40 protein-coding genes, 1 tRNA gene, 1 rRNA gene and 2 pseudogenes (1 of these 44 running past the window's edge) are annotated in these 57,671 nt (G+C 72.4%); 33 read left to right on the forward strand and 11 right to left on the reverse strand.

Annotated features, from left to right (window positions below; all coding sequences use genetic code 11):
• The 3 genes from rrf to ACIQCJ_RS33520 form a co-directional block, all read left to right on the forward strand.
• A 5S ribosomal RNA gene (gene rrf, locus ACIQCJ_RS33510) occupies window positions 1–88 on the forward strand; the annotation flags it as partial.
• Window positions 89–221: 133 nt separating this feature from the next.
• The gene (locus ACIQCJ_RS33515; RefSeq protein ID WP_355338780.1) at window positions 222–950 is read left to right on the forward strand and encodes a DegT/DnrJ/EryC1/StrS family aminotransferase; all 729 of its coding nucleotides are present in this window, start codon (window positions 222–224) and stop codon (window positions 948–950) included.
• A gap of 71 nt (window positions 951–1,021) precedes the next feature.
• Window positions 1,022–1,094 (forward strand) — tRNA-Thr (locus tag ACIQCJ_RS33520).
• Between the two features lie 134 nt (window positions 1,095–1,228).
• Here the strand turns inward: ACIQCJ_RS33520 and ACIQCJ_RS33525 are convergent.
• Window positions 1,229–3,901: a SpoIIE family protein phosphatase gene (locus ACIQCJ_RS33525; RefSeq protein WP_355338115.1), complete on the reverse strand. Its 2,673-nt coding sequence runs from the start codon at window positions 3,899–3,901 to the stop codon at window positions 1,229–1,231.
• Between the two features lie 325 nt (window positions 3,902–4,226).
• Between ACIQCJ_RS33525 and ACIQCJ_RS33530 the strand changes: the two genes are divergently transcribed.
• From ACIQCJ_RS33530 to ACIQCJ_RS33570, 9 genes and pseudogenes are all read left to right on the forward strand, one after another.
• Window positions 4,227–9,710, forward strand: a complete 5,484-nt coding sequence (locus ACIQCJ_RS33530) for a HAMP domain-containing protein (RefSeq protein ID WP_355338118.1) — start codon at window positions 4,227–4,229, stop codon at window positions 9,708–9,710.
• A 253-nt stretch (window positions 9,711–9,963) separates the two neighbouring features.
• Window positions 9,964–10,662 carry a response regulator gene (locus tag ACIQCJ_RS33535; protein ID WP_355338120.1) on the forward strand — a complete coding sequence of 233 codons (699 nt, stop codon included), beginning with the start codon at window positions 9,964–9,966 and terminating at the stop codon, window positions 10,660–10,662.
• 126 nt (window positions 10,663–10,788) lie between these two features.
• Window positions 10,789–13,569: a DNA translocase FtsK gene (locus ACIQCJ_RS33540; RefSeq protein WP_402713606.1), complete on the forward strand. Its 2,781-nt coding sequence runs from the start codon at window positions 10,789–10,791 to the stop codon at window positions 13,567–13,569.
• A 363-nt stretch (window positions 13,570–13,932) separates the two neighbouring features.
• Window positions 13,933–14,742, forward strand: coding sequence for a helix-turn-helix domain-containing protein (locus ACIQCJ_RS33545; protein ID WP_402713692.1), 810 nt, complete (start codon window positions 13,933–13,935; stop codon window positions 14,740–14,742).
• Between the two features lie 83 nt (window positions 14,743–14,825).
• Window positions 14,826–16,349: pseudogene (gene rimO, locus ACIQCJ_RS33550) on the forward strand (30S ribosomal protein S12 methylthiotransferase RimO); the annotation flags it as partial.
• A 173-nt stretch (window positions 16,350–16,522) separates the two neighbouring features.
• The gene (gene pgsA, locus ACIQCJ_RS33555) at window positions 16,523–17,311 is read left to right on the forward strand and encodes a CDP-diacylglycerol--glycerol-3-phosphate 3-phosphatidyltransferase (RefSeq protein WP_355338126.1); all 789 of its coding nucleotides are present in this window, start codon (window positions 16,523–16,525) and stop codon (window positions 17,309–17,311) included.
• A complete protein-coding gene (locus tag ACIQCJ_RS33560; RefSeq protein WP_355338129.1) occupies window positions 17,308–17,859 on the forward strand; it encodes a CinA family protein in 552 nt (183 codons plus the stop codon). The genes pgsA and ACIQCJ_RS33560 overlap by 4 nt, the downstream gene beginning before the upstream one ends.
• Before the next feature lie 94 nt (window positions 17,860–17,953).
• Entirely contained in the window at window positions 17,954–18,346 is a 393-nt protein-coding gene (locus ACIQCJ_RS33565; protein ID WP_355338132.1) for a helix-turn-helix transcriptional regulator, read from the forward strand.
• 294 nt (window positions 18,347–18,640) lie between these two features.
• The gene (locus ACIQCJ_RS33570; protein WP_355338135.1) at window positions 18,641–19,111 is read left to right on the forward strand and encodes a DNA starvation/stationary phase protection protein; all 471 of its coding nucleotides are present in this window, start codon (window positions 18,641–18,643) and stop codon (window positions 19,109–19,111) included.
• Between the two features lie 683 nt (window positions 19,112–19,794).
• Here the strand turns inward: ACIQCJ_RS33570 and ACIQCJ_RS33575 are convergent.
• The 4 genes from ACIQCJ_RS33575 to ACIQCJ_RS33590 form a co-directional block, all read right to left on the reverse strand.
• Window positions 19,795–20,592, reverse strand: a complete 798-nt coding sequence (locus ACIQCJ_RS33575) for a glucose 1-dehydrogenase (RefSeq protein ID WP_391052274.1) — start codon at window positions 20,590–20,592, stop codon at window positions 19,795–19,797.
• A gap of 33 nt (window positions 20,593–20,625) precedes the next feature.
• Window positions 20,626–21,429, reverse strand: coding sequence for a DNA-formamidopyrimidine glycosylase family protein (locus ACIQCJ_RS33580; RefSeq protein WP_391052271.1), 804 nt, complete (start codon window positions 21,427–21,429; stop codon window positions 20,626–20,628).
• 99 nt (window positions 21,430–21,528) lie between these two features.
• Window positions 21,529–22,191, reverse strand: coding sequence for a LuxR C-terminal-related transcriptional regulator (locus ACIQCJ_RS33585; RefSeq protein ID WP_402713694.1), 663 nt, complete (start codon window positions 22,189–22,191; stop codon window positions 21,529–21,531).
• Between the two features lie 62 nt (window positions 22,192–22,253).
• The gene (locus tag ACIQCJ_RS33590; RefSeq protein WP_402713609.1) at window positions 22,254–23,687 is read right to left on the reverse strand and encodes a histidine kinase; all 1,434 of its coding nucleotides are present in this window, start codon (window positions 23,685–23,687) and stop codon (window positions 22,254–22,256) included.
• 255 nt (window positions 23,688–23,942) lie between these two features.
• Between ACIQCJ_RS33590 and ACIQCJ_RS33595 the strand changes: the two genes are divergently transcribed.
• Together ACIQCJ_RS33595 and ACIQCJ_RS33600 are read left to right on the forward strand one after the other, a co-directional pair.
• Complete coding sequence (locus ACIQCJ_RS33595) at window positions 23,943–24,509, forward strand: heme-binding protein (RefSeq protein ID WP_401725296.1); 567 nt, start codon at window positions 23,943–23,945, stop codon at window positions 24,507–24,509.
• Between the two features lie 132 nt (window positions 24,510–24,641).
• Window positions 24,642–25,238 carry an ankyrin repeat domain-containing protein gene (locus ACIQCJ_RS33600; protein WP_402713611.1) on the forward strand — a complete coding sequence of 199 codons (597 nt, stop codon included), beginning with the start codon at window positions 24,642–24,644 and terminating at the stop codon, window positions 25,236–25,238.
• A 240-nt stretch (window positions 25,239–25,478) separates the two neighbouring features.
• Here ACIQCJ_RS33600 and ACIQCJ_RS33605 read toward each other — a convergent pair whose 3' ends face one another.
• Window positions 25,479–30,122 (reverse strand): ATP-dependent helicase, encoded by a 4,644-nt coding sequence (locus ACIQCJ_RS33605; RefSeq protein ID WP_402713613.1) that lies wholly within the window; start codon window positions 30,120–30,122, stop codon window positions 25,479–25,481.
• 105 nt (window positions 30,123–30,227) lie between these two features.
• Here ACIQCJ_RS33605 and ACIQCJ_RS33610 point away from each other — a divergent pair, with 105 nt between their 5' ends.
• Genes ACIQCJ_RS33610 through ACIQCJ_RS33620 form a run of 3 tightly spaced genes read left to right on the forward strand, consistent with a single transcriptional unit; the run spans window position 30,228 to window position 32,279 of the window.
• Window positions 30,228–31,076, forward strand: a complete 849-nt coding sequence (locus ACIQCJ_RS33610) for an AraC family transcriptional regulator (RefSeq protein WP_355338155.1) — start codon at window positions 30,228–30,230, stop codon at window positions 31,074–31,076.
• Window positions 31,077–31,080: 4 nt separating this feature from the next.
• Window positions 31,081–31,956, forward strand: a complete 876-nt coding sequence (locus tag ACIQCJ_RS33615; protein ID WP_402713615.1) for an AzlC family ABC transporter permease — start codon at window positions 31,081–31,083, stop codon at window positions 31,954–31,956.
• Complete coding sequence (locus ACIQCJ_RS33620; protein ID WP_355338161.1) at window positions 31,953–32,279, forward strand: AzlD domain-containing protein; 327 nt, start codon at window positions 31,953–31,955, stop codon at window positions 32,277–32,279. Before ACIQCJ_RS33615 ends, ACIQCJ_RS33620 begins: the two co-directional genes overlap by 4 nt.
• A 94-nt stretch (window positions 32,280–32,373) precedes the next feature.
• Here the strand turns inward: ACIQCJ_RS33620 and ACIQCJ_RS33625 are convergent, their stop codons facing one another.
• Window positions 32,374–33,276, reverse strand: a complete 903-nt coding sequence (locus ACIQCJ_RS33625) for a hypothetical protein (RefSeq protein ID WP_391163794.1) — start codon at window positions 33,274–33,276, stop codon at window positions 32,374–32,376.
• A gap of 101 nt (window positions 33,277–33,377) precedes the next feature.
• Here ACIQCJ_RS33625 and ACIQCJ_RS33630 point away from each other — a divergent pair, with 101 nt between their 5' ends.
• From ACIQCJ_RS33630 to recX, 3 genes and pseudogenes are all read left to right on the forward strand, one after another.
• Complete coding sequence (locus ACIQCJ_RS33630; protein ID WP_188286122.1) at window positions 33,378–33,572, forward strand: DUF3046 domain-containing protein; 195 nt, start codon at window positions 33,378–33,380, stop codon at window positions 33,570–33,572.
• 237 nt (window positions 33,573–33,809) lie between these two features.
• Window positions 33,810–34,943 carry a recombinase RecA gene (gene recA / locus ACIQCJ_RS33635; RefSeq protein ID WP_355338167.1) on the forward strand — a complete coding sequence of 378 codons (1,134 nt, stop codon included), beginning with the start codon at window positions 33,810–33,812 and terminating at the stop codon, window positions 34,941–34,943.
• Window positions 34,900–35,511, forward strand: a pseudogene (gene recX, locus ACIQCJ_RS33640) (recombination regulator RecX); the annotation flags it as partial. The gene recA and the pseudogene recX, both read left to right, overlap by 44 nt.
• A 198-nt stretch (window positions 35,512–35,709) precedes the next feature.
• Here recX and ACIQCJ_RS33645 read toward each other — a convergent pair.
• A complete protein-coding gene (locus ACIQCJ_RS33645) occupies window positions 35,710–37,416 on the reverse strand; it encodes an FAD-dependent monooxygenase (RefSeq protein WP_391163795.1) in 1,707 nt (568 codons plus the stop codon).
• 299 nt (window positions 37,417–37,715) lie between these two features.
• On the opposite strand from ACIQCJ_RS33645, the gene ACIQCJ_RS33650 reads away from it, so the two are divergent.
• A complete protein-coding gene (locus ACIQCJ_RS33650; protein ID WP_355338173.1) occupies window positions 37,716–38,483 on the forward strand; it encodes a response regulator transcription factor in 768 nt (255 codons plus the stop codon).
• 18 nt (window positions 38,484–38,501) lie between these two features.
• Entirely contained in the window at window positions 38,502–39,992 is a 1,491-nt protein-coding gene (locus tag ACIQCJ_RS33655) for a HAMP domain-containing sensor histidine kinase (protein WP_355338176.1), read from the forward strand.
• Between the two features lie 97 nt (window positions 39,993–40,089).
• On the opposite strand, the gene ACIQCJ_RS33660 is transcribed toward ACIQCJ_RS33655, so the two are convergent.
• On the reverse strand, window positions 40,090–41,106 hold the full coding sequence (locus ACIQCJ_RS33660; protein ID WP_402713620.1) for a TAXI family TRAP transporter solute-binding subunit: 1,017 nt from the start codon (window positions 41,104–41,106) through the stop codon (window positions 40,090–40,092).
• Window positions 41,107–41,218: 112 nt separating this feature from the next.
• Here ACIQCJ_RS33660 and miaB point away from each other — a divergent pair, with 112 nt between their 5' ends.
• Window positions 41,219–42,706 carry a tRNA (N6-isopentenyl adenosine(37)-C2)-methylthiotransferase MiaB gene (miaB, locus tag ACIQCJ_RS33665; protein WP_402713621.1) on the forward strand — a complete coding sequence of 496 codons (1,488 nt, stop codon included), beginning with the start codon at window positions 41,219–41,221 and terminating at the stop codon, window positions 42,704–42,706.
• Window positions 42,707–42,805: 99 nt separating this feature from the next.
• Complete coding sequence (locus tag ACIQCJ_RS33670) at window positions 42,806–43,543, forward strand: hypothetical protein (RefSeq protein ID WP_391163800.1); 738 nt, start codon at window positions 42,806–42,808, stop codon at window positions 43,541–43,543.
• 86 nt (window positions 43,544–43,629) lie between these two features.
• Here ACIQCJ_RS33670 and ACIQCJ_RS33675 read toward each other — a convergent pair whose 3' ends face one another.
• Window positions 43,630–43,866 carry an Rv0909 family putative TA system antitoxin gene (locus ACIQCJ_RS33675; RefSeq protein WP_391163801.1) on the reverse strand — a complete coding sequence of 79 codons (237 nt, stop codon included), beginning with the start codon at window positions 43,864–43,866 and terminating at the stop codon, window positions 43,630–43,632.
• 120 nt (window positions 43,867–43,986) lie between these two features.
• Here ACIQCJ_RS33675 and miaA point away from each other — a divergent pair, with 120 nt between their 5' ends.
• The 5 genes from miaA to hflX all read left to right on the forward strand — a co-directional run bounded on the left by miaA (window position 43,987) and on the right by hflX (window position 50,693).
• Window positions 43,987–44,901, forward strand: coding sequence for a tRNA (adenosine(37)-N6)-dimethylallyltransferase MiaA (gene miaA / locus ACIQCJ_RS33680; protein WP_355338191.1), 915 nt, complete (start codon window positions 43,987–43,989; stop codon window positions 44,899–44,901).
• A 105-nt stretch (window positions 44,902–45,006) separates the two neighbouring features.
• Window positions 45,007–45,525: a hypothetical protein gene (locus ACIQCJ_RS33685; protein WP_355338786.1), complete on the forward strand. Its 519-nt coding sequence runs from the start codon at window positions 45,007–45,009 to the stop codon at window positions 45,523–45,525.
• Between the two features lie 52 nt (window positions 45,526–45,577).
• Complete coding sequence (gene dapF, locus ACIQCJ_RS33690; protein WP_401311859.1) at window positions 45,578–46,495, forward strand: diaminopimelate epimerase; 918 nt, start codon at window positions 45,578–45,580, stop codon at window positions 46,493–46,495.
• Window positions 46,496–46,680: 185 nt separating this feature from the next.
• Complete coding sequence (locus tag ACIQCJ_RS33695) at window positions 46,681–48,852, forward strand: HD domain-containing protein (RefSeq protein WP_355338197.1); 2,172 nt, start codon at window positions 46,681–46,683, stop codon at window positions 48,850–48,852.
• 344 nt (window positions 48,853–49,196) lie between these two features.
• Window positions 49,197–50,693 (forward strand): GTPase HflX, encoded by a 1,497-nt coding sequence (gene hflX / locus ACIQCJ_RS33700; RefSeq protein ID WP_391130308.1) that lies wholly within the window; start codon window positions 49,197–49,199, stop codon window positions 50,691–50,693.
• 105 nt (window positions 50,694–50,798) lie between these two features.
• Here hflX and ACIQCJ_RS33705 read toward each other — a convergent pair whose 3' ends face one another.
• Entirely contained in the window at window positions 50,799–51,962 is a 1,164-nt protein-coding gene (locus tag ACIQCJ_RS33705; RefSeq protein WP_391052229.1) for a trypsin-like serine peptidase, read from the reverse strand.
• A gap of 292 nt (window positions 51,963–52,254) precedes the next feature.
• On the opposite strand from ACIQCJ_RS33705, the gene ACIQCJ_RS33710 reads away from it, so the two are divergent.
• From ACIQCJ_RS33710 to ACIQCJ_RS33725, 4 genes are all read left to right on the forward strand, one after another.
• Window positions 52,255–53,604: a diaminobutyrate--2-oxoglutarate transaminase gene (locus ACIQCJ_RS33710; RefSeq protein ID WP_402713696.1), complete on the forward strand. Its 1,350-nt coding sequence runs from the start codon at window positions 52,255–52,257 to the stop codon at window positions 53,602–53,604.
• Window positions 53,601–55,502 (forward strand): IucA/IucC family protein, encoded by a 1,902-nt coding sequence (locus ACIQCJ_RS33715; RefSeq protein ID WP_402713623.1) that lies wholly within the window; start codon window positions 53,601–53,603, stop codon window positions 55,500–55,502. The genes ACIQCJ_RS33710 and ACIQCJ_RS33715 overlap by 4 nt, the downstream gene beginning before the upstream one ends.
• A 55-nt stretch (window positions 55,503–55,557) precedes the next feature.
• Window positions 55,558–56,331, forward strand: a complete 774-nt coding sequence (locus tag ACIQCJ_RS33720; protein ID WP_402713698.1) for a GNAT family N-acetyltransferase — start codon at window positions 55,558–55,560, stop codon at window positions 56,329–56,331.
• A gap of 125 nt (window positions 56,332–56,456) precedes the next feature.
• A protein-coding gene (locus tag ACIQCJ_RS33725; protein ID WP_402713625.1) for an IucA/IucC family protein crosses the window boundary here: on the forward strand, window positions 56,457–57,671 show its 5' portion. It continues 552 nt past the right edge of the window; 1,215 of the gene's 1,767 nt are visible here — the first part of the coding sequence; the start codon lies at window positions 56,457–56,459; its stop codon lies beyond the right edge, outside the window.

A 57,671-nucleotide genomic window follows, 5' to 3' on the forward strand; every position in this document is an offset into this window, starting at 1 on the left:
CGGTTACATTCCGAACCCGGAAGCTAAGCCTTTCAGCGCCGATGGTACTGCAGGGGGGACCCTGTGGGAGAGTAGGACACCGCCGAACAATCTTTATCAATGCCTTGGCCCCCGAGCTTCGACTCGGGGGCCAAGGCATTTTTGTTTTCCGTTACCCTCTGTTCACGTCGCTCCGAGACTCTGGGCCTCCCGATAGGCGGAGGTGTGGAGACGTGCAGCAGATGACGACTGCCGGACGACGGCACAGGATCGCTTCGGACGCGACGGCCGCCGCGCTGCGCACGTCGCTCGAAGAGCTGGGTATCGGGACAGGGGACGAGGTCATCGTCCCGTCGTTCGGTCCGGGCGCGCCGGCCGACGCCGTCCGACTCGCGGGCGCCACACCGGTGTTCGCGGACATCGACCCCCGGACGTTCTGCCTGGCCCCCGAGGCCGTCGCCGCGGGCGTCACGGCGCGGACGGCCGCGATCGTACCCGTCCACGTATTCGGGCACCCCGCGCCGATGGCGCGGCTCGACGACCTGGCGTCGCGCCGTGGTCTGGCGCTCGTGGAGCAGGGCACCGAGGGCGGTGTCGAGGAGGACGCGGGAGTGGTCGCCCGGCGGCGGGCGCACGCGCGGTTCCTGGACTCGGCGCTCAAGGGCGTGGTCGTGCCGTACACCGAGCCGGGGGCGCACCACCTCTACCGGCAGTACGCGGTACGGATTCCCGGCAACGGCCGGCCGGACCGGGACGCCTTCGCCGCGGCCCTGGCGGCACGGGGCGTGCGGGCGACCGTGAGCGTGCCCGTACCGGTGCACCGGATGCCCGCGCACCGGTCGGGGGCCGTGTTGCCGCAGACCGAACTGGTGGCCGCGGACAGCCTGTCGCTGCCGGTCCACCCCGGCATCACCCAGCGGGAGTTGACGCACATCGCGGACGCCTGCAACGCGCTCGGCGGGCTGCTGTGAACCGCCGCTGAACGACCCCTGAGCGTGCTTCGAGCACCCGCGTTCATGGGATAGGATCTTCCCATCGACGCGCCCCAATAGCTCAGTCGGTAGAGCGTCTCCATGGTAAGGAGAAGGTCTACGGTTCGATTCCGTATTGGGGCTCGGCACAGAAGGCCCTCACCGTCAGGTGGGGGCCTTCTTCATGCCGTCGCGCACCAGGACCCGCGCCAAGAACCTCGCGCCGAGGACCGCGCGAAGAATCCCCGCGCGAAGAATCCCCGTGCGAAGAACCCGCGCTACTCGGACTTCTTCGGGACCCGCATCGACAGGATCGCCATGTCGTCGGACGGCGCGTCAGAAGCGAAGCGCTCAACGGCCCGTTGGATACGGGCGGCCACGGCGCCCGCGGTCAGGCCCGTACAGGTGGACAGGACGTCGGCGAGGCCGTCGTCGCCGAGCATGCGGGTGCCCTCGCGGCGCTCGGTGACGCCGTCGGTGACGCAGAGCAGGACATCGCCGGGGTCGAGGGAGACGGTCTGCTCGTACAGTTCGAGGTCGTCCATCACACCGAGCAGCGGCTGAGGTTCGGCGGCGGGTTCGACGGTGCCGTCGGGGCGCAGGCGCAGCGGGAGCGGGTGGCCGGCGCAGACCATGCGCAGGACGGCGCTGCCGTCGTGCTGGGGCCACAACTCGCCGTACAGGAGCGTGAGGAAGCGGCTGCGGGCGCCCTCGTCGAGGATGGCGGCGTTGAGGCGTTCGAGGACGGCGGGGCCGCCGAAGCCCTCGCGGGCCAGCAGGCGCAGCGCGTGCCGGGCGAGGCCGGTGACGGCGGCGGCCTCCGGACCCGTACCGCAGACGTCGCCGATGGCGAAGCCCCAGCAGCCGTCGCGGATCGGGAAGAGGTCGTAGAAGTCGCCGCCGACCTCGTTGCCCTCGCCCGCGGCGCGGTAGACGACCTCGACCTCGACGCCGGGGATGTGCGGCAGCTCCGGCGGCAGGAGGCTGCGCTGGAGGGCCTGGCTGATCGCGGTGCGCTCGCTGTAGAGGCGGGCGTTGTCCAGGGCGAGGGCCGCTCGGCGGGAGAGGTCTTCGGCGAGTTCGAGGATCTCCTGGCGGAAGCGTTCGTCGGCGGGCTTGCCGAGGGTGAGCATGCCGATGACCCGGTTGCGGGCGACCAGCGGCAGGACGACCGTTTCGCCGCCGACGGCCGCCGCGGTGGCGAGCGCGACACCGGGGGCGCTCGGCGCGCGCCCGCCCTTGCCCGAGGTGGGCGTGGCGGCGTTCGGCGCGGACGAGGAGGGCGCGGAGCGCGCGCCGACCCCGAGGCTGCGCAGAGAGGCCCGCAGGGCGCTGGAGTGGGCCGCGTCGGAGGGCGCGGTCCACATGCGGGCGCCGGGTGTCGGGTCGGGCTCCGGAGGCCGTACCTGGGACAGCAGCGCCTTGATGCCGTCGATGCGGTCCTCGTCCTCGTGCAGGACGAAGGCCAGCTCCGGCTCCGACTGCTCGGCGATCGTGTAGACCGCGCACCAGCTCGCCAGCGTCGGAACCGTCATCTGGGCCATGAGGGCCAGCGTCTGGTCGCGTTCCAGCGTGCCCGCGAGCAGGTCGGACGCCTCGACGAGGAAGGACAGCGAGCCGCGGCGCAGCCGTTCCAGCTCGGTGAGCCGGGCGCTCTCCACGGCGAGCGCGATCCGGTCGGCGGCGAATTGGAGCCGCAGCGCTTCCTGGTTGTTGTAGCGGCCGGGGGCCTCGGCGGCGACGCCGAGCGAGCCGGTCAGGCGGCCCTCGACCTTGAGCGGCACGGTGACCACCGAGCGCATGCCGGTGCCGGACAGCAGCGGTACGGCGCCGGGGACCGCGGTGAGGTCCTCGTGGACGGCCGGCATACGGGCGCTGCCGTAGCGTCCGGTGCCCGCTTCGACGGGGACGCGGGCGAAGCGCTGGCGGGCGGACGGCAGGCCGGTGGAGGCGCGTACTTCCAGCTCGGTCTCGTCGTCGGTGGCGAGCAGCAGGTAGGCGGCGTCGCCGTCGAGCATGTCGCGGGCGCGTTCGACGGTGCGCTGGAGGAGGCTGTCGAGGTCGTCGGGGGCGGGGGAGCCGATGAAGACCTCGAAGGCGTCCGTGGTCTTGCCGCGCTGGCCGAGGCCGGATTCCGCGCTGCCGGAGCCGCGGGACGGCGTCTGGAGCACGGCGCGCTCCTCGGCGCGCACCAGCAGGATGACGGTGGAGGGCTCGCCCTCGCTGTCGCGGACCCGCAGGTGGGAGCCGTAGACGGGCAGGACGCGGCCGTCGGCGTCGCGCAGGCCGTAGGTGCCTTCCCAGCGGGAGTGCAGCAGGGCCTCGGCGAGGCCGATGCCGGTGCCGGGGGTCTGCGGCCAGGCGGTGAGGTCGGCGAGCGGTTTGCCGACGACGTCGGCGGCGGGGTGGCCGAAGAGCTCGGCCGCGTCGTCGTTCCAGCGCGTGATCGAGCCCATGCGGTCGACCTGGACGACGGCGACGCGCACGCTCTCGTCGGTGAGCGGGAGGTCGGCGGCGGGCAGGACGGGTCCGGCGGAGCGGGTGCCGGCGGGGCGCTCGGGCAGGTCGAGCTGGAACCAGACGTGCTTGCCCGCGCCGGTGTACTCCACGCCCCAGCGGCTGGCCAGGGCGGCGCACAGCAGCAGGCCGCGCCCGCCCTCGTTGTCGGGGTCGCGGAACTGGCGGCCTCTGCCCTGGATGGGGATCTCGCGGTCGGGGTAGTGGTCGGCGACCTCGACGCGTACGGCCGTCTCGTACCGGAGACACTGCACGTCGGCGGCGGTGCCCGCGTGCACGACGGCGTTGGTCACCAGTTCGCTGGTGAGCACCACCGCGTCGTCCACGACGTCGGCGAAGCCCCAGCCGTGCAGGGTGTCGCGTACGAAGGCACGCGCGACGGCGACCGACCGCCCCACCGGTTCGAAGCTGGCCGCAGCGCGCGCCGTGATCACCGGTCTCCTCGTTGCTCGTCCGTGGGCGGGTCCGCTGACCGGTCCCGCCGCCCGTGCCGCCGCCGTCCTGCCCGGTCCTCGTCGGCGGCCCCCTGAGGTGTACGCCTGGCAAGGTGCGGCGCCGCCAACACAAGAGCCAGGTTACTTACCCACGCGGACACCGCGTGCGCCGGTTGCGGGTGTTTCCACCCCGAACGTGCCACGGGTTATAAGCGTTGCCGCCGAACTGTTATGGCCGGGTGGGGCCATGGTGAAACACTGGGCATGCTCTCAAGGCAGCAATCTTGCACTTTTGCAGGTCGGTCGACCCTCCAGGAGGGACACGGTGGAGTCTGGCGCATCGGCGCGGGGCACGAGCACGCGCACGAAGAACGGGCGATCCCGCGCCAGTGGGACCGTAGAGGTCGATTCGGCCGCGCTGGTCAAGCTCCTCGGAGCGCTGGCCGCGATGCGGGACGGGAACTTCCGCAAGCGGCTGACGGTGTCGGGTGACGGCGTGATGGCGGAGATCTCCGCCGTCTTCAACGAGGTCGCGGACCGTAACCAGCACCTTACCGGTGAGCTGGCCCGGGTCCGGCGGGTCGTCGGCCGGGAGGGAAAACTCACAGAGCGGCTGGAGACCGGTGCCTGCGAGGGTGCCTGGGCCGCCGCGATCGAGGCGTCCAACGCGCTGGTGGACGATCTCGTACGGCCGGTGTCGGAGGTCGGGCGGGTGCTGTCGGCGGTGGCCGAGGGCGACCTGGAACAGCGGATGGACCTGCGGTCGCAGAACGCGGACGGGTCGGCGCACCCGCTGCGCGGTGAATTCCTCAAGGTCGGCCGGACGGTCAACGGGCTGGTGGACCAGCTCTCCGCGTTCACCGACGAGGTGACGCGGGTGGCCAGCGAGGTCGGTACCGAGGGCAAGCTGGGCGGCCAGGCGAAGGTCCGGGGCATGGCGGGGTCCTGGAAGGACCTCACGGACTCGGTCAACACCATGGCGTACCGGCTGACCGCCCAGGTGCGGGACATCGCGCTGGTGACGCAGGCGGTCCTGAAGGGCGATCTGTCCCGCAAGGTCACCGTGCACGTGGCCGGCGAGATGCTGGAGCTGAAGAACACCGTCAACACGATGGTGGACCAGCTCTCCTCGTTCTCCTCCGAGGTGACCCGGGTGGCCCGCGAGGTGGGCACCGAGGGCGAGCTGGGCGGCCAGGCCCAGGTGCCGGGCATGGCCGGTGTGTGGAAGGACCTCACGGACTCCGTGAACCTGATGGCCGGGAATCTGACGGCCCAGGTGCGGGACATCGCGCAGGTGACGACGGCGGTCGCCAACGGCGACCTGTCGCAGAAGATCACCATCGGCGCGCGCGGCGAGGTCGCGCAGCTCGCCGAGACGATCAACGCGATGACCGAGACGCTGCGGACGTTCGCCGACGAGGTGACGCGGGTCGCCGGTGAGGTCGGCGCCGAGGGTCTGCTGGGCGGTCAGGCGCAGGTGCCGGGCGCGGCGGGTACGTGGAAGGACCTCACTGACTCGGTGAACACCGCCTTCCGCAACCTGACCGGCCAGGTGCGCGACATCGCCCAGGTGACCACGGCGGTCGCCAACGGCGACCTGTCCCAGAAGGTCACGGTGGACGTCTCCGGCGAGATGCTGGAGCTGAAGAACACCGTCAATACGATGGTCGACCAGCTCTCCGCGTTCGGCGCGGAGGTGACGCGGGTGGCCCGCGAGGTCGGCGTCGAAGGTGTGCTGGGCGGTCAGGCGCAGGTGCCGGGCGCAGCGGGTACGTGGAAGGACCTCACGGACTCCGTGAACACGGCCTTCCGCAACCTGACGGGCCAGGTCCGTAACATCGCGCAGGTCACGACGGCGGTCGCCAACGGCGATCTGACGCAGAAGGTCACGGTGGACGTCTCCGGCGAGATGCTGGAGCTCAAGAACACCGTGAACCGGATGGTCGACCAGCTCGGTTCCTTCGCCGCCCAGGTGACGCGGATGGCGCGTGACGTGGGTACGGAGGGGCGGCTGGGCGGTCAGGCGCGGGTGGACGGAGTGGCCGGCACCTGGAAGGACCTGACGGACTCCGTCAACTTCATGGCCGGCAATCTGACGTCCCAGGTGCGGCAGATCGCGCAGGTCACGACGGCTGTGGCGCGCGGTGACCTGTCGCAGAAGATCGACGTGGACGCGCGCGGGGAGATCCTGGAGCTGAAGAACACCATCAACACGATGGTCGACCAGCTCTCGTCGTTCGCCGAGCAGGTGACCCGCGTGGCCCGTGACGTGGGCACGGAGGGGCGGCTCGGCGGCCAGGCGCAGGTGCCCGGCGTCGCCGGTGTGTGGCGTGACCTGACCGACTCCGTGAACGGCATGGCGGGGAATCTGACGGCCCAGGTCCGCAACATCGCCGAGGTCGCCACCGCTGTGGCGCGCGGTGACCTGTCGCAGAAGATCGACGTGGACGCCCGGGGCGAGATCCTGGAGCTGAAGAACACCCTGAACACGATGGTCGACCAGCTCTCCGCGTTCGGCGCGGAGGTGACCCGGGTGGCCCGCGAGGTGGGCACCGAGGGCATCCTGGGCGGGCAGGCCGAGGTGCAGGGCGTCAGCGGCACCTGGAAGGACCTGACGCAGTCCGTCAACTTCATGGCGAACAACCTGACCAGTCAGGTCCGCAACATCGCCGATGTCACCAACGCGGTGGCGCAGGGCGACCTGTCCCGGAAGATCACCGTCGACGCCAAGGGCGAGATCCTGGCGCTGGTGACGACGGTGAACCAGATGGTGGACACGCTGTCCGCGTTCGGTGACGAGGTCACGCGCGTGGCCCGCGAGGTCGGTACGGAGGGCCAGCTCGGCGGCCAGGCGCGGGTCCGTGACGCGTCGGGCATCTGGAAGGACCTCACCGACAACGTCAACCTGATGGCCAACAACCTGACCAGCCAGGTGCGTTCGATCTCGTCGGTCGCCACGGCCGTGGCCAACGGCGACCTGACGAAGAAGATCACCGTCGAGGCGCGCGGCGAGGTCGCGCAGCTCGCCGAGACCATCAACACGATGGTGGACACGCTGTCGGCCTTCGGTGACGAGGTCACGCGCGTGGCCCGCGAGGTGGGCACCGAGGGCATCCTCGGCGGCCAGGCGCGGGTGCCGGGCGTGGCGGGCACCTGGAAGGACCTCACCGAGTCGGTGAACGGCATGGCGTCCAATCTGACCGGTCAGGTGCGGCAGATCGCGCAGGTGACCACGGCGGTCGCCCGCGGTGACCTGTCCAAGAAGATCGACGTGGACGCGCGCGGCGAGATCCTGGAGCTGAAGACGACCATCAACACGATGGTCGGGCAGCTCTCCGCCTTCGGTGACGAGGTGACCCGTGTCGCCCGCGAGGTGGGTACGGAGGGACGCCTGGGCGGTCAGGCGCGGGTGCCCGACGTCTCGGGCATCTGGAAGGACCTCACCGAGTCCGTGAACCTGATGGCCAACAACCTGACCAGCCAGGTCCGCAACATCGCGCAGGTCGCGACCGCGGTGACCCGCGGCGATCTCAATCTGCGGATCGACGTGGACGCGGCGGGCGAGATCCTGGAACTCCAGGACTACATCAACACGATGATCGTCCGTCTGCGCGAGACCACGCTCGCCAACAAGGAGCAGGACTGGCTCAAGGGCAACCTGGCCCGGATCTCCGGCCTGATGCAGGGCCGCCGCGACCTCGGCGACGTGGCCGCGCTGATCATGAGCGAGCTGACCCCGGTCGTCTCCGCGCAGCACGGCGCCTTCTTCCTCGCCGAGGACACCCAGGAGGTCGGCGAGGAGTACGAGCTGCGGCTGATCGGCGCGTACGGCTTCTCCAAGCGGACGATGTCGTCGGTCTTCCTGCCGGGGGAGGGGCTGATCGGCCAGGCCGCGGTGGAGAAGCGTTCGATCCTGATCGAGAACGTGCCGCCGGGTTATCTGAAGATCACCTCGGGGCTCGGCGAGGCACCTCCGTCGCACGTCATCGTGTTGCCGGTGCTCTTCGAGGGCCGGGTGCTCGGCGTGATCGAACTGGCCGCCTTCCAGCCGTTCACCCAGATCCAGAAGGACTTCCTCAACCAGATCACCGACATCATCGCGATCAGCGTCAACACCATCTCGGTCAACACCAAGACCGAGGGACTGCTCAAGCAGTCCCAGGAGCTGACCGAACAGCTCCAGGAGCGCTCGGCGGAGCTGGAGAACCGGCAGGCCGCCCTGGAGATGTCCAACGGCGAGCTGGAGGAGAAGGCCGAACTGCTGGCCCGGCAGAACCGCGACATCGAGGTGAAGAACACCGAGATCGAAGAGGCCCGCCAGGTGCTGGAGGAGCGCGCGGAACAGCTCGCGGTCTCGATGCGCTACAAGTCGGAATTCCTCGCCAACATGTCGCACGAGCTGCGCACCCCGCTCAACTCGCTGCTCATCCTGGCGAAGCTGCTCGCCGACAACGCGGACGGCAACCTCTCGCCCAAGCAGGTCGAGTTCGCCGAGACCATCCACGGCGCCGGTTCCGACCTGCTCCAGCTCATCAACGACATCCTGGACCTGTCCAAGGTCGAGGCCGGCAAGATGGACGTCTCGCCGACCCGTATCGCCCTGGTGCAGCTCGTGGACTACGTGGAGGCCACCTTCCGGCCGCTGACCGCGGAGAAGGGCCTGGACTTCTCCGTCCGGGTCTCGCCCGAACTGCCGGTCACCCTGCACACCGACGAGCAGCGGCTGCTCCAGGTGCTGCGCAATCTGCTGTCGAACGCGGTGAAGTTCACCGACAGCGGCTCGGTGGAGCTGGTGATCAGGCCCGCGGGCACCGAGGTGCCGCAGTCGATCAAGGAGCAGTTGCTGGAAGCGGGCACGATGCGCGAGCCCGACCAGCCGCTGATCGCCTTCTCCGTGACCGATACGGGCATCGGCATCGCGGCCAGCAAGATGCGGGTGATCTTCGAGGCGTTCAAGCAGGCCGACGGCACCACCAGCCGGAAGTACGGCGGTACGGGCCTCGGTCTGTCGATCAGCCGCGAGATCGCCCGGCTGCTCGGCGGCGAGATCCACGCCGACAGCCAGCCGGGACGCGGCTCGACCTTCACGCTGTATCTGCCGCTGTCCCTGGGCGACTTCCCGCAGGCGCTGCCGCAACTGCCCGCGGGCGGCCACGGCGGCGACTTCGAGCAGGGCTCGGCCGGCGACCGGGCGCGCCCCGGCAGCAGCCTGGCCCGGCTGCGCCGCCGTTCCGCGCAGCCCCCGCAACTGCCCGAGGGCGGCGGCCAGTCCAACGGCTCTGCGCCCTCGAACGGGTCGGGTCCGCGCGGCGGGTCCGCGAACGGCTCGGCCAACGGCTCCGCGCAGTCGCGGGGTCCGGGCGGAGCGGGCACCGAGGACACCTGGTCCGACGAGGGGCACCCCGACGCGTACACCGGCTTCTCCGGCGGCTTCAGCGGCGAGAAGGTGCTGATCGTGGACGACGACATCCGCAATGTCTTCGCCCTCACCAGCGTCCTCGAACAGCACGGCCTGACCGTGCTGTACGCCGAGAACGGCCGCGAGGGCATCGAGGTCCTGGAGCAGCACGACGACATCGCCGTGGTGCTGATGGACATCATGATGCCGGAGATGGACGGCTACGCGACGACCACGGCGATCCGCAAGATGCCGCAGTTCGCCGGGCTGCCGATCATCGCGCTCACCGCGAAGGCGATGAAGGGCGACCGGGAGAAGAGCATCGAGTCCGGGGCGTCGGACTACGTGACCAAGCCGGTCGACACCGACCATCTGCTCACCTTGATGGAGGAGTGGATGCACGCCCGGTGACGGCCGGGCGCGGGCCCGGCGACGCCATGGGCCCGCGCCCGGGATCGTGCGCCCGATGAGGTGTGAGGGTGCCGATTAAGGGGAACCTTCTGGTCTCCGCCTACGTTTGCGGTACGTGTTGAGTGACCTGGCGGTGACAGGGTGTGGCGAACGGCGGGGTGCGGCTACCATGACCGGCACAAGGACGGGCGGCACGACGGAGTCGTCCCCGGGGGCGGCGACCGGTGTAGTGCCGGGGCGAGGAGGGCGGGCCATGGTGCAGAAGGCCAAGATCCTCCTGGTCGATGACCGGCCGGAGAATCTGCTGGCGCTTGAGGCGATCCTCTCTGCGCTCGATCAGACGCTGGTACGGGCATCGTCCGGGGAGGAAGCGCTGAAAGCGCTGCTCACCGATGATTTCGCGGTGATCCTGCTCGATGTCCAGATGCCGGGCATGGACGGGTTCGAGACCGCGGCGCACATCAAACGGCGGGAGCGGACCCGGGACATCCCGATCATCTTCCTCACCGCCATCAACCACGGCCCGCACCACACCTTCCGGGGGTACGCGGCGGGCGCGGTCGACTACATCTCCAAGCCGTTCGACCCGTGGGTGCTGCGCGCCAAGGTGTCGGTCTTCGTCGACCTCTACACCAAGAACTGCCAGCTCCGGGAGCAGGCGGCGCTGCTGCGGCTCCAGTTGGAACAGGGCGTGCCGTCCGCCGCGGGCACCAACGGCAGGGGACGCGGCGCGGGCGAACCCGCGGGGCTGCTCGCCGAACTGTCCGCGCGGCTGGCCGCCGTCGAGGAGCAGGCCGAGGCGCTCACCAAGCAGCTCGACGAGTCCGCGGACGCCGCGGCCGTCGCCACCGCCGCCCACCTGGAGCGCAAGCTGACCGGCCTGCGCCGCGCCTTGGACGCGCTCGAACCGGGCACCGGCAACGGCGTCGTCAAGCTGCCGAATCAGGAGTGAGCCGTACGGGGAAGGCCGCGCGCCGTTTTGACGTCGCGTCAGTCCCCGGCCCCGGCCGGACGACACGAACGGGCGTACTCTCAGGCACGCGTGTCACCCGATCACAAGGGCGGTAACCTCGGCACCATGGCCTCACGTACGTCCGGCACCGCCAAAAAAGCCCCGGCGAAGCCTGCGGCCAAGAAGACCGCGGCGAAGAAGCCCGCCGCCGCGAAGAGCGCCGCGGGGAGACCGCCCGCCAAGAAGGCTGCGGCGGCCAGACCCGCGCCCCGGCCCGCACCGTCGCCGACCAGCGGGCTCTTCCGCATGGCGCGCGCCGTGTGGCTCGGCCTGGCGCACACCGTGGGCGCCGTCTTCCGCGGCATAGGGCGCGGCGCGCGCGGCCTGGACCCCGCGCACCGCAAGGACGGCCTGGCGCTGCTCCTGCTCGGCCTGACCCTGGTGGTCGCCGCGGGCACCTGGTCCAACCTCCAGGGCCCGGTCGGCAACCTCGTCGAGATCCTGATCACCGGCGCCTTCGGCCGCCTAGACCTGCTCGTGCCGTTCCTGCTCGGCGCGGTCGCCGTACGCCTGATGCGCCATCCGGAACAGCCGGAGGCCAACGGCCGGATCGTGATCGGCCTGTCCGCCCTCGTCATCGGCGCGCTCGGCCTGGTCCACCTGGCCTGCGGCGCCCCCGACCGCGGCGAGGGCGCGACCGCGATGCGCGACGCGGGCGGCCTGCTCGGCTGGGCCGCCGCCTCCCCGCTCGTCTACACCGTCGGCTCGGTGCTCGCCGTCCCGTTGCTCCTGCTCTTCACCGGCTTCGGCCTGCTCGTGGTCACCGCCACCCCGGTGAACGCGATCCCGCAGCGGCTGCGCCAGGCCGCCACCCGCCTCGGCGTGTACGAGGCGCCCGCGGACCCCGAGGCGGTCCCGCTGGAGGACTTCTTCGAGGACGAGGACGACCCCCGCACCGCCGCCACCACCGACGAGTCGCCCGTACGGCGGCTGCCGATCCGCTTCGGCAAATCGGCCGCGGAGCCCTACGACGTCGACAGCGACACCGACCCCGACGAGCGCTCCGCCGTCGCGTCCGCGGCCGGGGGCGACCCGGGCGCCGACGAGCCCAAGCCGCGCCGCCGCCCCAGGCGCCGCTCCGAGGCGCTGCCCGGCGACCGGGACGAGGACGGCAGGGACGCGGTGGACGTGGCCGCCGCTGCCGCCGCCGCGCTGGACGGCGCGGTGCTGCACGGTGTGCAGCCCTCCCCGCTGGTCGCCGACCTCACCAGCCGGATCAGGAAGCCGGTGCCGGCCGCGCGCGCCGAGGACACCCCGGAGGAGTCCGGCGGGGTCCCCGCGGAGTCCGGCGGCGTCCCCGACCTCACCAAGAAGTCGCCCGAGACCACGGGACCGCCGCTGCCGCCCCGCGCGGAACAGCTCCAGCTCTCCGGCGACATCACCTACGCGCTGCCCTCCCTGGACCTGCTGGAGCGCGGCGGCCCCGGCCGTACTCGCAGCGCCGCCAACGACGCGGTGGTCGCGGCGCTCGGCCAGGTGTTCAAGGAGTTCAAGGTCGACGCGGTCGTCACCGGCTTCACCCGCGGCCCGACGGTCACCCGCTACGAGGTGGAGCTGGGCCCCGCGGTCAAGGTCGAGCGGATCACCGCGCTCGCCAAGAACATCGCCTACTCGGTCGCCAGCCCCGACATCCGGATCATCAGCCCGATCCCCGGCAAGTCCGCGGTCGGCATCGAGATCCCCAACAGCGACCGCGAGATGGTCAACCTCGGCGACGTGCTGCGCTCCGCGGAGGCCGCGGGCGAGGACCACCCGATGACCGTCGCGCTCGGCAAGGACGTCGAGGGCGGCTACGTGATGGCCAACCTCGCCAAGATGCCGCACGTCCTGGTCGCGGGCGCCACCGGCTCCGGCAAGTCCTCCTGCATCAACTGCCTGATCACCTCGGTGATGGCCCGCGCCACCCCCGACGAGGTCCGGATGGTGCTGGTCGACCCCAAGCGCGTCGAGCTGACCGCGTACGAGGGCATCCCGCACCTGATCACCCCGATCATCACCAACCCCAAGCGGGCCGCGGAAGCCCTCCAGTGGGTGGTGCGCGAGATGGACCTGCGCTACGACGACCTCGCCGCGTACGGCTTCCGGCACATCGACGACTTCAACGCCGCCGTGCGCTCGGGCAAGGCCAAGACGCCCGAGGGCAGCGAGCGCGAGCTGACGCCGTATCCGTATCTGCTGGTGATCGTGGACGAGCTGGCCGACCTCATGATGGTCGCGCCGCGTGACGTGGAGGACTCCATCGTCCGCATCACGCAGCTCGCGCGGGCCGCGGGCATCCACCTGGTGCTGGCCACCCAGCGGCCCAGCGTCGATGTCGTGACCGGTCTGATCAAGGCCAATGTGCCCTCCCGGCTCGCCTTCGCGACGTCCTCGCTCGCCGACAGCCGCGTCATCCTGGACCAGCCCGGCGCCGAGAAGCTGATCGGCAAGGGCGACGGGCTCTTCCTGCCGATGGGCGCGAACAAGCCGATTCGTATGCAGGGCGCCTTCGTCACCGAGGACGAGGTCGCCAAGGTCGTCGACCACTGCAAGGCGCAGCTCACGCCCAGCTACCGCTCCGACGTCACGGTCGGCAGCGGCCCGAAGAAGGAGATCGACGAGGAGATCGGCGACGACCTGGACCTGCTGTGCCAGGCCGCTGAGCTGGTGGTTTCCACCCAGTTCGGCTCCACGTCGATGCTCCAGCGCAAGCTGCGGGTCGGTTTCGCCAAGGCGGGCAGGCTGATGGACCTGATGGAGTCGCGCGGCATCGTCGGCCCCAGCGAGGGCTCCAAGGCGCGCGACGTGATGGTGAAGGCCGACGAGCTGGACGACGTCCTCGCCGAGATCCGCGGCGGGGGAGCGTAGGAGCGGCCGGTCCGGAGCCGGGCGTCGGCAGGTCGAGCGCGCGGGAACGGCCGGTCCTGTACGTACCGGGGGCCCGGACGGCCCACGGAAATGCGTAAGTCACGGGACTCGGGGAATGTGTTGGGGCAACCGTTTCTCCTGTTCGTACGTCAAGTTGATACAGGGGGGCTCGTATCGATGCACACGGGTGAACCTGTCGGCTTCCGACGACGATCCTGACCGCGATCCCGATGGCAACCCCGACCGCGATCCCGATGGCAATCCTGATGGCGGACAAAAAGTGATCGTCCGGTTGCCGCCGCGTTTCGTACCCCCCCTAGACTGAACTTCCAGCAGGTGGCTGCACCCTCGAAAGGCGCCCTCGTGTCCGTCGGCAACTCGCCCTCCGAAGACCGGCCTTCGGTCGGTCACGCCCTCGCCCAGGCCCGTATCGCGGCGGGGCTCTCCATCGACGAGGTCAGCACCAGCACGCGGGTGCGCGTCCCGATCGTGCAGTCGATCGAACAGGACGACTTCTCGCGGTGCGGCGGCGACGTCTACGCCCGCGGGCATATCCGGACCCTGGCGCGCGCCGTCGGCGTCGACCCCGAACCGCTGGTCGACCAGTACGTCGCCGAGCACATCGGCGAGGAGGCGCCCGCTCCCGTCGCGCCGCTCTACGAGGCGCAGAAGATCCGTTCGGAGCCGCGCCGGGCGAACTGGACGGCGGCCATGGTCGCGGCGATCGTCGCCGTGGTGGGCTTCGTCGGCTTCACGGTCTTCACCGGCGGCAGCGGCGGCGACAAGACCGCGGCGAACTCCCCGAGCCCGTCCGCGACCACCAGCGCGCCCGCCGTCACCCAGTCGCCGCAGAGCAACGGCGCCGATCCGAAGACGGACCCGACCGACAGCGCCATCGCCGCGGCCCCGCCCGGCAAGGTCACCGTCAAGATCAGCGCCGAGAGCGGCACGAGCTGGGTCCAGGCCAGTGACGGCAACGGCAAGCAGCTCTTCCAGAAGTCGCTGAAGAAGGGCGAGTCCCAGACCTTCACCGACGACAAGAAGATCAAGCTCGTCGTCGGCAACGCGGGCGCCGTCAAGCTCTTCGTCAACGGCAAGGACCTCGGCGCCGCGGGCACCGACGGTCAGGTGGTGCGTCTCACCTACACGCCGGGTGACCCCACGCAGGGCTGAATTGTGCTTTCCCGCCGTCCCGGCACCACCGCGAGCACCGGTGGCGCGGGGGCGGCGGCGACATGGCCGGGTACGCTGAGCGTATGCCCGAACCCCGTACCGTCGCTCTTGTCACGCTCGGCTGCGCCCGCAATGAGGTGGACTCCGAGGAACTCGCCGGCCGGCTGGCGGCGGACGGATGGCAGTTGGTCGACGACGCCTCCGAGGCCGATGTGGCGGTCGTGAACACCTGCGGCTTCGTCGAGGCGGCCAAGAAGGACTCGGTGGACGCGCTGCTGGAGGCCAACGACCTCAAGGGGCAGGCGCGCACCCAGGCCGTCGTCGCGGTCGGCTGCATGGCCGAGCGGTACGGCAAGGAACTGGCCGAGGCGCTGCCCGAGGCGGACGGCGTACTCGGCTTCGACGACTACGCGGACATCTCCGACCGGCTGCGGACGATCCTGGCCGGCGGCGTCCACGCGTCGCACACCCCGCGCGACCGGCGCAAGCTGCTGCCGATCAGCCCGGCCGAGCGGCAGGCGGCGAGTGTGGCGCTGCCGGGGCACGCGCAGGGGCACGGGACGTCGGGCGAGGAGCCGGTCGAGGCCGCCGTGAGCGCTCTTGAGGCTTCCGAGGACTTCTCGGCCCGGGCGCCCGCCGATCTGCCCGAGGGCGTCGCGCCCGCCTCCGGCCCGCGCGCGCCGCTGCGCCGCCGCCTGGACTCGGGACCCGTCGCCTCCGTGAAGCTCGCCTCCGGCTGCGACCGCCGCTGCACCTTCTGCGCGATCCCGTCCTTCCGCGGCTCCTTCATCTCCCGCCGCCCCTCCGACGTCCTCGGCGAGACCCGCTGGCTGGCCGGAGAGGGCGTCAAGGAGGTGATGCTGGTCAGCGAGAACAACACCTCGTACGGCAAGGACCTCGGCGACATCCGCCTGCTGGAGACGCTGCTGCCGGAGCTGGCGGCGGTCGACGGCATCGAGCGGGTCCGGGTGAGCTACCTCCAGCCCGCCGAGATGCGCCCCGGCCTGATCGACGCGCTCACCGGAACTCCGGGCGTCGTCCCGTACTTCGACCTGTCCTTCCAGCACTCCGCGCCCGCCGTGCTGCGCGCCATGCGCCGCTTCGGCGACACCGACCGCTTCCTCGAACTGCTGGACACCATCCGGGCCAAGGCCCCGGAGGCGGGTGTCCGCTCGAACTTCATCGTCGGCTTCCCCGGCGAGACGGAAGCCGATCTGGCCGAGCTGGAACGGTTCCTGGGCTCCGCGCGGCTGGACGCCATCGGCGTGTTCGGCTACTCGGACGAGGACGGTACGGAGGCGGCGACATTCGGCGACAAGCTCGACGAGGACGTGGTCGCCGCCAGGCTCGCGCGGGTCTCGCGGCTGGCCGAGGAACTGACCGCGCAGCGCGCGGAGGAGCGGCTGGGCGCGACGGTACGGGTGCTGGTCGAGGCGGTGGACGAGGAGACCGGCGAGGTGACCGGCCGGGCCGACCACCAGGCGCCGGAGACCGACGGGCAGGTCGTGCTGGCGGTGCCCGACGGCGCTCCCGCCCCGCTGCCGGGGACCTTCGTCATGGCGAAGGTGACGGCGACCGAGGGCGTGGACCTGATCGCGGAGCCGCTGGACGTCCCGGCGGTTCCGGCGAGCCGTGCGGTTCCTGGGATTCCGGCGGTTCCTGAGATTCCTGAGATTCCTGAGATTCCTGAGATTCCTGAGATTCCTGAGGATACGACCGGGACCGCGAGTGCCGCGGGGGGCGTGACCGACGCCCCGCGCGGCCTGCAGGAGGTGGGCAGATGACCGGAGCCCCCGCGCCCGCCGCCCCGGCCTCCTCGACCCCCGACCACCTCGGGGACCCGGTGCTGCCCAAGGCCGACCTGTGGAACATCGCGAACATGCTCACGATGGCCCGGCTGGTCCTGGTCCCCGGCTTCGTGCTGCTGCTCGTGCACGGCGACGGGCACGACCCGGCCTGGCGCTCCTTCGCCTGGGCCGCCTTCGCCGTCGCGATGATCACCGACCTCTTCGACGGTGAGCTGGCCCGCCGCTACGGCCTGGTCACCGACTTCGGCAAGATCGCCGACCCCATCGCCGACAAGGCGATCATGGGCGCGGCGCTCGTCGGCCTGTCCGCCCTCGGCGACCTGCCCTGGTGGGTCACCGTCGTCATCCTCTTCCGCGAGCTGGGCATCACCGCCATGCGGTTCTGGGTGATCAGGCACGGCGTGATCCCCGCCAGCCGGGGCGGCAAGCTCAAGACGCTCACACAGGGCATCGCCGTCGGCATGTACGTCCTGATCCTGACCGGCCCGCTGGCCACCGTGCGGGCCTGGATGATGGGCGCCGCGGTCGTCCTGACCGTCGCCACCGGCTTCGACTACGTACGGCAGGCGGTCGTCCTGCGCCGCGCGGGACTGGCGGCGGAGCGCGCCGCGGTCGCGGCGGCCTCCGAGGCGGTCGCGGAAGCGGCCGCCGCTCCGGCCCAAGCTCCGGCGGGCGCTCCGGCGGGCGCGACCGCGGCGGATTCCGTGGCCGGCGTCGAGCTGGAGGCCGAGGCCGGGGCCGAGCGACCGCAGGGCGTATGACCGCCGCTGGGCGGGCGGACGCGGCGGAGGTACTGCGGCTGCTGGACGAGCGCGGCCGGACGCTGGCCGTCGCGGAGTCCCTGACCGGCGGTCTGGTGGCCGCGGAGCTGACCGGGGTGCCCGGCGCCTCCCGGACCTTCCGCGGCTCGGTGACGGCGTACGCGACCGCCCTCAAGCACGAGCTGCTCGGCGTGGACGCGGCCCTGCTGGCCGCGCGCGGCGCCGTGGACGCCCAGGTGGCCCGCGAGATGGCCGAGGGCGTACGGGACCGGCTCGGCGCCGACTGGGGCGCCGCGACGACCGGGGTGGCGGGACCGGACCCGCAGGACGGGCAGCCGGTGGGCACGGTGTTCGTGGCCGTCGCGGGTCCCGGCGGTGCGGTGGGCGCCGCGCTCAGGCTGTCGGGCGACCGTACGGAGATCCGGCGGGCGACCGTGGCCGCCGTATTCGAACTGCTGACCTCGGAGCTGAGGAAGACCCGCCCCGAGAAGAGTCCGGAGGCGAAGGATAGGGAAGAACACGGGGGGAAGGGATGTTTGCAGCCCTGAGTGAACACGACATCGCTCCCCGCACGGCCGGTGCCCGAGGCGGTACGGTGGGGCGAAGAGGATGCGGATTCGCGGTCCGAGGAGGGAGCCACCGATGATCCTGCTCCGTCGCCTGCTTGGTGACGTGCTGCGTCGGCAGCGCCAGCGCCAGGGCCGCACCCTGCGTGAGGTCTCTTCGTCCGCCCGGGTTTCCCTGGGCTATCTGTCAGAGGTCGAACGGGGGCAGAAGGAAGCGTCATCCGAGCTGCTCTCGGCGATCTGCGACGCCTTGGACGTTCCTATGTCCGAGGTGATGCGGGAGGTCAGTGACGATCTGTCGCTTGCCGAGCTGGCACAGTCGGCGGCGTCCGAGACCACTGCCGCGCCGATGCGGCCCCTGCTGGGTGCGGTCACTTCTGTCACGTCCATGACGTCCACACCGGACGAACGGATCACTATCAAGGCGCCCAAGAAGTCTGCCGAGGCTGTCGACGTGGTCGCCGCCTAGCCTTCTGACCTGCTTGTTCCGACGGCCCCGACCGGCTCGCTCCCGGTCGGGGCCGTCGGCGTGTGCCCGTACGTCCGCCGGGCTTCGGCCGTTCCGCCGCCTTTCTCCCGGCCATCTCTCGCCCTTCTCGCGCCCTTCTCCCGGCGTGCTTCGCGCCGTGCTTCGGGCCGCGCTTTCGTCCGCGCTGTTGTTCGTGCTTTTGCCATGTGTGCGAGCCCGAGGCAGGGTAGGCGGGGAGGGTCAAGGGGGGGGCGAAACGGACCTCATGGTGTCGATCCGCTAGGAGAGAACCGCATGACTGTCGTCAAGAGCCCGCTGTCGGAGCCGGACCGGAAGACCGTCGGAGACGCGCTGCAAGGCGCCCTGGTGGACCTCCTGGACCTGTCGCTGCTCGCCAAGCAGGTGCACTGGAATGTCGTCGGCCCGCGCTTCCGCTCCGTCCATCTCCAGCTCGACGAGGTCGTCGACACCGCCCGGCTGCACTCCGACACGGTCGCCGAGCGGGCCTCCGCGATCGGCGTGACGCCCGACGGGCGGGCCCGCACGGTCGCCGAGACCAGCGGGATCGACACGGTGACCGACGGCTGGGTCAAGGACACCGAGGTCGTCGAAATCCTGGTCGCCGCGCTGGACGCCGTGATCGTGCGGATGCGCGAGCGGATCGAGACCACCGAGCAGCCCGATCCGGTCAGCCAGGACATCCTGATCGGGATCACCGCCGACATCGAGAAGTTCCACTGGATGTTCCAGGCCGAGAACGTCTGACGTACGGCCGGAATGTCGCTTTGCGTGCATATGTCGCAGCTGGTCGTGGCCGTGCGGCGACCCTTTCGGGTGAACGTTGCCCGGGGCCTGCCGGCGCGCGGCTAGCGATCTTGGCGGCAGGGCATCGCACCTGAGTACGGGACCCGCCGCGGGCGGCCTCCCGCCGCAACCTCGGGGGTCCGAAGGAGGCGGCCATGCGCGCACTGCGAGTTTTCGTGCTCCAGGCCACGGACCGGGTGGGGGGCCGGTCATGGGACGGGTCACGGGGCCGGTCACGGCACCGGTCATCGGTACGGCCGCCGGGCCGGGAGACGCCGGACGATTCTCCGGTCCGCGGTAGGGGATTCGCGGGCCGCGGTGCTGAATCCGGCGTCCGCCGTACGGGATCCGGCCGGGGCGTACGCTCCGCCGCCGTTCTGTTCGCGCTCGCCTGCGGGCTGCTGTGGTGGTGGGCGGTGCTGCGGCTGTGGATACGGCCGGAGGCCGTCGGGTCGTGGGAGGGCGCGATGGCTGCGGGCGGTTGGAGCCTCGGGCTCATACCGCTGCACGCGGTGCCGACGGTGAAGCGGCGGATGCGGGCGGCCGTAGCGGGTGACGCGGACGGGCCGTCCTTTCCGCGGGGGCCGATGGAACGGGTGCGGACCGGACGGCTGTCGCCCGACGCCGGATTCCGGGGATGCGTCCTACCAGGGCATGGCCACCCCGCCGTTGGGGCGGAGGATCTGGCCGGTGACGAAGGCGGAGGCGTCTGAGGCGAGGTAGAGCACGGCCGGGGCCACGTCCTCGGGCCTGCCGACCCGGCCCAGCGGGGACATGCGTGCCAGCGACTCCTCGGCGCGCGCCTGCGCCCTCTCGTCGAACACCCCGTCGGCACCGGTGCCGTAGTGCGCGGTCATCGGGGTGCGGATGAAGCCGGGAGCCACGGTGTTGGCGCGGATGCCGAGCGGGCCCAGCTCGGTGGCGAGGGTCTTGGTGAGCTGGACGACGGCCGCCTTGGACACGCTGTAGCAGAGCAGGCCGCGCGCGCCCGTGTCGATCGCACTGGACGACATCGTGATGATGCTGCCGCCGCCGCGGTCGGCCATCGCGCGGGCCGCCTCCTGGGCGCAGTGCAGCACCCCGCGGAAATTCACCGCCAGGACGCGGTCCAGGTCGTCGTCGCTGGTGTCGAGGACGCCGCTGCTGTGCATGATCCCGGCGACGGCCGCCAAGATGTCGAGGCCGCCGTGGTCCCGGACGATGCCGGCGACGGTGCGGGCGATAGCCGCTTTGTCGGTGACGTCGAGCGCCCTGGGCTCGGCCCGCCCGCCGGCCTCATCGATCAGCGCCGCCGTCTCGCGTACCCCCGGCTCGTCTCGGTCCGCGCACACCACGACCGCGCCCGCTGACGCCAGCGACCGCGCGCTGGCCCGGCCGATCCCGCTCGCCGCTCCGGTGACCAGGGCGACCCGCCCGCTGAGGTCGTACGCCGTGACCGTCATGAGTCCGACCGTACGACCGTATCTGACGGTGCGTCAATTGCCGTGCGGGGGCGGACCTTTCTGACAGCTCGGGCACCAGTACGCGACCCGGCTCTGGTCCGCTCTGCCGTGCCGGTCGGTCCTGACCGTGGTGCCGCAGCGCAGGCACGGCCGGTTCGCCCGGTCGTAGACCCAGTGCGTACGGCCGCGCCGCGTATCGCCCGTGGTGATGTGGCCGGGGCGCTCCTTGTTCGCCTCCAGCAGCCGCTTCGCCAGCGCGACCACCTTCTCCGGCGCCCTGACGTCGCCGACCGCCGTCCACGGTGTCACCCCGCGCAGAAAACACAGCTCGACCACGTACACATTGCCGAGCCCCGCCATATTGCGCTGGTCGAGCAGCGCCTCGGCGATCTCCCGCTCCGGCTCCGCGACCAGCCGCGCCAGCGCCCGCGCCGGGTCCCAGTCGGGCCCGAGCAGATCGGGGCCCAGGTGGCCGACGGCCTCGGACTCCTGCGCGGTCGGCAGCAGCGCCAGTACCGGCAGCCGGTAGCCGACGGCCGTCCTGTGCTCCGTCTCCAGCACCGCCCTGATCTGGTGGGCGGGACCGCCGCGCCAGCGCTCACCGGGCGCGTACAGGTGCCAGGAGCCCTCCATCCGCAGATGCGAGTGGAGCGTCGCGCCGCCGTCCAGCCGGGTGAGGAGGTGCTTGCCGCGGCTCACCACTTCGAGGACCCGGCGGCCGGTCAGATCGGCCGTGGCCAATTGCGGCACCCGCAGGTCGGCCCGCACGAGGGCGCGCCCCGCCAGCGCGTCATGCAGTCGGCGGGCCGTCAGCCAGACCGTGTCTCCCTCGGGCATCTGTCCATGATGACGCGGGGCGGGGGCGGGGGTCACGTCGGGGCGGCGGCGGTTTCGGCGCGCCCCTGGGGGCGGGGTGCTGGGGGTTCGGGTGCGGGATCAGCCGAGCAGGCGGCGTTCGGTCGCCGCGGCCACCGCGCCCGCGCGGGTGTCGACGCCGAGCTTGTCGTAGATCCGGCCGAGGTGGGTCTTGACGGTGGCCTCGCTGATGAACAGGGCGCGGGCGATGTCGCGGTTGCCGAGGCCGCGGGCGAGCTGGCCGAGGATGTCGCGCTCCCGGGCGGTCAACTGCGGTCCCGGCGCGCGCATATGGGCCATCACGCGCCCCGCGACCGGCGGCGACAGCGCGGTGCGGCCCTGCGCGGCGGCGCGGATCGCGGAGAACAGCTCCTCCGGGCGCTCGGCCTTCAGCAGGTAGCCGGTCGCGCCCGCCTCGATGGCGCGGGTGATGTCGGCGTCGGTGTCGTACGTGGTGAGGACGAGGACGTACGGGCCGCCGGGCGCCGTGCCTGTTCCGGGCGCGGCGGCTGTTCCGGGCGTGGCGGCTGTTCCGGGCGTCTCCGGCCGAACGGATTCGGCCGGTGCGTGGGCCGCGGCGGCGGCGATCCGGCGGGTGGCCTCGACGCCGTCGATGCCCGGACCGAGCTGGAGGTCCATGAGGACCACGTCCGGCCGCGTCTTCGCGGCCATCGCGACGGCCTCCTCGCCGCTGCCCGCCTCGCCCACCACCTCGATGCCGTCCGCGCTGGCCAGCAGCGCCATCAGTCCGGCACGCACCACGGCGTGGTCGTCGCAGACCACGAGACGGACGGGTCGGATCTCGGTCACGGCGCGGCCTCCAGGGCTTCGAGGGGGACGGCGACGGACAGCACGGTGCCCTCGCCGGGGGCTGACTCGATGCTCAGGGTGCCGCCGAGCTGGCCCACCCGCGCGCGGATCGCGGGCAGCCCGTGGCCGCGTACCCCGGTGGCGGCGACGGTGGCCGGATCGAAGCCGCGCCCGTCGTCGGAGACGTCGAGCAGCACCTGGTCGTCGAGGTACGTCAGCGTGAGCGTGGCGTGGGCGGCCCCGGCGTGCTCCGCGGTGTTGGCGAGCGCGCCCTGCGCGATCCGCAGCAGCGCCGACCGCGTACGGTCCGGGAGCGGTACGGGCGCGCCCTCCACGTGGCAGCGGACCGTGAGGGCCGACGGCCGGGAGCGCGGAGCGCGCTCGGAGTCGTCAGAGCCTTCGGAGTGGTCGGAGCCTTCGGAGTGGTCGGAGTCTTCGGAGCGGTCAGAGTCTTCGGAGTGCTGCGCGGCGAGCGCGCGCAGGGCGTCGTCCAGATCCTGTCCGACGAGCGCGGCGGGCGCGAGGTCGTGCACGAAGCGGCGTGCTTCGGCGAGATTCTGCTCGGCCACGGCGGTGGCGGTACGGACGTGGCCGCGGGCGGCGTCCGGTGCCGTCTCCCAGATCCGGTCCGCGGCCTGGAGCAGCATCCGCTGGCTGGACAGGCCCTGCGCGAGGCTGTCGTGGATCTCCATCGACAGCCGCTGCCGTTCCGCGAGGGTGCCCTCGCGCCGTTCGGTGGCCGCCAGTTCGCGGCGGGTGCGCACCAGGTCGTCGATGAGGGCCTGCTGGCGGCCGGTCTGCCGCCGCATGTGGACGAAGACGGCGGTGGCGAGGGTGGCGACGGCGGGTGGCAGCAGCACCAGATTGGGGTCCGTCCCGTCCGCCAGCCGCAACTCCGCGATGACGACGAGTACGGCGAGCACCGCCACGAGCGCCACGGCCGCCCGGGTCGGCAGCGACCGCAGGCCCGTGTAGATGAGCGGGACGGCGCACCAGGCGAAGCTCGGCGCCAGCAGGACGACGACGGTCCAGCAGGCGACGAGGGCGGCGAGGCGTGCCAGCTCCCACCTGCGGGGGAGCGGTTCGCGTCGCCGTCCGGGCCGACGGCCCGCGAGCTGGAGGACCGTGAGTGCCACGCTCAGCCCGATCACCCACGGCAGGCGACCGCTGCCGGGGTGCCGGTCGACGAAGCGGATGAGGGCGCCCGCGAGGAGGACGACGAAGGCGCCGTTCATGACCGCCGCCAGCCACCAGCCGTCCGGATCGGGGCTCGGCTCCGGGTCCCGCTCCGATGCCGGCTCCGGCCTCAGCTCCCATTCCGATTCCGGCTCCGGCTGCGGCCTCCGGTTCGGCTCTGGCGTCCGGTTCGGCTCCGGGGTCGGGACCGGGGGCGCGTCCCGGTCCTGGCCGGGCGGCGGCGAGCTGTGCATCGGGGCTCCTGGTCGAGGGCGGGGTCGGTGCGCTGCGAGCGGTGCGGGAGGCGACCCGGTGACCGGCCGCCATTCGCAGCGTGACCTGCCGGAACGGCCCGCGCATCGACCGATCGGATGACCCGCCTGTCCTCCATCATGCCCGCGCGCGCGATCCGTATCGCGGACCGGCGCGGCCCCGGTCCGGCCCGAGGATCGAAGGCAGAGGCGGGAACGCGAAAGGCGGTCCCGCAGACCCGAGGAGTTGGAACGTCCATGAAGAAGATGTCCTCCCGTACCCGCGTCCTGACCGGTGCCGTGGCCGTCGCAGCCGTCGGCGCGGCCACCTTCGGCGCCGTCTCCGCGACCGCCGCCGCCCCGGCCGCGTCCGGCAAGGCCGCCCCCGCCTCGGCGAGCGCCGCCGCGAACGGCAAGGACACCCGTCAGGTCGACCGGCTCACCACCGCCGCCGCGACGAAGGCCGCGCAGGCGGCCCTCGACGCCGCGAACCGCGCCGGCCAGCACGTCACCGTCGCCGTCGTCGACCGGGACGGCAACACCGTCGTCACCCTGCGCGGCGACGGCGCGGGACCGCAGTCGTACGAGTCAGCCGAGCGCAAGGCGTACACCGCCGTGTCCTGGAACGCCCCCACCTCCGAACTCTCCCAGCGCCTCCAGCAGACTCCGCAGCTCAAGGACATCCCCGGCACGCTCTTCCTCGCGGGCGCCGTTCCGGTCACGGCCAAGAGCGGGCCCGTCGCGGCCGTCGGCGTCGCGGGCGCGCCCAGCGGGGACCAGGACGAGCAGTTCGCCCGGGCGGGAGCGGCAACGCTCGGCCATTGAAGGCCGACGGGCGGGAGGACACTCACCCCGGCGCCCGACAGACATGAGACGTGCGGGAAGCCCGAAGCACCGGAGAAGCCGGAGAAGCGGGAAAACCCGGAGAAGCTTTCCGGAGAAGGAGGAGACACCGGCATGGCCGACCTGAACACCAGGCTGCTGGACGCCGCCCACTGCGGCGACGCGGAGCAGGTGACCGCCCTGCTCGACGCGGGCGCGGACATCGAGACCCGCGACGACCAACGGCGCACCCCGCTGCTGCTCACCGCACTCGCCGACCACCCCGAGGCGGCCCGCAGGCTGGTCGCCGCCGGAGCCGATCCCAACGCGCGGGACTACCGCCAGGACACCCCCTGGCTGGTCACCGGCGTGACCGGCAGCGTCGAGATGATGCGCGCCCTGCTGCCCGCGCACCCCGACCTGACCCTCACCAACCGCTACGGCGGCGTCTCCGTCATCCCCGCTTCCGAACGCGGCCACGTCGCCTACGTCCGCGCCGTCCTCGCCGAGACCGACATCGACGTCAACCACGTCAACCGCCTCGGCTGGACCGCCCTCCTCGAAGCCGTCATCCTCGGCGACGGCGGCGCCGACCACCAGGAAATCGTCCGACTCCTCCTCGCTGCCCACGCTTCCCCCTCCCTCCCCGACGCCGACGGCGTCACCCCTCTCCAGCACGCCGAACGCCGTGGCTTCGACGCCATCGCCCAACAACTCCGCGCCGCGACCTGACGCAGGCCCAGACCCCGGTCCCCTCGCCGGTCCCCGCCCCGCCCCGCCGGGGCGGGCGACCGGCTGAGGCGAGCCCGCGACCGGTCGCCCAGGGCGGGGCGAGACGCGCCCGGCGGCGGGTGCGTCCGGGCGGCCCGCAGACCGGGGCGACTCCCGGGGGGGCCAGGTCGAGGTCCCGGCCCGCCACGACTGCCCCTCCCAGTTGCCCGCTGCTTCCGCCGCCCTGAGTCCGACCGGGCTCTATCCGCCGTCCCGCAGGCGCAGGCCCCGCGGAGTGGCGTGGAAGCCCGCGGCTTCCAGAGCACGGCCGAGGGGCGAGGTGAGGGCCGACTCACCGTTGGTCCGCTCCACCGTGAGGCGGCCCAGCGCGCCCTCGCGGACGGCCAGCGCCAGCGCGTCCGCGGCGGCCTGGAGACGTATCTCGTCGTCGGGCCACGCCAGCAGCGTCTTGCCGCCGCGCTCGACGTAGAGGGCGGGCTCTCCGTCGATGAGGACGACCAGGGCGCCGGCCTTGCGGCCCGGTTTGTGGGTGACGCCCGCGGGCTGCTCGGGCCAGGGAAGGGCCGCGCCATAGGCGTTCGCGGGGTCGGCGGCGGCGAGCACCACCGTACGGGCGCGGGAGGCGTGCTCCTCCTCGCGGTCGCGCGCCGTGCTCAGGGCGCGCAGCCGGTCGACGGCGCCGTCCATGGCGAATTGGGCCGCCCCCAGTCCCTCCACCACATAGCCGCGCCGGGCCTGCCCGGTCTCCTCGAAGGCCGCGAGCACCCGGTAGGCCGCGGAGAAGCCGCCCGCGACGCCCTCGGCGGCCACCGCGCCCCGGGTGACCACGCCGTGCCGGTCGAGCAGCGTGTGGGTGAGGGCGTGCGCCCGCAGCGTCGGGTCGGGCTCGGCGGACGGTACGAGGGACCAGCGGCCCGCGGTGGTCGGCGGACCGGAACGGGACGCCGTCGCACGCGGGGCGCGGGTCGCCAGCGAGCTGTACCGACCGCGCGGAACGGCCCGCGGCGCCCGGTGCGCGGTGGAACCCGCCGTGCGGCCCGAGCCGAGGAGCGCTCTGAGCGGCGACAGGGTGTCGTTGGTGAGCCGTCCCGACCAGGCCAGGTCCCAGACGGCGTCGGCCAGTTGGGGATCGGTGGTGTCCTGCCCCGCGGCCCGCACCTGCTCGGCGATCTGCCGGAAGAAGAGACCGTAGCCGCCGGACAGCGCGGCCAGCACCGCCTCGTGCAGCGGGGACAGCTCCAACGGCTGCGGGGCGGGCAGCAGCAGGGGGGCGCTGTCGGCGAGGTAGAGCGACACCCATCCGTCCTTGCCCGGCAGGGCGCCCGCCCCGGCCCACAGGATCTCGCCGGAGGCCGTCAACTCGTCCAGCATCGCCGGGTTGTAGCCCGTCACCCGGGACGGCAGCACCAGCTTCTCCAGCGCCGATGCGGGTACGGACGCGCCCTGCAACTGCTCCACGGCCCGCACCAGCCCGTCCGGACCGCGCAGGCTGTGCGTGCCCACGTGCTGCCACTGCGGGAGGAAGACGCCGAGCGTGGCGGGCGGCACGGGCTCCAACTCCTGCCGCAGCGCGGCCAGCGAGCGGCGCCGCAACCGCCGCAGCACCGTCGCGTCGCACCACTCCTGGCCCGCGCCGCCCGGCCGGAATTCGCCCTGCACCGTACGGCCCGCCGCCGTCAGCCGTTGCAGCGTCCCGTCCGCCACCGCGGCGCCCAGGCCGAATCTCCCGGCCGCCTCCTTGGTCGTGAACGGCCCGTGCGTGCGCGCGTACCGGGCGAGCAGATCCCCCAGCGGGTCCTTCACCGGCTCGGTGAACGCCACCGGCACGCCCACCGGCAGCGCCGTACCGAGCGCGTCCCGCAACCGCCCCGCGTCCTCGACCGCCGCCCAGTGTTCCGCCCCGGCGATCCGCACCCGGATCGCCCGCCTTGCCGTCTCCAGCTCCTCCGCCCAACCCGGCTCCGCGCCCCGCGCGGCCAACTCCGCGCCGGTCAGCGGTCCGAGCACCCGCAGCAGATCCGCGACCCCCTCGGCGCTCTTCACCCGCCGGTCCTCGGTCAGCCACTGCAATTCGGTGTCCAACTCGGCCAGGACATCGGCGTCCAGCAACTCGCGCAGCTCCGCCTGGCCCAGCAGCTCCGCCAGCAGCCGCGAGTCCAGCGACAGCGCCGCGGCCCGCCGCTCCGCCAGCGGCGAGTCGCCCTCGTAGAGGAACTGCGCCACATAGCCGAACAGCAGCGAGCGGGCGAAGGGCGAGGGCTCGGGTGTGGTCACCTCGACCAGCCGCACCCTGCGGGCCTCGATGTCGCCCATCAGCTCCACCAGACCCGGCACGTCGAAGACGTCCTGAAGGCATTCGCGGACCGCCTCGAGGACGATCGGGAAGGAGCCGAACTCCGAGGCGACCTGGAGCAGTTGCGAGGCTCGCTGGCGCTGCTGCCACAGCGGGGTGCGCTTTCCGGGGTCGCGGCGCGGCAACAGCAGGGCGCGTGCGGCGCACTCGCGGAACCGGGAGGCGAACAGGGCCGAGCCGCCCACCTGATCGGTGACGAGCTGTTCGACCTCGCCCTTGTCGAACGCGACATCCGCCGCGCCCACCGGCGACTGCTCGGGGTCGAACTCCGCTCCGCGCAGCACCGGATCGGAGTCCAGCAGGTCCAGGCCCATCAAGTCGGCGTCCGGCAGCCGCAGCACGATCCCGTCGTCGGCGTGCATCGCCTGGGCGTCCAGGCCGTAGCGCTCCTGGAGCCGCGCGCCGAGCGCCAGCGCCCACGGCGCGTGCACCTGCGCGCCGAAGGGGGAGTGGATGACGACCCGCCAGTCGCCCAACTCGTCGCGGAACCGCTCGACCACGATCGTCCGGTCGTCCGGCACATGACCGCACGCCTGCCGCTGCTCGGCCAGATACGACAGCACATTGTCCGTCGCCCAGGTGTCGAGACCGGCCGCCGTCAGCCGCTCCCTGGCCCGCTCCGGTGCCAGCGCGCCCACCTCGCGCAGGAACGCGCCCAGCGCACGGCCGAGTTCGAGCGGGCGGCCGAGCTGGTCGCCCTTCCAGAACGGCAGCCGTCCCGGCACTCCCGGCGCGGGCGAGACCAGGACCCGGTCGCGAGTGATGTCCTCGATGCGCCACGAGGTGGTGCCCAGGGTGAAGACGTCCCCGACCCGGGACTCGTACACCATCTCCTCGTCCAGTTCCCCGACCCGGCCGCCGCCCTTCTTCGGGTCGGAGCCCGCCAGGAACACCCCGAACAGCCCGCGGTCGGGGATCGTGCCGCCGGAGGTGACGGCGAGCCGCTGGGTGCCGGGGCGTCCGGTCACCGTGTTCGCCACCCGGTCCCACACCAGGCGCGGGCGCAGCTCGGCGAAGGCGTCCGAGGGGTAGCGCCCGGCCAGCATGTCGAGGACCGCGATGTAGGCGGAGTGGGGCAGCGCCGAGAACGGCGCCGCACGCCGCACCAGGGCCAGCAGGTCGTCCACGTCCCAGGTGTCGAGCGCGGTCATCGCCACGATCTGCTGGGCCAGCACGTCCAGCGGATTCGCGGGCACCCGTAGCGACTCGATCGCGCCCTGCCGCATCCGCTCGGTCACCACGGCGGACTGCACCAGGTCACCGCGGTACTTGGGGAAGACCACCCCGGTGGAGACCGCTCCCACCTGGTGCCCCGCGCGCCCGACCCGTTGCAGACCGGAGGCGACCGAGGGCGGCGACTCCACCTGCACCACCAGATCGACCGCGCCCATGTCGATCCCCAGCTCAAGGCTGGAGGTCGCGACGACCGCGGGCAGCCGCCCCGCCTTCAGGTCCTCTTCCACCAGGGCCCGCTGCTCCTTGGACACCGAGCCGTGGTGTGCCCTGGCCAGCACCGGCGGCGTGCCCTTGGCCGCGCCGGACTGGGCCATGATCTCGGCGGGGGAGTGCGCCTCGGGCAGCGCCTCGCCCTCGGCCCGCTCGTAGGCGATCTCATTGAGCCGGTTGCACAGCCGCTCCGCCAGACGGCGCGAATTGGCGAAGACGATCGTGGAGCGGTGCGCCTGCACCAGGTCGGCGATCCGCTCCTCCACATGCGGCCAGATCGAGGCCCGCTCGGCGGGACCCGCCGCCGGCCCGGTGTGCTCGGCCACCGGGGAGCCGCCCAGCTCGCCCAGATCCTCCACCGGCACGACCACCGACAGGTCGAACCGCTTCTGCGACGGCGGCTGGACGATCGTCACCTTGCGGCGCGGCGACAGATAGCGGGCGATCTCGTCCACCGGCCGCACGGTCGCCGACAGCCCGATCCGGCGGGCGGGCCGGTCAAGGAACTCGTCCAGCCGCTCCAGGGAGAGCGCCAGATGCGCCCCGCGCTTGGTGCCCGCGACCGCGTGCACCTCGTCCAGGATCACCGTCTCGACCCCGCTCAGCGCTTCCCGCGCGGCGGAGGTGAGCATCAGGAACAGCGATTCGGGGGTGGTGATCAAAATGTCCGGCGGTCTGGTCACCAGCGCCCGCCGCTCCGCCGGAGGCGTGTCGCCCGAGCGGATGCCGACCCGGACCTCGGGCTCCGGCAGTCCCAGCCGTACCGACTCCTGCCGCAGCCCGGCGAGCGGGCTGCGCAGATTTCGCTCGACGTCCACCGCGAGCGCCTTCAGCGGCGACACGTACAGCACCCGGCACCTGCGGCGGGCCTCGGCGGGCGGCGGGGTGCTGGCCAGCCGGTCCAGGGCGGCGAGGAAGGCCGCCAGCGTCTTGCCGGAGCCGGTCGGCGCGACGACCAGCACGTCGGAGCCCTCGGCGATGGCCGACCACGCCCGGGCCTGGGCGTCGGTGGGCTCGCTGAACGCCCCCGTGAACCACGCGCGGGTGGCCGGGGAGAACGCGTCGAGACTGCTGCGACTGGACATGGCATCCATCCTGCCTCGCCGCACCGACACCGCGCGGCGGCCGACCCCTCAGCCTGTGGATAACTCGCTGGACGCCCCGGCCCGCCACCGGTCCACAATGGCCGTGTGACGGTGCGAGAGCAGGCCAGGTACTGGGAACACCCCGGACTGCCCGGAGTCGACCTGCTGCGTGCCCGCTATGTCCGGCACACCTTCACCCGGCACGCCCACGACAGCTACGTGATCGCGGCGGTCACCGGAGGCGTCGAGGGCATCGGGCTGCCCGGCGGAGCCGAGCGGGCGGGCGCGGGCGGAGTCGTCCTGATCAACCCCGAGACCCCGCACACCGCCTACGCGGGCGTCGAGGAGGGCTGGAGCTACCGGGTCCTCTACCCCTCGCCCGCCGTGGTCGCCGCCGTCGCCGCGGAGACCACGGCGCTGCGCGGCACCCCCTCCTTCAACGCCTCGGTGCTCGACGACCCCGTGACCGCCCGCATGATCGCCGACGTCCACCGCGCCGCCGAAGGGGACAACGCGCTCGCCGCCGACACGCAGCTGCGCCTCGTCGTCGCCCGGATGCTCGCCCGCCACGCGAACTCCGCGGCCCTCGGACCCGCGCCCGTCGCGGGCGCGGGCGTCGCGGCCCGCGCCCGCGACCTGCTGGCCACCCGCCTGGCGGCCCCGCCGAGCCTGGAGGAACTGGCCCGTGAGGTCGGCACCGGCCCCTTCGCCCTGCTGCGCGCCTTCAAGGCCGCCTACGGGCTGCCGCCGCACGCCTGGCTGACCAGCGAGCGGGTCAGGGCCGCCCGCCGCCTGCTCGACACAGGCGTCAGCCCGGCCGACACGGCCGCCGCCGTCGGCTTCACCGACCAGCCCCACCTCAACCGGCACTTCGCCCGGATCGTCGGCGTCCCGCCCGGCGCATACCAACGCGAGCGCAAGAACGTACAAGACCCGCCGTCCCGCCGTCCCTAGCCTCATGCGGGTGACGGGACATCCGATAGCCACAGAACCCGCGGAATCCGCCGACCGCAGAGAATCCACCGGGCCGGCGGACCGGCAGCCACGCTCCGCGCGCGCCCAGGTCGTCCGCGACGCCCTCGGGGTGGGCGTCGCCGTCGGGCTCTCCGGCTTCGCCTTCGGCGTGACCTCCGCCGGAGCCGGGCTCGCACTCGCCCAGACCTGCGCCCTGTCCCTGCTGGTGTTCACCGGAGCGTCGCAATTCGCCCTGGTCAGCGCCCTGGGGGCGGGCGGCAACCCCTTCGCGGCAGCCGCGGGAGCCTTCTTCCTCGGCACCCGCAACGCCTTCTACGGGCTCCGGCTCTCCCAACTCCTCCGCCTGCCCGCCGCGATACGGCCGCTGGCCGCGCAGTGGGTCATCGACGAGACCTCCGCGGTCGCGCTGGCGCAGAAGGACCGCGCCTCCGCGCGGCTGGGCTTCACCGTCACCGGAGGCAGCCTCTACGCCCTGTGGAATCTGACCACCCTCATCGGCGCCCTGGGCGCCTCGGCGCTCGGCGACCCCGCTTCCTGGGGGCTGGACGCGGCAGGCCCCGCCGTCTTCCTCGCGCTCCTCGCCCCCATGGTCAAGGGGCGCGCCGAACGGGCGGTCGCCGCGGTCGCCGTCCTCCTCGGCCTTGTCTGCCTGCCACTCCTGCCCGCCGGAGTCCCGGTCCTGGTCGCCGCCCTGGCAGCGCCCCTCGTCCTGGCCGTCACCCGCGCGAAGCGCACCGGAGAGGACGCGTCAGGAACCGTACGGAAGCCGGAACGGGCACCAGCACAGGCACCAGCAAAGGCACCAGCACGGGCATCGGCATCGGCACCGGCACGCGAAGAGGGAGAGACAGCGGAATGAGCACAGGAGCGAGTACCTGGATCGCCGTCATCGTGACGGCCCTCGGCTGCTACGCGGTCAAACTGCTGGGCCTGTCCGTACCGGCGGGATTGCTGGAACGCCCCGTGGTCAAGCGCCTCGCCGCGCTCGTGCCCATCGCGCTCCTCGCCGCGCTCACCGCCCTCCAGACCTTCGGCACCAGCGGACTGCGGCTGGCCGTGGACGCGCGCTCGGCCGGGCTCGCGGCAGCGGCCGTCGCCCTCCTGCTGCGGGCGCCCTTCCTCGTGGTGGTGGCCGCGGCCGTCGTCGTGACCGCGGCCGTACGGGCCGTCTCCGGCATGTGAGCCACGGGCCGGTCCTCTGCGACATCCGGTGCCCGGTCACCGGCGTAAGGACCGGGCACCTGGATCAGCGCCCCTTACCCGCGCGGCCTCGCCGTCAGCCCAGACGGCCGTACGCGCGCAGCGTCCGCAGCGCCTCGATCGTCACCATGGGCCGCCCTTCGAGGGCGGAGCCCGGCGCCCACTCGCGCCAGGTGATCGGCCAGCCGCCGTCGTCGCCCTGCTGCCCCGCGAGATGGTCCAGCGACCGTTCCATCTCGGTGTCGGTGAACCACGACCGGGCGGCCGAGTCGGGGGAGGGCGCGAAGTCGTGGGCGAAGTGGTGTTCGCCCGGCGCGTATCCGGTCGGCGGCGCGACCCGCCCGGCGCGCTCGGGCTCCAGCAGCGCCAGACCCTGCTCTCGCACCAGTCGTCCCAGCCGCTCCACCGCGCCCTGCGCACGCGGCCGGTCCTGCGCCGAGGCCAGGAACGCCAGCGAGGCCAGCACCTCATAGGGATGCGTCCGGTCCAGGGCGTCGATCGCCGCCCAGCAGAAGTCCGTCGACCTGAACAGCCACGCGTGCCACACCTCGTTGCGCCGCAGCAGCCCCACCACGGGCCCGGTGGCGAGCAGGTCACCGGGCGGGTCGTCGGAGATCCGCATCCAGGGCGCGTACGGATAGCCGCGCAAGGACGCGTCGACCGCGGGCAGCGCGCCCTCCGCCGTCGAGCACGCCGTCAGATAGCGGCAGATGCGCTCGGCCCTGCCGCCCCTGCACCGGTCGATCTCGTCCAGCACCCGCAGCGCGTACGCCACGTGCAGCGGCTGGCTCACCGGGCCGCGCAGGTCGGGCTCCAGCGCGTGGCCGTATCCGGCGTCGTCATTGCGGTACGCGTCGAGCGCGGTCTCGACCGCGTCGCCGTCGCCGTCGAGGAAGTGGAAGGCGAACCTGCGCTGCTCGAGCACACGGGCGGTGAGCCACACGAACTGCTCGGCGCGACCTAGCGGGGTTGCTGGCATGCGCGCACCCTAGGGCGTGCGCGGCGGCCTGGAACACGGCTGAGCCGAGGAGCCACCCGGCTGTGTGACGGTACGCGTGCGGGCGCGGGATACTGGCAGTCATGCGGTTGACGATTTTCTGGGAGCGGATGCGCGCGCACTTCGGCGACGCGTACGCCGATTCCTTCGCGCGGGACCATGTGATGGCCGAATTGGGCGGCCGTACGGTGCATCAGGCGCTGGACGACGGCTGGGAGGCCAAGGACGTCTGGCGCGCGGTGTGCGCCTCGATGGACGTGCCCGCCGCCAAGCGCTGACGCGGCGTCGCGAGCGGAGCGACGGATTCAGGAGTGGCCCGACACCCCCGGCGGGTCGCTTGACATCAAATTCGAACATCCATTCTTATGGCTTGTGCCGGGTGGATTTCCGTGGTGACGAAGCGTGTTTCCGCCGGAGTTATCCACAGCACGGGGCGACGGCCGGGCGCGTTGTCAGTGCCAGGCGCTAGCGTCGTGGACGTGAAGCGATCGAACCAGACATCCCGGGTGGAGCCCATGGCAGGAAACGACCGCGAGAAGGCGCTCGACGCCGCGCTCGCGCAGATTGAACGGCAGTTCGGCAAGGGCGCGGTCATGCGCCTGGGCGACCGGCCGAACGAACCCATCGAAGTCATCCCCACCGGATCGACCGCTCTTGACGTGGCACTCGGCGTCGGTGGACTGCCGCGCGGCCGAGTGGTGGAGGTCTACGGCCCGGAGTCCTCCGGTAAGACGACCCTCACCCTGCACGCGGTGGCCAACGCCCAGCGGGCGGGCGGCACGGTGGCGTTCGTGGACGCCGAGCACGCGCTGGACCCCGACTACGCCAAGGCACTCGGCGTCGACACGGACAATCTGATCCTGTCCCAGCCGGACACCGGCGAGCAGGCGCTGGAGATCGTGGACATGCTGGTCCGCTCCGGCGCTCTCGACCTCATCGTGGTCGACTCCGTGGCAGCCCTCGTGCCACGGGCCGAGATCGAGGGTGAGATGGGCGACTCGCACGTGGGTCTCCAGGCCCGTCTGATGAGCCAGGCCCTCCGCAAGATCACCAGCGCGCTCAACCAGACCAAGACCACCTGCATCTTCATCAACCAGCTCCGCGAGAAGATCGGTGTGATGTTCGGCTCGCCGGAGACCACCACCGGTGGCCGCGCGCTGAAGTTCTACGCCTCCGTCCGGCTCGACATCCGCCGGATCGAGACCCTCAAGGACGGCACCGAGGCGGTCGGCAACCGTACCCGCGTCAAGGTCGTCAAGAACAAGGTCGCGCCGCCCTTCAAGCAGGCCGAGTTCGACATCCTCTACGGCCACGGCATCAGCCGTGAGGGCGGCCTGATCGACATGGGCGTCGAGCACGGCTTCGTCCGCAAGTCCGGCGCCTGGTACACGTACGAGGGCGACCAGCTCGGTCAGGGCAAGGAAAACGCGCGCAATTTCCTGAAGGACAACCCCGACCTGTCGGACGAGATCGAGAAGAAGATCAAGGAGAAGCTCGGCGTCGGCGTGCCGAAGGTCGAGGCGCCGGGCGCACAGCCCGGGGCGGACGCGGCAGGACCCGCGGCCGTGGCCAAGACCGACGCGCCCAAGGCCGAGGTCCCCGCGCCCAAGGGCGCGAAGGCGACCAAGGCGACCGCCGCCAAGGCCTGACGCCGTGGCGCGCAGGTCCCCTGAGCGCGGCGGCTCTTCCGAGTCGAGGGCCTCGCGAGAGCCGCCGCTCGATCCCGAGGAGCAGGCGCGGGCGCTGTGCCTGCGCCTGCTCACCGGGACGCCCCGCACCCGCAGGCAGCTCGCCGACGCCCTGCGCAAGCGCGAGATCCCGGACGAGGTCGCCGAGCACGTCCTGGAACGCTTCCAGGACGTGGGGCTGATCGACGACCAGGCGTTCGCCAACTCCTGGGTGGAGTCCCGGCACCGCGGCCGGGGTCTCGCCCGCCGAGCCCTCGCGCAGGAGCTCCGCCACCGCGGAGTGGACGCGGAGCTGGTGAACGAAGCGGTCGGACTGCTCGACCACGACCAGGAGGAGCAGACCGCCCGCGAGCTGGTACGCCGCAGGCTGCCGGGCACCCGCGGGCTGGACCGCGACAAGCGGATCCGCCGCGTCGCGGGCATGCTCGCCCGCAAGGGCTACTCCGAGGGCCTGGCCCTCCGGGTGGTGCGGGAAGCGCTCGCCGCCGAGGGCGTCGAGGAGGAGCTCGAAGAGGAGCCGTGGGAGTGACGGCGGCGAGGACGGCGGAATCCTGGAAGGCGAGGGAGTACGAAGGCCCCGCCACCGGACGTCGCCCTGCCGCCAGGGCCTCCGAAAACCGCCCCGCCGTCCGGCACCGGGACCATCCGCCAAGGGAGACGGTGCCGGTGACCGGCAGCCCCGGCGGGCTGACGGTGACCGTCCGGCAGGGCGTACCCGGGCCGGCCGCTACCGGGTGTGCCCGCTGACCCGCGTGCCCGCCGCGCCGCCGGGCCCGCCGCCTTCACCGTCACCGTCGTCGGAGTCCGGCTCCGTACCTTCGCTGCCCGCCGGCACCGGCGGACCGCCGCGGGCCAGGTCGGCGTACGAGTACAGCTCCGCGGGGCGGCAGCCCACCATCGCCGTGACCAGGCGTCCGTCCGGCCGGATCAGCAGCACACTGTGCGCGGTCGCCCCCGGATACGTCTCGGCGACGACCAGCTCCGCGCGGGTCGGCAGCGCGGCGACCGCGGAGGCGAGCCGGGGCATGAGCCCGGCGGTCAGCCAGTGACGGCTGTCCCACACCCCGGTACCCGGCGCGATCAGCACCACGATCAACCCCCGGCCGAGCCGGTCCCGCAGCCGTCCGACGGTGCCGTCGAGCGCGGTCACCGACACATCGGTCACCGCACCGCCCGGCGGCGTGTCGCACCCGGCGACCAGCGGCGACGGCCCGGACTTGCCGCCACCGGAGCGCGGCGCGGGCAGCGCGAGCGGCGAGCGCCCGTAGACCGAGGACGCGGCGGCGGACCCCCGGCCGAGATGGCTGTCGGTCAGCAGCTCCGCCTGGCCGCGCGCCGAGCCCGACAGCACCGCGTGCCGTACCGTCTGCCACGCGCCACTGGCCCGCAGCAGCGGAAGCGCCTGGTCGGTGGCGCGCAACCGGGCGCCGACCGCGCCGCGCCGCTCCGCCTCGTAGCTGTTCAGCAGTATCTTCGACGCGCCGTCGTGCCAGGCCAGCGAGAGCTTCCAGGACAGATTCTCCGCGTCCCGCAGCCCTTCCTCGACGCTCTGCGCTCCGAGCGCGCCCATCAGGTGTGCTGCGTCCCCCGCGAGGAAGACCCGCCCCCTGCGCCAGCGCCTGGCCAGCCGCTGGTGCACCGGATAGTCGGCCGAGCCGACGAGTTCGTACGGGACGACGCTGCCGCACCAGGCGGTGAGCGTGGACCGCAGCCGTTCCACCAGCGCGTCGGACGTGAGCAGCCGTCCCTGCGGGGGCAGCAGCCAGTCCAGCCGCCACAGGCCGTCCGGCAACGGACGGGCCGTCACCTCCTGGCCCGCGGGCGCCCCCGGCGGGTCGCGGTGCAGCAACGCCACACCCGGTTCGGGGAGTTCCGCGCGGATCACCGCCACCGCGTGCCGGTCGACGGCGGTGCGGCCGGGGAAACGTACGCCCGTCAGCTTGCGGACCGTCGAACGGGGACCGTCGCAGCCGACCAGGAAACTGCCGCGCCACCAGGTGTCGTGCGACCCGCGGGTGTGCACGGTGATCCCGAGACCGTCCTGCTCGAAGGCGTCCACCCGGCAGCCCGGCACGATCCGCACCGACCCGCAGGCGAGCAGCGCGTCGCGCAGGCCGCGCTCCAATTGGTGCTGCGCGATGTGCGTGGGGGAGTCCTGCGGTCCGAATTCGACGCGCAGCACTTCCGTACGACGGCGCAATGTGCGCCAGGCCGACCAGGAGGCTCCGTCGCCGCGGACACCGGCGTAGCCGAGCCGTTCGACGAACGCGACCGTGTCGGGGCCGAGGACCGCGGTGCGTGGGCGCCGTAACCCGTCGGCATCGGTCAGTGCCTCCGCCTCGTCGAGGACGATGACGGGGACGTCGCGGCGGGCCAGAGCGAGGGCGAGGGCCAGGCCCACGGGACCCGCCCCCGCGACGATCACCGGGTCCATGGAGAGGCCCCCGGAAGAAGTGCGGTCACAAAGCGTATGCAACCCACTGCGCCTTCCCACGTCAAGCGACGGTCCCGCCTCGGCGCGGTGCGCCGCTCCACGCGCCCTCCGTGCCCCGTGCGCGCCCTCGGGCACTTCCGGTGCGTACCGGGTCGGTAACGGTCCACCGCGCGAGCCGGTAGGGCCTTGACGCACCACGTGCCGATCGGCGTGGATTCGGTCCACAGGTACCGCTACCGCACACGAACAACACGATCAGCCGAAATGATCATAAGACCGAATGAACAGGGAGGTTGACGATGCGACTGCTCCTCGTGGAGGACGACGACAGGGTCGCCTCCGCCCTCTCCGCGGTCCTCGGCAAGCACGGCTTCGACGTGCGGCACGCCCGCAGCGGCGAGGAGGCGATCCAGGCGCTGTTGCCCGGCGACGGCCCCGCGTACGACTGTGTCCTGCTCGACCTGGGGCTGCCTGACCAGGACGGTTTCGAGGTGTGCAGCCGGATACGCCGCCGTACCGCGACCCCGGTGATCATGGTGACCGCGCGGGCCGACGTGCGCTCCCGGATCCACGGCCTCAACCTGGGCGCGGACGACTACGTGGTGAAGCCGTACGACACGGGCGAGCTGCTGGCGCGGATCCACGCCGTGAGCCGCCGCCCGCCGCTGAACGCGCAAGGCGCCGCCGGGCCGACGGCCACCGGCGCGACCGTCGCGGGCACCGGAGTGCTGGCCGCCGCGCGGACCGGCGAGACCGGCCCGCAGGAGAGCGCCAAACTGCTGCTCGGCACGGTCACCATCGAACTGTCCACCCGCCGCGTCACCGTGGAGGGCGATCTGATCGCCCTCACCCGCAAGGAGTTCGACCTGCTGTCGCTGCTCGCCAAGCGGCCGGGTGTCGTCTTCCGCAGGGAGCAGATCATCAGCGAGGTGTGGCGCACCGCGTGGGAGGGTACGGGTCGCACCCTTGAGGTCCATGTGGCGTCCCTGCGCTCCAAACTGCGGACCCCGGCGATGATCGAGACGGTGCGCGGGGTCGGATACCGGCTCGTCGTCCCCGTCGGCTGACCCGTCGAGGCCACCACCTTGCGCTCCCGCCTGCTCCCGCTGCTCATCGTGCTGATGGCCGGTGTCCTGCTGGCCCTCGGCTTCCCGCTGGCCGCCAGCCAGGCCGCGTCCCAGCAGCAGCGCGTCGTGGTCGACCGCATCGACGACACCACGCGCTTCGCGGCGCTCGCGCAGTACGTCACCGCGCGGGACGAACAGACCGCCGTGGACAGCGCCGACGACGAGCGGCTGCACACCCTGCGCACCGAACTCACCCGCTACAAAGAGCTGTACGGCATCGACGCCGGAGTCTTCTACCGCGACCGCACCGCGATGGCGGCCGCGCCCGGCGACTGGAAGGTGCCGGACGAGGGCGAGCTGTTCGACGCCTACAACTCGGCGCTGCTCGGCCGCCGCACCCACGACCCCCGCCAGGTGTGGCCGTGGCAGACCCGCAAACTCGCCATCGCCTCGCCGATCGTCCGGGACGGGGACGTCGTCGCCGTCGTCGTGACCGATTCGCCGACCGGCGCGCTGCGCTCCCGCATCCTGCACGGCTGGCTGCTGCTGGCGGCCGGGGAGCTGGCGGCGATGGCCATCGCCGTGCTCTTCGCCGTCCGCCTGACCGCCTGGGTGCTGCTTCCGGTCGCCACCTTGGACCGCGTCACCCACGACATCGCGACCGGCCGGATGAAGTCGCGTGTCGGAACGGCGGGCGGCCCGCCGGAACTCCGCCGCCTGGTCCGTTCGTTCAACGAAATGGCCGACAACGTCGAGGAAGTCCTCGACCAGCAGCGGGCCTTCGTGGCGGACGCGTCGCATCAGTTGCGCAATCCGCTCGCCGCACTGCTGCTGCGGATCGAATTGCTCGGCCTGGAACTGCCCGACGGCCACGACGAGGCCGAGGCGGTGAAGGAGGAGGGGCACCGGCTCGCCCAGGTGCTCGACGACTTGCTGGGCCTGGCGCTCGCCGAACGCTCCGGCAGTCATCTGGCCGTCACCGATCTCGCCGCGCTCGCCCGTACCCGCTCGGCGGCCTGGCGACCCGTCGCCGACCAGGCGGGAATCTCCGTGGAGTTCACGGTGGAGGGGGAGGACTCGGAGGACCGGGGAGGCGAGAGCGCGGGGGAGCGGGCGGGCGAGAGCCCGGGGGAGCGGGCGGCGCTCAAGGTGACCGGGTGGGCCGACGCGGTCGCGCTGTCCAGCGCCTTGGACGCGGTGATCGACAACGCGATCAAATTCACCCCGCGCGGCGAGGCCGTCCATGTGCGCGTGGCGGCGGACGACCAGCGCACCGCGATCTCCGTCGCCGACAGCGGCCCCGGTCTGACGGACGAGGAACTCGCCAGGATCGGCGATCGTTTCTGGCGCAGCGCCCGCCACCAGAATGTGCACGGCTCCGGCCTCGGCCTGTCCATCGCCCGCGCCCTGCTGAGCCAGGGCGGCGGCGCCATCAGTTACGGGCGGCGCGACCCGCACGGCCTGGAGGTCATCCTGACGGTGCCGAGGACGGCGCCGGTCGGGGTGTGACCGTCCGGTTGTCGGATCGTACGACCGTCTGATCATGACCACGGAGTGCGCGGCGGGGTGAGCGCGCGGCGCGGCCGAGGTCGCGGCGGAGCACCCGCTACGGCTTCACCGACCGGTAGTACCGCTCCGCGCCGACGTGCAGCGGCAGCGGATCGGTGAACACCGCGGTCCGCAGGTCCACCAATTGCGCGGCGTGCACCTCCTTGCCGATCGCGTCCCGGCTGTCGATCACCGCACGGGTGAGCCGTTCGACCAGGCCGGTGTTCGCGCGGTCCGTGGTGACCAGCAGATTGGCGACGGCGATGGTGGCGATCGCCTGCCCCTTCTGCGCCTGCGGATACGCGTCGGCGGGCATCACGGCCTGCCGGTAGTACGCCATCTGCGGTCCCATGGAATGCAGCTTCGCCACCAGGTCGCCGAGTTGGACGAGCTTGATGCCCGGCGAGGAGTGCGCCATCTCGGCCACGGCGGCGGTCGGCAGCCCGCCCGACCAGAAGAACGCGTCCAGTTGCTTGTCGCGCAGCATCGCGGGCGCCTGGTCGATGCCGACCGGTATCGCGTCCACATCCTTGGTGATGTCCAGACCCGCCGCCGCGAACAGCCGCCTGGTGATCAGTTTGACCCCGGAGTCCGCCTGGCCGACCCCGACCCGCAGCCCGCGCAGATCGCGCGCGGACCGCACCGTGGAATCGCTCGGTACGACAAGCTGCATGTAGTCGTCGTAGAGCCGGGCGCAGGCGCGCAACTGGTCCTTGCCTGGACCGTTGTAATCGGCGACGGCGTCGGCCGCGGCGATGGTGAAGTCCGCCCGTCCTGACGCCACCCGCTTGATGTTGTCGACCGAGCCCTCGGTGTGCACGAGATTGACCCGCACTCCCGGCAGCGCGGTGTGCAGATCGCCCTTGAGGAGCAGCCCGTACTTCTCGTACACCCCGCTGGCGACCCCGGTGGCCAGCGACATCGGCGCCCGCGGATACGAAGGCCCCGCGTTCGGCAGCAGCCACCAAAGCAGGAGGGCGAGCACGGAGACCCCGGCCAGCAGCGCCTGGAGCACGCGCCGCCGCCTGCCCAGCGCGGCATCGCGCAGGCGTACGACGGGGCGGGGGAGGTCCATGCATGGGGATCCTGCCAGCCGGGCGGGAATCGGGGAAGGGCGGTCGGCGGCGGCCGGTCCCGGGAAGGCGGGGGCGCCGGGCCCCGGCGACCACGTACTCTGGGTGATTGTTATGAGCGCGCGTACTTACGAGGTCCGCACCTACGGGTGCCAGATGAACGTCCACGACTCCGAGCGGCTGTCCGGCCTTCTGGAGGACGCGGGGTATGTCCGCGCGCCTTCCGACGCCGACGGCGCGGATGTCGTCGTCTTCAACACCTGCGCGGTGCGGGAGAATGCCGACAACCGGCTGTACGGCAACCTCGGCCAGCTCGTACCGAAGAAGGCCGCCAGGCCCGGCATGCAGATCGCCGTCGGCGGCTGCCTGGCGCAGAAGGACCGCGACACCATCGTGAAGCGGGCCCCCTGGGTCGACGTCGTCTTCGGCACCCACAACATCGGGCAGCTCCCGGTGCTGTTGGAGCGGGCCAGGATCGCCGAAGAGGCCCAGGTCGAGATCGTCGAGTCGCTGGAGACCTTCCCCTCGACGCTGCCCTCGCGCCGCGAGTCCGCGTACGCCGCCTGGGTCGCGGTCTCCGTCGGCTGCAACAACACCTGCACCTTCTGCATCGTCCCCGCCCTGCGCGGCAAGGAGAAGGACCGCAGGCCCGGCGACGTGCTCGCCGAGGTCGAGGCCCTGGTCTCCGAGGGCGTCGTCGAGGTCACCCTGCTCGGCCAGAACGTGAACGCGTACGGCTCCGACATCGGCGACCGCGAGGCGTTCGGCAAGCTGCTGCGCGCCGCGGGCACCATCGACGGCCTGGAGCGGATCCGCTTCACCTCGCCGCACCCGCGCGACTTCACCGACGACGTCATCGCCGCCATGGCCGAGACGCCCAATGTGATGCACCAGCTCCACATGCCGCTCCAGTCCGGCTCCGACACGGTGCTGAAGGCGATGCGCCGGTCGTACCGGCAGGATCGTTACCTCGGGATCATCGAGAAGGTGCGCGCCGCGATGCCGGACGCCGCCATCACCACCGACATCATCGTGGGCTTCCCCGGCGAGACCGAGGAGGACTTCGAGCAGACCCTGCACGTGGTGCGCGAGGCGCGCTTCGCGCAGGCCTTCACCTTCCAGTACTCCAAGCGGCCCGGCACCCCCGCCGCCGAGATGGACGGCCAGATCCCGAAGGCCGTCGTCCAGCAGCGGTACGAGCGGCTGGTCGCGCTCCAGGAGGAGATCTCCTGGGAGGAGAACAAAAAGCAGGTCGGCCGCACCATCGAGGTGCTGGTCGCCGAGGGCGAGGGCCGCAAGGACGACGCCACCCGGCGGCTGTCCGGCCGCGCGCCCGACAACCGCCTCGTGCACTTCGAGCGCCCGGACGAGCCGGTCAGGCCCGGAGACATGGTGACCGTCGAGATCACCTACGCCGCGCCGCACCATCTGCTCGCGGAGAAGCCCGCCGTCGCCGTACGCCGTACGCGGGCGGGCGACGCGTGGGAGCGGCGCAACGCGGCCCCGGCCGCGACCGGCACGGGCGTGATGCTGGGTCTGCCGACGATCGGCGCGCCCGCCGTGACGGAGCCGGCGTCGCTGGGCGGATGCAGCGTCCAGTGACGCGCGCGGTCCCGGACACCGGTGCGCGGCCGAACGTGCCGACGCCGTTGTCCGGCGACGGCCGTCTATCCGTGAGGCCGCGCCGGTAAGGTTTCGATCATGCTGGTCGCCGCTGCCGTCTGTCCCTGCCCGCCGCTGCTGGTCCCGGAGGTGGCGGCAGGCGCCGCACCCGAACTCGACGCTCTGCGGGCCTCCTGCGCCGACGCCATCGGCGTCCTGGCCGCTTCCCGGCCCGACCGGCTGGTCGTGATCGGTCCGGCGGACCGGCCGCACCGCGGTGCTTTCGCCGAGGGCTCCACGGGCTCTTTCCGGCCGTTCGGTGTCGCGCTGGAGGTCCGCCTCGGATCGGAACGCGGCGCGGACGCCGACGTCACGGCCGAGCCCGCTGCTGAGCCCGCACGCACATTGCCGCCCTCGCTCGCCGTGGCCGCCTGGTTGCTGCGCGGCTGGCACGCCGCACCAGTCGAGGGGCTGGGGGTCGGCGAGCAACTGGAACAGCCGCACTGCGCCGCCGCGGGCCGCGCTGTCGCCGAGGCCGCGGGACGCGTCGCCCTGCTCGTGATGGGGGACGGCAGCGCCTGCCGTACGGTCAAGGCGCCCGGCTACCTGGACGAGCGCGCCGAGCCCTTCGACGTGGCCGTGACCGCGGCCCTGGCGGCGGCCGACACCGACGCGCTCACCGCGCTGGACGCGGAGTTGGCCGATGCGCTGAAGGTGTCCGGCCGGGCGCCGTGGCAGGTGCTCGCGGGCGCGGCACAGGGCGCGGGCCTGGCGGGGGAGCTGCTGTACGAGGCGGCGCCGTACGGCGTGGGCTACGCCGTGGCGACCTGGACCTGAGCCGGAGGGCTATGCGGATACCTGACCCGGAGCCTCCGCCCGGACGCGCGACTCGGACGTCCTACGGCAGGGTGCCGCGCGAGCGCTCAGGCGGTCGCGTCGCCGTCCTTGTCGCTCTTGTCCTTGAGGTTGTCCAAGGCGCCCTTGGCCTTGTCCACCCCGGTGCCGATCTTGTCGCTGTACTTGCCGCCGGTCTTGGAGTCGACGGTGTGCGCCGCCTTCTCCAGTCCCGACTCGATCTTGCCGCCGTGCTGCTGCGCCAAGTCGCCGGCCTTGCTCTTCGCCAAGCCCAGCTTGTCCTTGAACGTGTCCTTGAGGCCCATGCGGCACCTTCCCAAGCATCGTGAATCCCCCGCCCTGTTTCCGACCATACCTGTGCCCGCCCTGGCCTGCTTCACGCCAATCGATCGAGGTCAGCGGCCAATGTTTGCGAGACTGGCCACGTGAAGAACCGTGTGATCGCCGTCGTCGGCCCGACCGCAGCCGGGAAGTCCGATCTGGGCGTGGCCCTGGCCCGGATCCTGGACGGCGAGGTGATCAACGCCGACTCCATGCAGCTCTACCGCGGTATGGACATCGGGACCGCCAAGCTCAGCCCGGACGAACGCCAGGGCGTGCCGCACCACCTGCTGGACATCTGGGACGTGACACAGGCGGCCAACGTCGCCGACTACCAGCGCCTCGCCCGCGTCGAGATCGACCGGCTGCACGCCGAGGGCCGCGTCCCGGTGCTGGTCGGCGGCTCCGGCCTGTACGTACGCGCCGCGATCGACGCCCTGGAGTTCCCCGGCACGGACGCGGCCGTCCGGGCCCGCCTGGAGGCCGAACTCGACATGCGCGGCTCCGGCGCCCTGCACGCCCGGCTGGCCGCGGTCGACCCCGAGGCCGCCCGCGCCATTCTGCCCAGCAACGGCCGCCGGATCGTCCGCGCCCTCGAAGTCGTGGAGATCACCGGCCGCCCCTTCGCCGCCAACCTCCCCGGCCCCGAGGGCGTCTACGACACCGTCCAGATCGGCGTCGACGTCCCCCGGCCCGAACTCGACGAACGCATCGCCCTGCGCGTCGACCGCATGTGGGAGGCCGGTCTGGTCGACGAGGTCCGCGCTCTGGAGGCCGCGGGGTTGCGCGAAGGACGTACGGCCTCCCGCGCGCTCGGCTACCAACAGGTGCTCGCCGCACTGGCCGGTGAGTGCACCGAGGACGAGGCCCGCGCCACGACCGTACGCGCCACCAAGCGCTTCGCACGCCGTCAGGACTCGTGGTTCCGCCGCGACCCGCGTGTGCACTGGCTCACGGCCCGCGGCACGGAACTCGCGCACCAGGCGCTGACGTTGCTCCAAGAAGCGGTTACAGCCTGATCACGTGATGGCATCGGGACGCTCCGGCGTCCCGGACCTGCCGGTCGACCGTGCCATCATCGAGCATCTAGCTACGGTGTCGGAGAATCGGGAGGGCGCGTGGCGATGGAAGCCGGCCCACGCGACACCCCAGCCGGGCGCGACCCCGCGGCGGAAGCCCAGATTCCCCCGGAGTTTCCGCGCAATGGCGCGATCCCCGAGTCGAGGAACACCCTGGAGCCCTTCGAGCCCCTGGACTCCCTCGGCTCCCTGGAAGCGATCGAGCCCCTTCCGCCGATGGAGGAGGGCCAGTCCTTCCGCGAGCTGCGCCCCCAGCGCCGACTGCGGATCTGGCAACTCGCCCCGATCATCGCCCTCGCGGTGAGCGGATCGCTGATGTTCGCCTTCCCCCTCGCCTTCGAATCCGGCGACGCGGGACCTGTCGTCGCCATGCTCGGCCTGCTGCTGTGCTGCTGCTCCGCCGGGTGGGGCCTGATGGCCGCCCGCCGGGTCGGCTACACCTGGCCCGGCCTGCCCGCCCGCGGCTCCGGCGCCCGGGTCGACTGGCGCTACGTGGCCGGGTACACCGCGCTGATCGCCCTGCTGGCGGTGCTCGCCGTCTGGCGCGTCGCCCGGTTGCGCTGACGGCCCCGCCCACCAGCCCGTCCCCCTCCGTCGCCCGCGTACGATCGATGACGTGACTGACGCGCGCCACGACACCGCACCGCTCGCCTTCCTCAAGGGCCACGGCACCGAGAACGACTTCGTGATCGTCCCCGACCCGGACGGTCTGCTCGACCTGTCCCCGGCCGACGTCACCCGCCTGTGCGACCGGCGCGCCGGAATCGGCGGCGACGGCCTGCTGCGCGTGGTCCGCTCCGCCTGCCACCCCGAGGCCGCGGCACTCTCCGACCGGGCCGAGTGGTTCATGGACTACCGCAACAGCGACGGCAGCATCGCCGAGATGTGCGGCAACGGCGTCCGCGTCTTCGCCCGCTACCTCCAGCGCACCGGCCTCACCGACGCGGGCGACCTGTCCGTCGCCACCCGCGCCGGCGTCCGCGACGTCCACATCGCCAAGGACGCCGACGACGGCACTCCCGGCGACATCACGGTCCGCATGGGCCGCGCCACGCTTCCCGAGGGCGCCGTCACCGTCACCGTGGGCGACCGCAGTTGGCCCGCGCTCCACGTCGACATGGGCAACCCGCACGCCGTCGCCTTCGTCGACACCCTCGACCACGCCGGTGACCTCCTCCGTGCCCCCGCGGTCGCCCCCGCCGACGCCTACCCGGCGGGCACCAACGTCGAATTCGTCGTCGACCGCGGGCCGCGCCACGTGGCTCTGCGCGTCCACGAGCGCGGTTCCGGCGAGACCCGCTCCTGCGGCACGGGCGCCTGCGCCGTGATGGTCGCCGCGGCCCGCCGCGACGGCGCCGACCCGGCCGTCACCGGCCGCCCGGTCACGTACACCGTCGACGTCCCCGGCGGCCGGCTGGTGATCACCGAGACCGCCGACGGACAGATCGAGATGACCGGACCCGCGGTGATCGTCGCCGAGGGCGTCATTGACCCGGCCTGGCGCGGCGGTCCCTCCGCCGACCCCGGTGCCTGAACCACCACCTTTCCGGCGGTATCCGACCGGGATTCCCGCACACGTTCCCTCGAACGGGTGATGGGGATCACTCTCGGCGAGAGCGTGACTGCCGCACGTGGTGGGCTCGGTAGCATCAATCACCGGCGCGGCCCCACGGGGCGTGGAGAGCGTCCGCAGCCGGTTCAGGCTGCTGGAGGTGCCCGATGAGCGCAGACAACGCGGTGGACGCCGACCGCAGTGCCGGGGCCCCGCGCCGTGGACTGCGCCGGATCGACCTGCTCAGGCTCGGCCGCGCGGCGCTGCTCGGCCCCAGCGGCCGGGACCGCGTGCCCGACGCCATCGAGCACCTCACCAAGGTGCACCGCGCGCGCCACCCCGAAGCGGGCCCCGAAGCGATCGAGACGCTGCGGCGGGCGTATGTGCTCGCGGAGTCCTCGCACCGCGGTCAGATGCGCAAGAGCGGCGAGCCGTACATCACCCACCCGCTGGCGGTCACGCTGATCCTCGCCGAACTGGGCGCGGAGACCACCACCCTGACCGCCTCCCTCCTCCACGACACCGTCGAGGACACCGATGTGACGCTCGATCAGGTACGGGAGGAGTTCGGCCAGGAGGTCAGCTATCTCGTCGACGGCGTCACCAAGCTGGAGAAGGTCGACTACGGCGCCGCCGCGGAGCCGGAGACCTTCCGCAAGATGCTCGTCGCCACCGGCAACGACGTACGCGTGATGTCGATCAAGCTCGCCGACCGGCTGCACAACATGCGGACCCTCGGGGTGATGCGCCCCGAGAAGCAGGTGCGGATCGCCAAGGTCACCCGCGATGTGCTGATCCCGCTCGCCGAACGCCTCGGCGTGCAGGCACTGAAGACCGAGCTCGAAGACCTGGTCTTCGCGATCCTCCACCCCGAGGAGCACGCCAGGACCCGCGCCATGATCGCCGCGAACGCCGCCGGACCCGACCTCCTCGCGGCTGTCGCCGAGGACCTGCGCAAGGTGCTGCGCGAGGCGGACATCGCCGCCGAGGTCGCCATCCGCCCGCGGCACGCGGTCTCCGTCCACCGCGTCCTGCTCAAGCGCGGCGGCGCGGAACTCGGCAGTTGCGACTTCGGCCGCCTGCTCGTCGTGGTCGCCGAGGACGCCGACTGCTATGCCGTGCTCGGTGAGCTGCACACCTGTTTCACCCCGGTGATCGCGGAGTTCAAGGACTTCATCGCCGCCCCCAAGTTCAACCTGTATCAGTCGCTGCACACCGCCGTCGCCGACGAGCGCGGCCGGATCGCCGAAGTCCTGGTCCGCACCCGGCGGATGCACCGGGTCGCGGAGGCCGGGGTGATCGCGCTCGGTGACCCGCACGCCGTGGAGGAGACTCCGCAGGCCGCCGAGGCCGAGCAGGGGGCGAGCGCGGCGGAGACCTGGGGGAGGGTGGACCCGACCCAACCCGGCTGGCTCGCCCGGCTGTTGGAGTGGCAGCGCGACGCCCCCGACCCCGACACCTTCTGGTCCGCTCTGCGGGACGACCTCGCCCAGGACCGCGAGATCACCGTCTTCGCCACCGAGTCCGGCGAGTCCATCGGCACGATGCGGCTGGCCGCCGGCGCGAGCTGCGTGGACGCCGCCTACGCGGTGCACGGCGAGGCCGGTCACCAGTGCGTCGGCGCCCGCGTCAACGGGCGGCTGGCGCCGCTGGGGACCCGGCTGCGCGACGGCGACACCCTCCAGCTCCTGATGGACGACTCCGCCACCTCCGGCCCCGACGCCGACTGGCTGGAGCACGCCATCACCCCGGCCGCCCGGATCGCCATCACCAGGTGGCTGACCCAGAACCCGGCGACGGCAGACGAGGACAAGCCGGCGTCGGCCCCTGCGGTACGCCCGACCCACGCCGCGGGCCAGGCGCGCGCCGCCGAACCGGTGGCGGTCACCGACCTGCCGCACGCGACCGTACGGCTGGCCCGCTGTTGCACGCCGGTGCCTCCGGACGGCCTCACCGGATTCGTCATCCGCGGCGGCACCGTCGCCGTCCACCGCGTCGAGTGTCCGAGCACCGCCCGGATGGTCACGGCGGGACGGGCGCCCGTACCCGTACGCTGGCGCGACGACGGCCCCGCCAACGGCTTCCGGGCCACGATCCTCGCCGAGGCGCTGAGCCGCCCGCGCCTGCTCGCCGACCTCACCGAGGCCATCGCGGCCCAGGGCGTCGGGATCGTCTCGGCCGCGGTGGAGCCCCCGCAGGAGCACCGGGTGCGGCACACGTACACGGTGGAGCTGCCCGACCCCCAGGCGCTGGCGGTCCTGATGCGGGCGATGCGGTCGGTGCCAGGTGTCTATGACGTCTACCGCGCGCGACTGGCCGTCACGGCGGCGCAGCCCTGAGACCAGGGCGTACACACGCTTGGACGCGCGCGAGGACTCTCGTGAGGACGCGGGCGCGGAAGCCCGGGTGCGCACCTGCGGGGACTTCGGGAAGTGGGTCATCGCAGTCTCCTTCGATCGTTACTCCCAGTGAACGTCTGGTGGCAGATCGTAGGTTCCGGGGTGATCGTCACCCACACGAGTGATTCCGGCGACGGCCGCCGGAGATCCGGTCCTGTCGGCCGGCGGACAGCCCTCGCGGGTATCCGCGGCGAAACTCGCGTGACCGCGAGTGTCCGGCGTGCGACCATCGTAGTAACGGCAGAAACACCGCCGACCCGTTGACCGCTCGACCAAAGGATCCAATGACCTCCTCTTCTTCTTCCTCTTCGAACAACCGCCAGCGCCTCCCCGAGAGCCTTCGGGCCGACGCCCTGATGGAAGAGGACGTCGCCTGGAGTCATGAGATCGACGAGGACCGGGACGGCGACCAATTCGACCGCTCCGAGCGTGCGTCGCTCCGCCGGGTCGCCGGACTCTCCACGGAACTCGAGGACGTCACCGAGGTCGAGTACCGGCAGCTCCGACTGGAGCGCGTGGTGCTCGTGGGCGTCTGGACCACGGGGACCGTCGACGACGCCGAGAATTCGCTGGCCGAGCTGGCGGCGCTCGCCGAGACCGCCGGAGCACTCGTCCTCGACGGCGTCATCCAGCGCCGCGACAAGCCGGACCCGGCCACGTACATCGGATCCGGCAAGGCACTGGAGCTGCGCGACATCGTCGTGGAGACCGGCGCCGACACCGTCGTCTGCGACGGTGAGCTGAGCCCCGGCCAGCTCATCCATCTGGAAGACGTCGTCAAGGTCAAGGTGGTCGACAGGACCGCGCTGATCCTCGACATCTTCGCTCAGCACGCCAAGTCCCGTGAGGGCAAGGCGCAGGTCTCGCTGGCACAGATGCAGTACATGCTGCCGAGGCTGCGCGGCTGGGGTCAGTCGCTGTCCCGGCAGATGGGTGGCGGTGGCGCCGGATCGTCCGGCGGCGGCATGGCGACGCGTGGTCCCGGTGAGACCAAGATCGAGACCGACCGTCGGCGTATCCGCGAGAAGATGGCCAAGATGCGCCGGGAGATCGCGGAGATGAAGACCAGCCGCGACCTCAAGCGCCAGGAGCGCAAGCGGCACAAGGTGCCGTCGGTCGCCATCGCCGGATACACCAACGCGGGCAAGTCCTCGCTGCTCAACCGGCTCACCGGCGCGGGCGTCCTGGTGGAGAACGCGCTGTTCGCCACCCTGGACCCGACCGTGCGCCGCGCGGAGACCCCCAGCGGACGGCTCTACACCCTGGTGGACACCGTCGGGTTCGTACGGCACCTGCCGCACCACCTGGTCGAGGCCTTCCGGTCCACGATGGAGGAGGTCGGCGACGCCGACCTGATCCTGCACGTGGTGGACGGCTCGCACCCGGTACCCGAGGAGCAGCTCGCGGCAGTACGCGAGGTGTTCCGCGATGTCGGCGCGCTGGACGTGCCCGAGATCGTGATCGTCAACAAGGCGGACGCCGCGGACCCGCTGGTCCTCCAGCGTCTGCTGCGCAACGAGAAGCACGCCATCGCGGTCTCCGCCCGCAGCGGCATGGGCATCGACGAGTTGCTGGAGATCATCGACCAGGAACTGCCGCGGCCCGATGTGGAAGTCGAGGCGCTGGTGCCGTACACGCACGGCGGTCTCGTCTCCCGGGTGCACGCCGCGGGTGAGGTCCTCTCCGAGGAGCACACCGGCGACGGCACGCTGCTCAAGGTGCGGGTGCACGAGGAACTGGCCGCGGAACTGGCCCCGTTCACGCTCGTCGCCAGGACCTGACAGGGCTGAGGCGCCACGGCAGTTCGACGCCGGGTCGCCGCCGCGCGCACTGACATGGGTAAGGGGCCGCCTCCTAGAGGCGGCCCCTTACCCATGCGTCGTCTGCTAGTTGAACTTCTGGCTCACCCCGTCGAAGACCTTCTTCGCCTCGGAACCCAAGTGCGGCCCCGCCAGCCAGGTGTTCGTCACCGGCCCGATCGACGTATTGCTGACCAGCGCCGTCGTCCCGTCCGGCCGCTTGGCGAACCAGCCGCCGCCCGACGAACCACCCGTCATCGTGCAGCCGATCCGGTACTCCGTCGGCGCCTGGGCGTTCAGCGACAGCCGGCCCGGCTTGCCCACGCAGTCGTACATCTGTTGCCCGTTGAAGGGGGGCGCCGCGGGATAGCCCCAGGCGCCCATCGTCCCGATCCGCGTCGCGGACGGCGCGTCGAACCACACCGGCATCGCCGTACCGACCGTCTCCTCCAGCGACTTGCCGCCCGCGCCCTCCTCCGGCTTCACATGCAGCACGGCGAAGTCGTACGGCGAACCGCTGCCGCCGGACTCGGCGCCCGTGCTGATCCACTGGTCGGAGGTGCTGGCCCAGTCGGCCCAGAACACGCCGTACGGTGCCAGCACATCACGCGAGGCGCCCTCCAGGGCCGCGGCGCTCTTGCCCGTGTCGTTGTAGGCGGGGACGAAGGCGATGTTGCGGTACCAGCCGCCGGAGGCACCCGCGTGCACGCAGTGGCCCGCCGTCCACACCAGATTCGACTTTCCCGGATGTGCCGGATCCCGGACCACCGTCGCCGAGCAGACCATCGAGCCCTTGGGCCCGTCGAAGAAGAGTTTTCCGACACCAGGTGCGGCCTCGTGGTAGGGCGCCGTGACCCGGCTCGCCTGCACCGGATCCGGCGCAGGGTCGCTCTCGCCCTGGTCGGCCGATACGTTGGTGGGCACCTTCTTGTCGCTCTGGTCCGCGCCCTTCATGCGGTCGTCGCTCCACAGCCCGTTGATCACCGGGTTGACGAAATCCGCCGCCTTGCGCAGCCACTTCGCCTTGTCCCAGTTCTTCCAGCCGCCCTTCTTGTACGCCTGCTCCCACTTCTTCAGGTCGTCGAGGCTGGTAGGGAAGGACGTCGGCAGACCGAGGTTGTTGCCCGCCGTCACCGACGAACTGGGCTTGGCGTCCGCGGAGTCACCGGACGACCCGCACGCGGTGGCGGTGCCCGCGAGGAGAACGGCTGCCGCTGCCGCGGCCACCAAGGGCCTTCGTATGGATGACATGGACTGCTCCCCCTGAGATGTCTTCGGCTGTATGGCAGTTGCCGCCCCCGATGCGCGGTGGCCACCACTATGCCGCTGGTGTGAGGGACGGCCGGGGGTGTTCGCCGGTTCCGCGCCGAAAGTCTCCGGGCCGCCCGTGATCGAGCCGTCACCCAGTCGTTAGTACGGACGGGGGACGACTGCCTGGACGCCGACCCGGAGGAGTGAGCACGTGGCCGCCATTTCGAGCGCGCCGGGACAACGACTGGCGGCATCGGCCGAGGTGTCCGCCGAGGGACCGGCCGACGAATCCATGACGGGGGAGGCGATTCTCCGCAGGCAGGCGCAGCGCGAATCGGCCGCGCGCACCTATGCGCGGTCCCTGCCGGTGGTACCCGTCCGCGCCCGCGGGATGACCGTGGAGGGCGCCGACGGCCGCCGGTATCTCGACTGCCTGTCCGGTGCGGGAACCCTCGCTCTCGGCCACAATCACCCCGTCGTCCTGGAGGCCATCAGGGGCGTCCTGGACTCGGGCGCTCCTTTGCACGTCCTGGACCTCGCGACCCCGGTCAAGGACGCCTTCACCACCGCGCTGTTCGAGACGCTGCCGCCTCAGCTCGCCGAGCACGGCCGCATCCAGTTCTGCGGGCCCGCCGGGACCGACGCGGTGGAGGCGGCCATCAAGCTCGCCCGTATCGCCACCGGGCGCGGCGGACTCCTCGCCTTTTCCGGCGCCTACCACGGCATGACGGCCGGCGCGCTCGCCGCTACGGGTGACACGGCGGTCCGCGGCGCCGTCGGCGAAGCGGACGCGCGGATCACCCGTCTGCCGTACCCGTACGACTACCGCTGCCCGTTCGGCATCGGCGGCGACCGGGGGGCCGAGCTCTCGGCGCGCTGGACCGCGCATCTCCTCGACGACCCCAAGGGCGGGGTGCAGCCGCCCGCCGCGATGCTCCTCGAACCGGTGCAGGGCGAAGGCGGCGTCATCCCGGCGCCCGACACCTGGTTGCGCAGGATGCGTGAGATCACGGCAGCGCGCGGCATCCCGCTGGTGGTCGACGAGGTGCAGACCGGCGTCGGCCGTACCGGCACCTTCTGGGCCGTTGAGCGCAGCGGAATCGTGCCCGACGTCATGGTGCTGTCCAAGGCCATCGGCGGCAGCCTCCCGCTGGCCGTGATCGTCTACCGCGAAGAGCTCGACGCCTGGCAGCCGGGCGCCCACGCGGGCACCTTCCGCGGCAATCAACTGGCCATGGCCGCCGGCACGGCCACGCTCCGATTCGTACGGCAGCACGCGCTGCACGAGCGCGCGGAGACCGTCGGCGCGCGCATGCTCAGCCGCCTGCGCGGACTCGCCGCGCACCACGACTGCATCGGCGACGTCCGAGGACGCGGTCTGATGATCGGCGTCGAACTCGTCGACACCGAAGCCGAGCCCGACGACTACGGAGCGCTTCCCGCCGCGCCCCGGCTCGCCGCCCGCGTCCAGCAGGAGGCCCTGCGCCGCGGACTCATCGTCGAACTGGGCGGACGGCACGGCGCCGTGATCCGGCTGCTGCCGCCGCTGACCATCACCGACGAACAGGCCGAAGCCGTGCTCGACCGGCTGGCCGCCGCCATCGACGCCGCGCGGACCGCGACGCGAGGCGGCCCGGCATGACCCCGGCGGACCGACCGCGAGAAGCCGCGCCGCCGCGCGGTACCGACGAGTGGAGCCCTGGCATGACCGCACCCGTGGACCCCGGCACCCCCATGCCGCCCGGCGCGGCGGTGCCGCTGGCCGCCGCAGTACCGGTGCAGCGACCGCGCGCCGCCGCGGCCGACCAGGATCCGGACCCGTTGGAGCACCCGGACCCGTACCGCGTCGCCGACGCGGCGGGCGCCGAGAATCTGCTGCGCTGCTGGGTCCGCGAGACGGGCCTCACGGAGCCCGCCGACAGCCTGCTGCGGATCTCTCTGCCCGCCAGCGGCACGCAGGCCCAGGCGGCTGTCCTGCACTGGTCGGCCACCGGCCACCACCGCTTCGGACCGGTCCGCCTCACAACCGCCCCGAGCCGCCCGCTGACCGCGGTCGCGCTCGCCGCGCTGCTGGCCCGTGAAGGCGGCGGCGCGGCGGCCGAGGGCGACGACCTGGTGGCGAGGGTGGCCGATTCGGTACGCAGGACCGCCGTGTTCGTCAGCGAGCGGCGTGCGCGGCCCGGCAGGCCCGAGCCGGAGCTGCCCTTCCTGGAGTCGGAACAGGCCCTGCTCCTCGGTCACCCGACGCATCCCGCGCCCAAGGCCCGCGAAGGGCTCAGCGAGAGCGAGAGCGCCGCGTACTCGCCCGAGACGCGCGGCTCCTTCGCGCTGCACTGGCTCGCCGTGGACGCCGCCGTCCTCGCCACCGACTCCGCGTGGACCGACCGCGGCCGACCCGTACCGGCCGCCGATTTGCTGACCGCGATGGCCGGGCCAGAACTCGCGTGCCCCGCAGGCACCGCGCCGCTCCCGCTGCACCCCTGGCAGGCGCGCGACATCCTGCACCGGCCCGCCGTCCAGCGGCTGTTGGACGCCGGGCTGCTGCGTGACCTGGGCCCGGTCGGCGACCCGTGGTACGCCACCTCTTCCGTGCGGACCGTCTACCGTCCCGACGCGCCCGCGATGCTCAAGCTCTCCCTCGCGCTGCGCATCACCAACTCCCGCAGGGAGAATCTCCGCAAGGAGCTGAGGCGCGGCACCGAGGTGCACCGGCTGCTGCGCAGCGGGCTCGTCGCGCGCTGGCACGCCGCCCACCCGGGCTTCGACATCGTCCGCGACCCGGCCTGGCTGGGCGTGGACACGCCGGACGGCACACCGGTGCCCGGCCTGGACGTCGTGCTCAGGCACAGCCCGTTCGGCCCCGGCGACCAGGCTCACTGCGTGGCGGGACTCACCTCGCCGCGCCCGTGGCCCGGCGTTCCCGCGCCCGCGCTGCGCTCCCGGCTGGCCATGCTCGTGACCCGCCTCGCGGAGCGCACCGGAAGGCCCGCGACGGCGGTCGCCACCGAGTGGTTCCTGCGCTACCTCGACGCGGTCGTACGGCCGGTGCTGTGGCTCGACGGCGAGGCGGGCATCGCCCTGGAAGCGCATCAGCAGAACACTCTCGTCCTGCTCGACGCCTCCGGCTGGCCCTGCGGCGGGCGCTACCGCGACAACCAGGGGTACTACTTCCGCGAGTCGCACCGCGCGGAGCTGGAACGCCAGCAGCCGGGCATCGGGGCCGACAGCGACACCTTCGTCGCCGACGAGATCGCGGACGAGCGGATCGCCTACTACCTCGGCGTCAACAACGTCCTCGGCCTCATCGGCGCCTTCGGCTCCCAGCGGCTCGCGGACGAGCAGGTGCTGCTCGCCGCGTTCCGCCGCTTCCTGGCCGCCGCCGCGGGAGGCCGCAGCAGCCTTCCCGCCCGGCTGCTGGACGCCCCGGAACTGCGCAGCAAGGCCAATCTGCTGACCAGGCTGCACGGAATGGACGAACTCGTCGGACCGGTCGACACCCAGTCGGTCTACATCACCATGCCCAACCCGCTGACCGTCTGAGCGGACCGTCCGGCCGCGCGCACGTCCCCGGTCCTCGCCCCCGGACCCGCACCGGATCCCCGCCGGGAACCGGCCCGGACCCCCGACGAGGACCGGACCCCGCTCAGGAGAGGAAGGAGCTTCCGTGACACCCGCCGACTCCAGTACCGAGGACACCCTCGACCTGAAGCTGCCGCCCGAGGTCCTGGCCCTCTTCGCCGCGACGGCGTTCGACGCCGCCGAACCGGACACCGAGGACCCGGCGGGCGCCGCGAGGCCAGGACTCCTCGGCGCGGCCGCCTCCTGGCCGGCCGCCGAGACCCCCGCAGGCTCCTTCCGGCTGGTGCCGGTCCGCGTCGACCGCGACCTGCCCCTGCTCACCCGCTGGATGAACGACCCGGCCGTCGCCGAATTCTGGGAGCTGGCCGGCGACGAGCGCGTCACCGAGCGGCACCTGCGCGGCCAGACCGAGGGTGACGGACGCAGCGTGCCCTGCCTCGGCGTGCTGGACGGCACGCCGATGAGCTACTGGGAGATCTACCGCGCCGATCTGGACCCGGTCGCCCGTTTCTATCCGGCCCGGCCGCACGACATCGGCGTCCACCTGCTCATCGGCGGCGTCGCCGACCGGGCACGCGGCCTCGGCGGCATGCTGCTGCGCGCCGTGTGCGACATCGTTCTGGACCACCGCCCCGGCTGCCCACGAGTGATCGCGGAACCCGACCTGCGCAACACTCCCTCCGTCGCCGCCTTCCTCACCGCGGGCTTCCGCCTGTCCGCGGAACTCGAACTGCCCGGCAAGCGGGCGGCCCTCATGATCCGCGACCGTTCGCTGCGCCACCGGCTCTGAGCCCGGCCGGGAGCGCCTGCGCGCCCCGACACCGCGTCCTTCGGGCGCTGCCTCGACGGCGGTTCCCCGAACCCTCCTCACCCCTGCCTTCCAGGTCACCAGGTCCCCACCGCAGGAGCCCCACTGTGCTCACCCCCTCCGTGTCCGACTCCGCCGCCTGGCAGCACGCGGCCAGGCGCCTGCTGGCCAAGATGCTCGCCGAGTTCGCGTACGAGGAGGTGATCGTCCCCGAACCGGAGCCCGCCGAGGGCCCGACCGCGTACCGGCTACGGCTCAGCCCGGACGTGACCTACCGCTTCCGCGCCCGGCGCGGCGCGTACGGCAGTTGGTACGTGGACGCGGACAGCGTCACGCCGACCAGTGACCCGCTGCACTTCCTGCTGCACGGCCACGAGAGCGTGCTCGGCCTGAGCGGCGACACCACAGGGCACCTGATCCAGGAACTCCTGGCGACGCTCCGCGCCGACGTGCGGCTTGACAGCACCGCGCTGACGGCGGCCGAGCTCGCCGACCTGGACTACGCCGACCTCGAAGGCCACCAGACCGGCCACCCCTGGCTGGTCGCCAACAAGGGACGTATCGGCTTCTCCGCCGCCGACGCCGCCCGCTGGGCACCCGAGGCGCGCAAGCCGGAGCGCCTGCCCTGGATCGCCGTACACCGCGACCTCGCCCAATACCGCGGTATCTCCACGCTCGCCACCCCCGATCTCCTCTACGCCGAAGAACTCACCCCCGGCACCCTCGACACCTTCCGGCACACCATCGCCGACCGGAACCGCGACCCCGCCGACTACCTGCTGCTGCCCGTCCACCCCTGGCAGTGGGACCAGGTGATCGCGCCGCTCTTCGCCCCCGCGATCAGCGACGGATCCATCCTCCACCTCACCACTGACAACGACCTGCGGCTGCCCCAGCAGTCGATCCGCACCTTCCTCAACACCAGCCGCCCGCACCGGCGCACCGTCAAGCTCCCGCTGTCCGTCCTCAACACCCTGGTCTGGCGCGGCCTGCCCACCGAACGCACGCTGGCCGCCCCGGCCGTCACCGCCTGGGTGCGGGGACTGCGGGACGCCGACCCCTTCCTGCGGGACGAGACCCGGGTGATCCTGCTCGGTGAGGTCGCCTCCGTCACCGTCGAACACCCGCAGTACGACCGGCTGCCCACCGTCCCGTACCAGTACCGCGAACTGCTCGGCTGCATCTGGCGCGAGCCGCTGGCCGCCCATCTGGAACCGGGAGAACACGCCCGTACCCTCGCCGCGCTGCTGCACACCGACCCGAACGGGCGATCCTTCACCGCCGAACTCGTCGACCGGTCCGGTCTCGCGCCCCGCGTCTGG

It is taken from the genome of Streptomyces sp. NPDC093221, assembly GCF_044753885.1.
Lineage (GTDB): Bacteria > Actinomycetota > Actinomycetes > Streptomycetales > Streptomycetaceae > Actinacidiphila.

Coding starts and splice junctions, on each gene's coding strand:
- ACIQCJ_RS33515 (WP_355338780.1), top strand. CDS start 222: ATGACGACTGCCGGACGACGGCACAGGATCGCTTCGGACGCGACGGCC.
- ACIQCJ_RS33535 (WP_355338120.1), top strand. CDS start 9,964: ATGGTGCAGAAGGCCAAGATCCTCCTGGTCGATGACCGGCCGGAGAAT.
- ACIQCJ_RS33540 (WP_402713606.1), top strand. CDS start 10,789: ATGGCCTCACGTACGTCCGGCACCGCCAAAAAAGCCCCGGCGAAGCCT.
- pgsA (WP_355338126.1), top strand. CDS start 16,523: ATGACCGGAGCCCCCGCGCCCGCCGCCCCGGCCTCCTCGACCCCCGAC.
- ACIQCJ_RS33560 (WP_355338129.1), top strand. CDS start 17,308: ATGACCGCCGCTGGGCGGGCGGACGCGGCGGAGGTACTGCGGCTGCTG.
- ACIQCJ_RS33565 (WP_355338132.1), top strand. CDS start 17,954: ATGATCCTGCTCCGTCGCCTGCTTGGTGACGTGCTGCGTCGGCAGCGC.
- ACIQCJ_RS33570 (WP_355338135.1), top strand. CDS start 18,641: ATGACTGTCGTCAAGAGCCCGCTGTCGGAGCCGGACCGGAAGACCGTC.
- ACIQCJ_RS33575 (WP_391052274.1), bottom strand. CDS start 20,592: ATGACGGTCACGGCGTACGACCTCAGCGGGCGGGTCGCCCTGGTCACC.
- ACIQCJ_RS33580 (WP_391052271.1), bottom strand. CDS start 21,429: ATGCCCGAGGGAGACACGGTCTGGCTGACGGCCCGCCGACTGCATGAC.
- ACIQCJ_RS33585 (WP_402713694.1), bottom strand. CDS start 22,191: ATGGCGCTGCTGGCCAGCGCGGACGGCATCGAGGTGGTGGGCGAGGCG.
- ACIQCJ_RS33590 (WP_402713609.1), bottom strand. CDS start 23,687: ATGCACAGCTCGCCGCCGCCCGGCCAGGACCGGGACGCGCCCCCGGTC.
- ACIQCJ_RS33595 (WP_401725296.1), top strand. CDS start 23,943: ATGAAGAAGATGTCCTCCCGTACCCGCGTCCTGACCGGTGCCGTGGCC.
- ACIQCJ_RS33600 (WP_402713611.1), top strand. CDS start 24,642: ATGGCCGACCTGAACACCAGGCTGCTGGACGCCGCCCACTGCGGCGAC.
- ACIQCJ_RS33605 (WP_402713613.1), bottom strand. CDS start 30,122: ATGTCCAGTCGCAGCAGTCTCGACGCGTTCTCCCCGGCCACCCGCGCG.
- ACIQCJ_RS33615 (WP_402713615.1), top strand. CDS start 31,081: ATGCGGGTGACGGGACATCCGATAGCCACAGAACCCGCGGAATCCGCC.
- ACIQCJ_RS33620 (WP_355338161.1), top strand. CDS start 31,953: ATGAGCACAGGAGCGAGTACCTGGATCGCCGTCATCGTGACGGCCCTC.
- ACIQCJ_RS33625 (WP_391163794.1), bottom strand. CDS start 33,276: ATGCCAGCAACCCCGCTAGGTCGCGCCGAGCAGTTCGTGTGGCTCACC.
- ACIQCJ_RS33630 (WP_188286122.1), top strand. CDS start 33,378: ATGCGGTTGACGATTTTCTGGGAGCGGATGCGCGCGCACTTCGGCGAC.
- recA (WP_355338167.1), top strand. CDS start 33,810: ATGGCAGGAAACGACCGCGAGAAGGCGCTCGACGCCGCGCTCGCGCAG.
- ACIQCJ_RS33645 (WP_391163795.1), bottom strand. CDS start 37,416: ATGGACCCGGTGATCGTCGCGGGGGCGGGTCCCGTGGGCCTGGCCCTC.
- ACIQCJ_RS33650 (WP_355338173.1), top strand. CDS start 37,716: ATGCGACTGCTCCTCGTGGAGGACGACGACAGGGTCGCCTCCGCCCTC.
- ACIQCJ_RS33660 (WP_402713620.1), bottom strand. CDS start 41,106: ATGGACCTCCCCCGCCCCGTCGTACGCCTGCGCGATGCCGCGCTGGGC.
- miaB (WP_402713621.1), top strand. CDS start 41,219: ATGAGCGCGCGTACTTACGAGGTCCGCACCTACGGGTGCCAGATGAAC.
- ACIQCJ_RS33670 (WP_391163800.1), top strand. CDS start 42,806: ATGCTGGTCGCCGCTGCCGTCTGTCCCTGCCCGCCGCTGCTGGTCCCG.
- ACIQCJ_RS33675 (WP_391163801.1), bottom strand. CDS start 43,866: ATGGGCCTCAAGGACACGTTCAAGGACAAGCTGGGCTTGGCGAAGAGC.
- ACIQCJ_RS33685 (WP_355338786.1), top strand. CDS start 45,007: ATGGAAGCCGGCCCACGCGACACCCCAGCCGGGCGCGACCCCGCGGCG.
- ACIQCJ_RS33695 (WP_355338197.1), top strand. CDS start 46,681: ATGAGCGCAGACAACGCGGTGGACGCCGACCGCAGTGCCGGGGCCCCG.
- hflX (WP_391130308.1), top strand. CDS start 49,197: ATGACCTCCTCTTCTTCTTCCTCTTCGAACAACCGCCAGCGCCTCCCC.
- ACIQCJ_RS33705 (WP_391052229.1), bottom strand. CDS start 51,962: ATGTCATCCATACGAAGGCCCTTGGTGGCCGCGGCAGCGGCAGCCGTT.
- ACIQCJ_RS33710 (WP_402713696.1), top strand. CDS start 52,255: ATGACGGGGGAGGCGATTCTCCGCAGGCAGGCGCAGCGCGAATCGGCC.
- ACIQCJ_RS33715 (WP_402713623.1), top strand. CDS start 53,601: ATGACCCCGGCGGACCGACCGCGAGAAGCCGCGCCGCCGCGCGGTACC.